We start from the raw sequence: 54,884 nt of genomic DNA, 5'->3' as shown, positions 1-54,884 counted from the left end.
CGCTGAGGACTTCTCGTCGCTGGACGACCTCTACGCCGCCTCGCGCGCCGAGGGCTTCGGCAAGGAGGTCCAGCGCCGCCTGACCATCGGCGCCTATGTGCTGTCGGCGGGCTTCTACGACGCCTATTACGTCAAGGCGCTGAAGGTGCGTCGCCGCATCGCCGAGGACTTCGACAATGTCTGGGGCAAGGTGGACGCCATCCTGACGCCGTCGACCCCGACCGCGGCGTTCAAGCTGGGCGACAAGCAGATCGACCCCCTGACCATGTATCTGAACGACGTCTTCACGGTGACGACCAATCTGGCCGGTCTGCCGGGCATTTCGGTGCCTGCCGGACTGAACAGCGAGGGTCTGCCGCTCGGCCTGCAGGTCATCGGCAAGGCCCTGGATGAAGCGACCGTCTTCCAGGTCGCGGGCGCCCTCGAAGACGCGGCGGGCTTCGTCGCCAAGCCGGACCGTTGGTGGTGAGCATGACTGAGAACTCCAAACTGATCCAGGGCCGCACGGGCGCCTGGGAAATCGTCATGGGTCTGGAGATCCACGCCCAGGTCGCCTCGAACGCCAAGCTGTTCTCGGGCGCGGCGGTCGGCTTCGGCGCGGGTCCGAACGAGCAGGTGTCGCTGGTCGACGCGGGCTTCCCCGGCATGTTGCCGACCCTGAACAAATACTGCGTCGAGCAGGCGGTGAAGTCGGGTCTTGGCCTGCGCGCCCAGATCAATCTGAAGAGCCAGTTCGACCGCAAGAACTACTTCTATCCCGACCTGCCGACCGGCTATCAGATCAGCCAGCTGTATCACCCCATCGTGGGCGAGGGCGTGGTCGAGGTGGAGGCCGAGGACGGCAGCTTCTTCAACGTCGGCATCGAGCGCCTGCACCTGGAACAGGACGCGGGCAAGCTGATCCATGACCTGTCGCCGACCGAGTCCTACGTCGACCTGAACCGTGCGGGCACGGCGCTGATGGAGATCGTCTCGCGCCCCGACATCCGCACGCCGGAAGAGGCGGTCGCCTACGTCAAGAAGATCCGGACCATCCTGATCTACCTCGGCACCTGCGACGGCGACATGGAGAAGGGCAATCTGCGCGCCGACGTGAACGTGTCGGTCTGCCGCGCCGGGAACTATGACAGGTTCAAGGAAACGGGCGACTTCGGCTTCCTGGGCACGCGCTGCGAGATCAAGAACGTCAACAGCTTCCGCTTCATTTCTCAGGCGATCCAGTATGAGGCGCGCCGCCAGATTGAGATCCTCGAAGACGGCGGTTCGATCACCCAGGAAACCCGTCTGTTCGACGCGGTGAAGGGCGAGACCCGCTCCATGCGCTCCAAGGAAGAGGCGCAGGACTATCGCTACTTCCCGGATCCCGACCTGCTGCCGCTGGTGCTGGAACAGGCCTGGATCGACGAGATCAAGGCCGGCCTGCCGGAACTGCCGGACGACAAGCGTCGCCGCTTCATGAGCGAATACGGCCTGTCGCAATACGACGCCGGCGTGCTGATCTCGGAACAGGCCAAGGCCGACTATTTCGAGGCCGCCGCGAAAGGCCGCGACGCCAAGCTGGTGTCCAACTGGGTGACGAACGAACTGTCGGCGCGTCTGGCTGCGGACAGCAGGGACTTCAGCGACAACCCGCTGCCCGCCGCCCATGTGGCCCAACTGGTCGAACTGATCGAGACCAACGTCATCTCGTCCAAGATCGCCAAGGAAGTCTTCGATCACGTCTGGAACGGCGAAGGCTCGCCCGCCGAGGTGGTCGAGAAGCACGGCCTGAAGCAGGTCACGGACACCGGCGCCATCGAGAAGGCGGTGGACGAGATCATCGCCGCCAACCCCGACAAGGCCGCCGCCGTCGCCGAGAAGCCCCAGGCCATCGGCTGGTTCGTCGGTCAGGTCATGAAGGCCACCGGCGGCAAGGCCAATCCGGCTGCCGTCAACGACATCCTGAAGGCCAAGCTGGGGCTTTAAGAGCGCCCTTTCTCGCAGACTGCCGTCATCCTCGGGCTTGACCCGAGGATCGAGGTTTCAGCGAGCGGGAGGCAAACTGCTTGAACGTTGCGGCGCTGATGGCCCGATCCTCGGGTCAAGCCCGAGGATGACGGTGTGGCGTGGCGAGCATGCAGCCCACTAAAAAAGGCCCCGGAGATCGCTCTCCGGGGCCTCATTCGTCTGGCGCCGCCTACCAGCGCCAGGCGTCGCGGATGATTTCGATGATGTAGCCGTCGTAGTCGTCGATCAGATAGATCGCATTGTCGACATAGACCCACCGCGTTCCCGGCGGCGGATAGCCCAGCCCATAGGTGCGCCAGTCGTTCACCTGATAGCGCCAGAAGACATCCGGCAGATACTGGCCGATGGAATACTGTCGGTTCCAATAGGTGCGCGGCACGCTGTAATAGCCGTAGCCCGGCGCGAAATAGAAACCGATCCGTGTGCCGCTCCAGCCCCGGAAGCGCGAGTCATAACGCCACCAGTCGCTGCGGTTGCGACGGTCCCAGTCACGGCGCCACTGGTCGCGGTTCCAGCGGTTGTGGAACTCGCGATAGTCGCGATCCCGGTTCCACTGACCGGGACGATTGGGACGGTTGGGCCTGTGCGCGTCCGGGCGGCCGGGGCGGTTCCAGTCGGGCCGCTGCTCCGGACGGTTCGGGCGGTTCGGCCGGTTCCAGTCCGGGCGGTGGTTGTTGTCAGGGCGGTTCCAGTCCGGCCGTTGCCCGTCAGGCCGACCGGGGCGGTCGGGACGGTTGGGCCTGTCAGGGCGCGGCTGGTCAGGTCTTTGCGGCCGATCCGGACGCTGGGGACGCTGCGGCCGGTCGGGCCTCTGTGCGCCGGGGCGATCCGGTCGGTTCCAGTCGGGCCTCTGTTCAGGACGCTGGGGCCGGGGATTGTCCGGCCTTGGCGTGGGCCTTTGTTCGGGGCGCTGAGGGCGCTGCGCGTCGGGCCGCCGCTCAGGACGCGGTCCGGGGCGCGATTCAGGGCGCGGGCGGTCGGCGTCGCGATGACGGGGTTGGGGCTGGCTGCGTTCCATGCGGCGGGGCGCGTCCTGACGCGCCTGCGGCCGCTCCTGGGCCAGAACGGCCACGGGAGCCGCCGCCGGCACGAGGAAGCTGGCGGCCGCTGCGAACATGAGAAGCGAACGTTTCATGGTCGAAGTCCTCGCACGTCCGGACTGGACGGCTTGAAGAAAAAATGAGCCCATGCGCCATGAACTGGGCCTGAACGCCGATCACAGAGCATTGTCATGAAAAAAGCCCCGCAAGGACGGGGTCTTGCGGGGCGAAGCGAAACCTTGATCAGAACAACTCAATAGACGTCGTTCAACACGCTGGCGATCAACCCGGTGGCGGCGGCGATCAACAGGATGTCGCTGCCAGCGTGAACATAGCGATAGCCGCGCGGCGCCGGTCTCAGACCATAGAAATAAGGATCACGCACAGCGTAGGAGCGATAGGCTGCAGGCAGATAGCCGCCCGTGCGCCAGCGATAGCCGTAATAGCGCGGCTCTACGCGGTAATAGCCGTGACCCGGCGCATACCAGTAGCCGTTGCGGGCGCCGCGATAGTCGCGGAACTCGGGCCGTCCGCGCCACCAGTTGCGGTTGTCGCGGCTCCAGTTGTCAGGGCGGCGCTGGTCCTGGCGCCAGTCACGCCGGTCATAACGCGCGTCCCGGCGGTCGTCGCGGCGATCATAACGGCGGTCATAGCGGCCTCCGCGATCCTGCGCCTGTGCCAGAATGGGGGCGGCCGTCGTCGTCAGGGCGAGGGCGATCACGGCGGCCTTGGTCAGGCGGTTCATCTTGCGTCTCCATTACAAGAAGCGAAATCCCTGTCTGACGACGACCTTCATGCCGGGCGAATGAACCGCCGCTGAACCATTATTTCAGCCCGCGTGCGGGCGCCGATGGCGGTGCTGCCTGAAGGCGGGGCGGTGTTAACGCTAATTTTAAACCGACGATATTTGAATGCGTTTCCGATAGCGGGGTCAGAAGGACGCCGCGAAGGAGAATGGCTGATGAATCCGCTGGATCACGCGCCACAGGCGCACGACATGCTGCCGCTGCCGACGCCAGATATGGACGGCGACGCCCTGTTCCGTCTGGGGCTGGCCTATTCGGCGGGGCTGGGCGGATGCCCGATCGACCGGGTGTCGGCCCATATGATCTTCAATCTGGCGGCCATGAAGGGCTCGATCGAGGCGCGGGAATACCGTCGCGACATCAGTCAGGAAATGGAACACGCCGAGATCGCCGAGGCCCAACGCGCCGCCCGCCGCTGGATCGATGCGGGTTCTTCGACCCTGGCGGCCTGAGACACGGCGCATGACAGGCCTGCGGCGTCTGGACCGGGCGGGCGGGGCGGGGTATGCACCCGGCGAGTTCCCCGTCCGAAGGATTCCGTCCATGCTCGCTCGCATCTACCGCCCGGCCAAGACCGCGATGCAGTCCGGCAAGGCCAAGACGCGCGACTGGCGTCTGGATTTCGAGCCCGCCTCGGCCCGCACCATCGACCCGCTGATGGGCTGGACCAGCTCGACCGACATGAACGGCCAGGTGCGCCTGAACTTCGACACCAAGGAAGAAGCGATCGAATACGCCGAACGCCACGGCATCGCCTTCCGCCTGCACGAACCGAACGAGGCGCCGGTCATCATCAAGGCCTACGCCGACAACTTCGCCACCAACCGCAAGCAGTCCTGGACCCACTGAGGCCTGTTACTGCTTAATGGCGGAATGTGGACTTGGCTTCACATAGCGGCGCGTGATTAAACGGTTTCATGCGCCATATCTCTCTTTCGCTCGTCGCCGTTTCCCTGTTGCTGGCCGGATGTAACGCCGGGACGTCCGCAAAAGGGGGCGTCGATCAGGTCGGGTCGGGGCTGGGGGATGCGGTGGCCGCGCCGCTGGAAGACCTGAACCTGAAGCGTCAGGAGATTCCGACCGTGCTGCTGCAGGCGGAATCCAACCCCTATGACCTGCGCAACATGACCCGCTGTTCGGTGATCGCCGCCGAAGTCCGGCGTCTGGACGAGGCGCTGGGGCCGGACACCGATGCGGCGCCGACCGACGATGGAAGCTTCATGAGCGAGCGCGCGGCGGACGCCGCCGCCGGAGCGACGCTGGACGCCGTGCGCGGCACGGTGACGGACTTCATTCCCGCACGCAGCTGGGTGCGCCGTCTGACTGGCGCCGATGCGCACAGCAAGCATGTCCAGTCTGCCATTCAGGCGGGCCTGCGCCGTCGCTCCTTCCTGAAGGGCGTGGGGATGCAGCGGAATTGCGCGCCGCCTGCGGCGCCCGCCGGGTTCACGCCGCGCCGCGGCTAGGCCTTCAGGTGCCGCGCGCGGAAGTCGCGGCGGAACTGTTCAAAACGGCCCTCGGCGATGGCGGCGCGCATGGCCGCCGTCAGCGCCTGGAAGAAGGCGATGTTGTGCCAGCTCAACAGGATCTTGCCGAGGATCTCATCGGCGCGGATCAGGTGATGAAGGTAAGCTTTTGAATAGTCCTGAGAGGCCGGGCAGGGGACGTCTGGATCCAGAGGGTCCTGATCCTCGGCGAAGCGGGCGTTCTTGAGGTTCAGCGGGCCGTCCCAGGTCCAGGCCTGGCCGTGACGCCCGGCGCGGGTCGGCAGGACGCAGTCGAACATGTCGACGCCGCGCCAGACCCCCTCGACCAGATCAATCGGCTTGCCGACGCCCATCAGATAGCGGGGGCGATCCTTGGGCAGGAACTCGGGCGCATAGTCCAGCACCTCGCACATGGCGTCGTGGCCTTCGCCGACGGCCAGACCGCCGATGGCGTAACCGTCGAAGCCGATCTCCTGCAGGCGTTCAGCGGATTCACGGCGCAGATGCTCGAAAGTCGAGCCCTGCTGGATGCCGAACAGGGCCTGACGATCGCGCGCTCCGAAGGCGTTCTTTGAGCGCTGCGCCCATCGGGCCGACAGTTCCATGCCCTCGCGGGCGCGCTTTTCCTCGGCGGGCCAGGCGACGCATTCGTCCAGTTGCATGACGATGTCGGAGCCTAGGCGATCCGCCTGAATCTGGATCGAGCGTTCCGGCGTCAGGACGTGTTTTGACCCGTCGATATGGCTGGAGAAGGTGACGGCCTCCTCGGTCAGCTTGGAGATGCCCGACAGGCTCATGACCTGAAAGCCGCCGGAGTCCGTCAGGATTGGCTTGTCCCAGCGCATGAAGTTGTGAAGCCCGCCCAGGCGCTCCATCCGCTCCGGCCCCGGGCGCAGCATCAGGTGATAGGTATTGCCCAGGATGATGTCCGCGCCGGTCTGTTTGACCTGATCCACCGTCATCGCCTTGACCGTGGCGGCGGTGCCGACGGGCATGAAGGCGGGCGTGCGGATGTCGCCGCGCGTGGTCTTCAGCACGCCGGTGCGGGCGCGGCCTTCGACAGCGGAAATCTCAAACGGAAAAGGCATGGGCGTTCCTTGCAGGGAGCCGCCTCTTAGGCCGAATGCGCCAAGGTCGCCAGTGCGGCGCCAGTGCGGCGCCTGTTCGGGCGGGGGCGGTTCCGTGGCGAAAATCAGGCGCCGCCGCCTTTGTTGGAATAGCGCAGGTTGTTTCGCAACCGAACGATAACGGGGCTGTTAGGTCCGCACACGAAACCGTGAAAGTCGTTCGATTGATGTTCTTGCGTAGTGGAGCCTTGGGCTCTGTTTCCCTGCTGGCGCTGGTTGTCGCCGAACCGTCCCGGGCCCAGGATTCCATCGTGGTCACGCCGCCTGCCGCCGCCGCCCGAGGAACTGTGCAGGTTCAGGACGTGGTTGTGACGGGGCTGCGCGGCAGTCTGCGCTCGGCGCAGGCGCTGAAGCGTAACGCCGATGAGGTGATGGACGCCGTCGTCGCCGAGGACATCGGCAAGCTGCCGGATGTGAATGCTTCGGAATCCTTGGCGCGGGTCACGGGCATTCAGGTGGAGCGCGGGGGCGGCGAGGCGTCTCGCGTGATCGTGCGGGGTCTGCCCGATGTGGCCACCACCTACAACGGCCGCGACATCTTCACGGATCAGGGACGTGCGGTCGCGATGCAGGACTTCCCGGCGGCGGCCATCGCTGCGCTGGAGGTCTATAAGTCCAGTTCTGCGTGGCGGCTGGAATCGGGCATTGCGGGCCTGATCAATGTGCGGTCTCGGCGGCCGTTCGACTTCGACGGGTTCGAGCTGTCGACCTCGGTGAAGGGTACATACGCCACCCAATCCGAAAGCTATGACCCGAACGGCGATATCCTGATCAGCAACCGCTGGAGCACCGGCGCGGGCGAGTTCGGGGCCTTGCTGAACCTGTCCTATACCAGCCTGCGCTATCTCGACTCCGTGCGCTGGGACAGCGGCGGCATCGTCGCCGTCGAGGGGCAGTCCGCCGATCCGGCGGTGCAGGGCGCGCAGTATCCTGACTCGGTGGGCATCTTCTACGGGACCGGCGACCGCTGGCGCCCGTCGGCCAATCTGGCGCTGCAATGGCGGCCGAACGATCAGTGGGAGTTTTATGTCGACGCCCTCTATCAGGGCTATCGCGCCAAGATTTCGGACCGTCAGTTCATCGTGCCGCTGAACCATGAGACGACGCGGTTTGAGGATATCGTGCTGCGCGGCGACGGCAGTTCGATCCAGAGCCTGACCCAGATCGCCGGGCGCCGTCCGGAACAGTGGCAGGGCGCCTCCACCGGCAAGACTAACACCTGGCAGGCGGCGATCGGCGGCAGTTACAACGCCGGGCCGCTTCAGATCGCCTTTGATCTGGCGCGCACCGACAGCACCTATGAGTTCTCAAACTATAGCTTCGATATGGCGCTGACCCGTGCGCCGGTGACGCTGATTGATTTCGACACGCCGAGGGGCGAGGGCGGGGCGACCTTCGCCTTCCGCGATTTCGACGTCACGAACCCGGATAACTATGTCTATCGCGGCCTGTTTGATCGCCACTTCATCGGGGCGGGCGATGACTGGCAGGCGAAGATCGACCTGACCTATGACACGGGAAACAGCCTGATCCCGCAGTTGAAGTTCGGGGTGCGCTATGTCGACCGCAACGGCTCCTATCAGAACGGCGAGCGATATCAGGATCAGGAAGACCTGGGCCTGCCGCTGACCGCTATCCCCGTGGATCTGGCGCTGATCCCGGCTGGGTTCAACGGCAGCGACATTCAGGACATGCGCGCCTGGGTGGCGCCGACCTATGGCGGTCTGCGCGGGAACATTGACGCCCTGCGCGCCCTAGCGGGATTTGATGCGGGACGCCCGCCGATCAATCCGGTCCAGACCTATGAGGCCTCTGAGAAGGCCTATACCGCCTATGGTCAGGCGGATTTCGCCATCAACAGCCGTATCCCGATCGAGGGTGAACTGGGTCTGCGGATCGTCGCCACAGACTTCAGCGTGCGCGGGACCAGCCGTTCGACCGAAGGCGAGGAAGAGGTCTTCACGCCCGTCGATCAGGGCGGACGCTATACCGACCTGCTGCCCAGTCTGGGCGTGCGGTTCATGCTGGATGAAGACCTGATCCTGCGCATGGCGGCGAACCAGACGCGGACGCGCCCCGCGTTCGGCCAGTTGAACCCCAGCCTGTTCGTCAGCCCATCGCCCGACACGTCCGGGCGGCGCACGGCGTCGGGCGGCAATCCGGACCTGAAGCCGATTGAGTCAACCAACTACGACCTGACGCTGGAACGCTATTTCGGCGATGCGGGCGCAGCGACGCTGGGCCTGTTCCGGCGCGAGATCTCAGGCTTCATCGCCGATCAGACGATGGATGTGGACGATCCCGTTTATGGCGTCCTGCGCGTCACGCGGCCGGTCAATCTGAACGACGCCGTGCTGCAGGGCGTCGAGGCGTCCTTCACGACCTTCTTCGACTATGAGTTCATGCCGGAATGGGCGCGGTCGTTCGGGGTGCAGGCCAACGCCACCTATATCGATGGGGCGCTGCCCTATGTGTCGAAATATTCCTACAACCTGACGGGCATGTATGAGAACGGGCCGTGGACGGCGCGGCTGGCCTATAATCTGCGGACGAAGTTCGGCAACGGCGTCATCGGCGAGCATGTCGACGACGTGGGGCGGCTGGACTTCTCGGCGGGCTGGTCGCCGACCGAGCGGATCACCGTCAGCTTCGACGCGACCAATATTCTGGGGCAGCCGTTCCGGTCATTCTTCGACTATGGCGAGGGCGTCTATCCGCGCGATGTTCGCTACGAAGAGAGCCTTTACACCGTCGGTCTTCGCTTCCGGTATTGAGGGCGCTTCAGCGCAGCAGCGTCTCGAGACGCTCAGCGCGTTGCAGGTCTTTCGGACGGCCGAACAGGCGGCACTTTTCGATCTGTTCGGCGACGGTGGGAACATAGAGCGTCCCGCCGTCCAGCGCGATCGGCTGGCGGGTAGTGAAGATCACCGGCGTCCAGTCGGCGCCAGCACGCACATCCATCATGGCCATGACCTCGACCGGAACCGGCGTGGTCAGGATCTGGCCGAAGATCTGAGAGCGGAACAGGCCTTCGCCGGGGTCTTCGACCGCTTCGCCGTGCAGGGTCTCGATCAGGCGCCGGGCGTCGCGCGGACTGGTCATCACATCGACGTCCGGCACATGCCATTCTGACAGCCCAGACAGCGCCATGCCCGCGCCGCCGAACACCCACCAGGGGTCCTGAAGCTCAGCCGCCGCCGAGGCCAGTATGTCGAAGGTCGCGGCCAGATTTTCGGGCAGGTCGTCGATGTGGCTCATTGGGCGTCTTCCCGGAACAGCAGGCTTCCGTCGCCATAAGAATAGAAGCGATAGCCGCTGTCGATGGCGTGGGCGTAGGCGGCGCGCATTGTCTCCAGCCCGGCGAAGGCGCTGACCAGCATGAACAGCGTCGATTTCGGCAGGTGGAAGTTGGTCATCAGCACGTCGCAGGCGCGGAAGCGATAGCCCGGCGTGATGAAGATGGCCGTGTCGCCGTGGAAGGCTTTGACCACGCCGTCTTCGCTCGTAGCGCTCTCCAGCAGGCGCAAGGAGGTGGTGCCGACGCAGACGATGCGCCCACCCGCCGCGCGCACGGCGTTCAGGGCAGCGGCGGTCTCGGCCGAGACCTCGCCCCACTCGGAGTGCATCCTGTGATCGGCGGTGTCGTCCGCCTTGACCGGCAGGAAGGTGCCCGCCCCGACGTGCAGGGTCACGGCGTGGGTCGTCACGCCGCGCGCCCGGATGGCGTCCAAAAGGGCAGGGGTGAAGTGCAATCCCGCCGTCGGCGCCGCGACTGAACCGTCATGCTCGGCGAAGACGGTCTGATAATCCTTCAGGTCCTGATCGTCCTCGGCCCGCTTGGCCGCGATATAGGGGGGCAGGGGCATGACCCCGACCTCGCGGATGGCGTCGTCCAGCACAGGGCCCGCCAGATCGAAGCGCAGGGTGACGAGGCCGTCCTCGCCCTTGGCGGTGATTTCGGCGTCGACCTGACCCAGAAGGCAGGCGTTGTCTTCCTCACGCCCGAAACGGACGCGGTCGCCGACCTTCAGCCGCTTGCCTGGCTTCATGAAGGCGCTCCAGACATCGGGCGCGTCGCGATGGTGCAGGGTCGCCTCGACCGGCACGGACAGCCGTTCGCCTTCCGGCCCGGTGCGGTGACGCACGCCCGATAGACGGGCGGGGATCACGCGCGTGTCGTTGAAGACAAGGGCGTCGCCGGGCTGCAGGAAGTCCGGCAGGTCGCGGATGATCCGGTCCTGAAGCTCGCCGTCCTTCACCACCAGCAGGCGCGCCGAGTCGCGCGGGTCGGCAGGACGCAGGGCGATGCACGCCTCGGGCAGGTCGAAGTCGAAATCGGATGTCCGCATGAGGCGGGGAATGCTCATGCCCCGCCTTTGCGGTCAAGCGAGGCGCAGTCGAAAGTCGACTGGCGAAAACCGCTCCAGCCGCTATGTCAGACGCAGCTAATGGGAGTTTGAGTGCATGACCGACCGCTATCTGGACGATCTGACCGTCGGCGAAAGCTGGGACAGCGAACCCTTCACCATGACCGAGGCCGAGATCATCGCCTTCGCGACGGAGTTCGACCCTCAACCCATGCACATCGACAAGGCGGCGGCCGAAGCGGGGCGGTTCGGCGGCCTGATCGCCAGCGGCTGGCACGTCTGCTCGCGCGTCATGCGGCAGTTCGTGGATGAAGCCTATTTCGGCCAGACGCCTCTGCTGGGCATGAACGTCGACGCCCTGTGGTGGGTGCGGCCCGTGCGTCCCGGCGACACCCTGACCGTGCGACGCGAGATCATCGAAATCCGCCCCTCCAAGAGCCAGCCCGACCGCGGCGTCGTCCGCACCAAGACGACCGTCATCAATCAGGACGGCGACCTGGCCATGAGCTTCGAGAACCAGATGCAACTGCCGAGGAACGCCGAAGCGCGACTTTGAATTTGGTCAGGCAAGGTGTTGATAGCTGATGTCATGATGGCAGCTATCAATGGCTGGAGATGGCCGCGCTTGGCTATTTCAGCCGAGACAAGCCCAGTGACCGAGCGGCGCTTGCTCCATTCACTGTGGCGCTCGCTGGAAATCGAAGGTCATCACAGACCGCACGAGCGAGGAAATCCCAAGTTTGTTCAGGTTCTATAGGCTTGGCTGTTTCTATGGGGAACGAAACAATCCAGTCGCCATGGGGACCAAACGCATTGATTGACATTTGTTGATAGGTCCAGGCTGAGCAATCGATCTTTAGTTCTGTCGTGTCTTGATCGATTGTCCCGCTCGGGCTGGGAATGGCGTTGGCGTAAACTCGGTAATTTGTGACTAAAACGATATCGTCGGAGCGCGTGCGGGAATTCTCTACGATGAAATTTGCAGCTGTGCTGTTACCCGCGAACAAGGTGAAAGGGCCTTGGGGTAGTTGCCTGCTTGACGCTGTGGCGATCGAGGCGCCAGCCAGAGCCACAAGGAGGGCCGCAAGGCTCGGAAACGAGAAGCGCATGGGGTGACTCTAGCGTTGGGCTCTAAATCTTCGCTCCGCTGAATAGCTCAAGGCGATCAGAGTTTCCAATGAGGTCGTTGACCTTGCTCGCTCAAGGCGTCAAAGCCCGGTGCATGCTACAGAACCTCGAAACCCTGTCCCGTGAGGCCCGTTCGTGGCCGTTTGAGCAAGCGCGCAACCTGCTGGCCCACGTGCTCAAAAAACGGCTGACCGATGCGGAGCGCGACGTCGCGAAGCTGCTGATCGACGCGGGCAAGGCGGACGAGGCTCTGGCGACCTTCGAGGCGCTGAACAAGCCGGTGATCCTGGAGACGGGCTATGGTCCGTCGGGCCTGCCGCACATGGGCACCTTCGGCGAGGTGGCGCGCACGACCATGGTGCGCAATGCGTTTCGCGCCCTGACCGGCGATCACTGGGCCACGCGCCTGATCGCCTTCAGCGACGACATGGACGGCCTGCGCAAGGTGCCGGAGGGAATCCCCAACCCGGAGATGCTGCGCGAAGACCTGCATCTGCCGCTGACCAAGGTGCGCGATCCGTTCGGCACGCACGACAGCTTCGGCGCGCACAACAACGCCCGCCTGCGCGCCTTCCTCGACAGCTTCGGCTTCGAATATGAGTTCATGTCCTCGACCGAGACCTATCGGTCGGGCCGGTTCGACGCGGCCCTGCTGACCGTGCTGGAGCGCTTCGACAAGGTCATGGGCATCATGCTGCCGACCCTGGGCGAAGAGCGCCGGGCGACCTATTCGCCCTTCCTGCCGATCAGCCCGATCACCGGCCATGTGCTGCAGGCGCCGACGCTGGAGCGCAACGTCGAAAAGGGCACGATCGTCTTTGACGACCCGGCGGGCGGTCGCACCGAGGTTCCCGTCACCGGCGGCCATGTGAAGCTGCAGTGGAAGCCCGACTGGGCCATGCGCTGGACCGCGCTGGATGTCGACTATGAGATGTCGGGCAAGGACCTGATCGAGAGCGTGCGCGAGTCGTCCAAGCTGTGCCGCGCCATCGGCGGCGTCCCACCGGAAGGCTTCAACTATGAGCTCTTCCTCGACATCGAAGGGAAGAAGATCTCCAAGTCCAAGGGCAACGGCCTGACGATGGAGGACTGGCTGCGCTACGGCACGCCCGAGAGCCTGAGCTGGTATATGTTCCAGTCGCCGAAGTCGGCCAAGAGCCTGCACTTCAACGTCATTCCGCGCGCGACGGACGACTATCTGTCCTTCATCGAGCAGTACAAGACGCAGGAACCGGCCAAGCGGATGGACAACGCCGTGTGGCACATCCATTCGGGCCAGCCTCCGGAAAGCGCCTCGCCGGTGTCTTTCGCCCTGTTGCTGAATCTGGTTGGTGTGGCCAACGCCTCGACCAAGGACCAGCTGTGGGCCTATTTCGCCAAATATCTGCCGGACGCCTCGCCTGAGAGCGAGCCCGTGCTGGATCGGCTGATGGGCTATGCGTTGAACTACTACGAGGACTTCGTGAAGCCCTCGAAGACCTATCGTCTGCCCGACGACAAGGAAAAGGCGGCGCTGCTCGATCTGGCGGAACGGCTGAAGGCTCTGCCCGCCGATACGACCGACGGCGAGATCATTCAGGGCGAGGTCTACGCCGTGGGCAAGGCGCATGAGTTCGAGCCGCTGCGGGCCTGGTTCCAGGCGCTGTATGAGGTGCTGCTGGGCGCGTCGCAGGGACCGCGCTTCGGATCGTTCGCCGCCATCTACGGCCTGTCCCAGACCATCGAACTGATCGACAAGGGCGCCGAGGGCCGTCTGGCCTGACGGCGAGCCGGTTGAGACGCGTAAGGGGCTGTCGACGTTGTTGGCGGCCCCTTTTTCGTGGGCGCTACGAAGATGAACGGCAGATAACGGCGCGGCTGGGGGAGCCTTCATCTGCTTTGACGCATTCTCCCTTCATCGACGAAGCGATGACAGGAGAGTCTCATGTCGAAAGTTTTCAAGACTGGTCTGGCCGCCGCCTCCATGATCGCCGCTCTGGGCGCCGCCGCCATGCCGATGAGCGCCAGCGCTATGCCGCAGGCCAACGGCATCACCAACTGTGACGCGCCGGGCGGCCGACAGCAGGCCGGCGCCGCCATCGGCGCCCTTCTGGGCGGACTGGCGGGCAGCCAGGTTTCCAAGAACGAACGCACCCTGGGCGCGGTCGTAGGCGCGGGCGCTGGCGCGGCGGCAGGGTCCTACATCGGCTGTAACCAACAGCGTAGCCGCGTGACGACGCAGGGCGACAGCAACGCCAACATGTATCGCGCCACCTCCAACCTGCGCATCCGCAGCGGCCCGGGGGCGCAATACAGCCAGAGCGGCAGCCTGTCGGCCGGTCAGCCTTTCACGGCCATCCGCTCGGAAGGCGAGTGGGTGCAGATCGCCGGCGGCGGATGGGTCAACGCCCGCTATGTGGCGCCGAACTGATCGGCGGATTTCTCCCCCGCGTCGATCAAAAGCAGGGCCGTCCCGAAAGGGGCGGCCCTTTCCCTATTGGCTGACCCACAGGATACGGGCCATCCACAGCACCTGCGGGCGCGACAGGACGCGAGGCTCATACTGCGGGTTCAAGGACGCCAGAACCACCTGACGGGCGTTCAGGGCGGCGATTTCCTTGGCAAGCGTTTCGCCCTCCGTGGTCCGCACCACCACCCGGTCGCCACGCCGCACCGCCGTCGCGTCCAGATCGACGATCACGCGGTCGCCGGGCCGATAGACGGGCTCCATCGAGTCGCCGTCGATGGTCAGGCTGAACAGGTTGTCCTTGTGGCCGGGCAGTTCAGTCTGGTCCCAGCCCTCGGCCATGGGCAGGCCCGCGTCATCGAAAAAGCCCTCATCGCCCGCGCGGGCCAGACCCAGCAGGGGGATTACACGCGGTTGTGCCGTGGCGTCATCTGCCAGGGCCGCGAACTCGCCAAGGCTCAGCCCAGTAGCCTCCAGCACCCGCATCAGGCTTTCGGTCGAGGGCCAGCGGGGACGGGGCGGCTCGCCCGGCCCCAGTCGCTTTGAAGGGTTGAAGCTGGTCGCATCCAGTCCCGAGCGCCGCGCCAGGCCCGAGGCCGACACGCCCTGCCGCCGCGCCAGCGCGTCGATCGCCTTCCAGATCTGGGCATGGGACAGGGGCAAGAGCGCTTCCGGACGTTGATGCACGGAAGATTACTCAAACCGGATAGGAATATCCACCTATCAGTCGTCCTCGATGCCGACGGCCCGTCTTTCCTGCCAGGCGAAAAAAGCGCCGACCGCAATGGCGATCATGATGCCGTAGGCTGACATGTTGAGGACGGTATAGAAGGCAGAGATTTCCGGTCTCAGCTTCAGCAACACCATGACATGGCTGGCGACGGAGAGCAGTTGAAAGGCCGCAGCCCAAACCGGCCAGGATCGTGGTGATTTCCACACCAGGGCGACGAAAATCCCCAGGACCACCATATCAATAATGAACACCGGCCACTGAACTGCGGCGTAGCCGAGATAGGTTTGGGACAGGATGGATAGGAACCAGGCGGTCAACATCGTGCCTGCGCCGATCCGTTCAGGTCGGCCCCCCTTGGCCAACGCGAACAGCCCTATGGCGATCATCACCCCGGCGCCGACCAGAGCAGCAATAGTTTCCAGCAATGAAGACCCCCATTATTGCTTTCAACAATGGGGGCCACTTTACATTGGGCGCAGTAAAAAAGTAGCGCTATTCCCTTAAGTTACTACGATTTCATGCAACGCGGAGGTGGCGCTCCTGGCTGCCCATCGGGCGGCTGTCCCATTCGTTCGGCTTGTTAAGAGGGCCAGCCGCATAGGTCCCGTAGCCGAGCCGACGGTGATCTTTTTCCAGCTCTGCGTGGCAGCCGATCATCGCTTCACGAGCGGTGCTCAGGGCGGCGATTGTCTCCATCGCCTTGGCCTGGGATGCGGCGCCGGCCACGGCCGAGATCGACAGGGCCGAGCGGGCGCTGATCATGGCTTGAACCAGTGTGGCGGCGTGATTGATGGCGTCATCCAGCGCCTTCTCGGCAGCGTGCAGTTCGCCGGCGACGCCAGCGATGACTTCATTGCGGTCCATAACTTACCCCTCGTATGAAAAGGAACGACGGGAAATGGTTAACGCGCATTAACCATTATGAACAGAGGGCAGGGTTACATTTTTTACAATTGTCCGTGACAGAACGGCCCGTCTGTCAGACGTCTTCGGCATCGAGCAGGAAGTGGGCGGTCAGGGAGGCGATCGGCTCATTGCGAGCGTCCTGCCAGGCCTCGGCGACGACGTGGGCGACCCTTCGTCCGGCCTTGTTGATTCTGGCGCGGGCGTAGACGTCGACAGGACGGCCAGAGCGCAGATAGGCCACGGTGACGTTGATGGGGCGCGGCAGACGCAGGCGCGGATAGGTCAGGGAGACCTGGGCCATGGCCGTCATTTCCAGCAGGGCCGCAGTCGACCCCCCATGCAGCGCAGGCAGCATGGGGTTGCCGATCAGCTTGTCGGCGAACGGCATGACGACGGTGACTTCATCGCCGTTCGCCTGGGTCTGAAGGTTCAGGAAGCGGGCGTAGGGCAGGCTGTCCAGCAGGGAGGCGCTCATGCGGGCGTCTCCGTCGTGCGGCGGGTTTTCTTCAGATTGGCGCCGGGGCGATGGTCGCCTTCCGCGCTGACCATATAGGCGGACTGGGCGGCGGCGACGGGATCGGCGGGGTCGTCCTCGAACGCCCAGGCGCGCACAAAGGCCAGGTTGCGCGTCAGGCGATAGCAGCGCGCCTCGGCCAGCAGGTCGCGGCCCGGCGCCGCCGCGCGCATATAGTCGACCCGCAGATCCAGCGTCGCCACGGGCCTGAAGGCGCCCAGACCCACCCAGACCGCCAGTCCGCCGACGTGATCCAGCAGGGTTGTGACCAGCCCTCCGGCCAGCACGCCGGTCTCAGGATCGCCGACCAGATCGTCGCGATAGGGAACGCGGATGCGGACGCGATCGCCCTTCACGTCTTCGAAGGCGAAGCCCAGGGCGTGGGTGTGCGCCGCGCCGGAGGCGAGCTGAGGCAGGATGGTGTCCAGGAATGAGTCCGTCATTGAGGCGTCCTGTGTTGAGTCCCGCCTTGGTCGCCCGTCGGGGGCGCTCTTGTCCAGCACACGGAGCACAAGCTGTGTGAAGAGAAGTGGCGTCCTGAACCGTTCATCGTGTCAGGCCGTCGCAGGAAGGTCAGGGCTGACGAAGCCGTGTGGACCGCCGGGAGCTGGCGTCAGGCCACGCCGCGCGTCTGCGCCGCAGCGCCTGACGGTTCCAGCGCCGTATTCATGGCCAGGCGCAGGCGTTCGGGCTTGATGGGTTTTTCCACCACGGCGGCCATGCCGGCCGCCAGATAGGCCTTGGCGTCGTCCGGATCGGCGTTGGCGGTCAGGGCGATGATAGGAATGTCGCGCACGGCCCCTTCAAAGGCGCGGATGGCGCGGGTGGCGCCGACGCCGTCCAGACGGGGCATCTTGATGTCCATCAGGATCAGATCGAACGGACGAGAACGGACGGCTTCGACCGCTTCCTGTCCGTCCTCGACGGTTTCAGAGGTGCAGCCGAACATCTCGCACAGGGCCTGGGCGACCACGCGGTTGGTGGCGTTGTCGTCGGCGATCAGCACATGGGGACGGGTCTGGAGGTGAAGCTGGTCCAGATTGGCGACGTTGGTCGGCTCTTCGCGCTCGATCAGGGCGATGGGGGCCGACAGGTCAAAGGCGAAGGTCGCGCCGCGGCCCGTGTTGTTCTCGGCCCAGATGCGGCCGTTCATGCATTCCACCAGGCGGCGGCTGATGGCCAGGCCCAGACCGCTGTCCTCGGCCGAGGCGTCCATCAGGCTGTTGATGCGGTCGTGGTCGCTGGCGGCGTCATCGCGGACGCGGGCTTCGATCTGGACATGGTCGCCCCGAGTGTGCGCCTTCAGACTGACCTCCACCATGCCCTGCCGCGCGTGGTTCAGCGCATTGAGGATCAGGTGGTTGAACACATGGCGCAGCCTTTCGGCGTCCAGCATGGCGGCCAGTTCCGTGTCGCCTTCATAGCCGATCATCAGGGTGACGCCGCCCTGGGCCGCGCGGGGCGACCAGTGGCGCTGCAACTCGTCCATCAGGGTGCGCAGGGGCGTCGGCGCGGCGACGATCTGCAGTTCCCCGGCCTCGGCGCGGGCCAGATCGAGCGCATCGCGCAGATTGTCCAGCATGTCCTCGGCCGAATCCATGATGGTCCGGGCGTGGGCCTTGGCGGCCTCGTTGAGCGGCTGACGGTGCAGAAGTTCGGCGACCGCCAGCACCCCGTTCATCGAGGTGCTGAGTTCATGGTTGAGCAGTCCCATGAAGCGGCTTTTGTCGCGCGCGGCGTTGCGCGCCGCCTGTTCGGAGGCGTCTGAACTGCGCATTTGCTCGACCAGCCGCTCGTTTTCATGCTGCTGGTTGGCGTTGATGGCGCGCAACAGGGCGACCGCCGTGCCGACGCCGCGATAGGCGCCGCCGCGGGTGACGATAAAGCCGCGCATCAGGGCGCCAGGCCCGCTTTTCAGAATGACGGAGGCGAAGGCCTCGATGCGGACATCGGCCTCGATCACCGCGGGTTCGGGATCCATGATGTGAACGACGTCACGGGCGCCATACAGGCTCTGGCCTAGCGGCGCCGCCAGCTTCAGCAGGAAGTCGCCGCGTTCGATCAGGCCGATCGGCCGGTCGCCATCGACCACCGGGATCACCAGCGTATCGGGTTCGCGCTGGAACCGCGCCAGAATCTCGCCGGTCGTGGCCGTCCTGGCCACCGGCTCGACACGGTCGGTCAGCACTTCGATCGTCGGCATGCGGCCGGCTCCTGATGATAGTGTTTTACAATCTCAGAAAAACGCTTGCCGAAGGGTTAAATCCAGTCCGGGAAAATGCTTATTCGAGCCTTCATCTGCGGCTTGCTTTTCCGCAGCGCCCGACTGGCGTATAGGGGCGGCCGTCCCATCTTCTGTCTCTGGACTTTTTGCGAATGCGCGCGGCCTGCGGGCCGACCGCAGGTTTGTCATGAGCGTAACCTTGCAACACTCTGAAAAAACGGCCCTTCTTCTCTTTTCGGGCGGGCAGGACAGCGCCACCTGCCTGGCCTGGGCGCTGGAGCGGTTCGACCGGGTGGAGACGGTCGGTTTCGACTATGGCCAGCGTCATGCCGTCGAAATGCAGGCCCGTCAGTCCGTGCGCGAGGAAGTGGTCAGGGTTCTGCCGCAGTGGGCGGGCCGTCTGGGCGACGATCATGTGGTCGATCTGACGGGCTTCGGCGCCATCGGCGAGACGGCCATGACCACCGAGCGGGCCATTGAAGCCGATGCACGGGGCCTGCCCAACACCTTTGTGCCCGGCCGTAACCTGATCTTTCTGGTCGCGGCGGCAGCGCTAGCGGATCGGCGAGGGCTGGAGGTTCTGATCGGCGGCATGTGCGAGACGGACTATTCCGGCTATCCCGACTGTCGTAACGACACCATTCAGGCGACGGCGCGCGCCCTGTCGCTGGGGCTGGACAAGCCGGTTCCGGTCGAGACGCCGCTGATGTTCCTGACCAAGGCCCAGACGTGGGAACTGGCCGACCGGATCGGCGGCGCGGCTCTGGTCGAGGCGATCATCGAGTTCAGTCACACTTGCTATCTGGGCGACCGCACGCAGCGCCATGTCTGGGGCTATGGCTGCGGGACCTGCCCAGCCTGCGAACTGCGCGCGGCGGGTTACGCCGCCTGGGCGGGCGGGGCATGACCTATTCGGCCAAGGAAGTCTTTCTGACGGTGCAGGGCGAGGGCGGGCAGGCGGGACGACCCGCTGTCTTCCTGCGCTTCGCAGGGTGCAATCTGTGGAGCGGACTGGAGCGGGATCGCGAGAGCGCCGTCTGCACCTTCTGCGACACGGATTTCGTCGGCGTGAGCGGCGATGGCGGCGGCAAGTTCAGAACGGCCGACCTGATGGCGGACCATGTCGCCGGGATGTGGCGTGGCCGCGAGGGCGATCCGAAGCTGGTGGTCTGCACCGGCGGCGAGCCGCTGATGCAACTGGACGCAGCTCTGATCGACGCCCTGCACGCGCGGGGCTTTGAAGTGGCGATCGAGAGCAACGGCACCCTGACGGCGCCGGACGGCATCGACTGGATCTGCATCAGCCCCAAGGCGGACGCGCCCGTGGTCCAGACGTCCGGGCAGGAACTGAAGCTGGTCTTTCCCCAGCCGCTGGCCATGCCCGACCGCTTTGAGCATCTGGATTTCGAGCGTTTCTGGCTTCAGCCGATGGATGGTCCCGATCAGGCCGCCAATACCGCCGCCGCCATCGAATACTGCCTGACCCATCCGCAATGGCGGCTCAGCGTCCAGACGCACAAATACATCGGGGTGCGCTAGGAGGCGGGCAGGGCGGCGAACCGCCCTGCCGCCGGATCAAGCCGTCAGCATCATTTCGGCGTTTTCGAAAGGCAGGCCTTCGTCATCGGTCGGCCGGCGCGACTGCTCCCGAAAGCCGAGCGCTTCGTAGAAACGCATGGCCTGGGTGTTGGCGGTGTAGACTTCCAGCGTCAGCTGTCGCTTCAGCACCAGCGCATGAGTCGTCAGGGCGCGACCGATCCCATGGCCCTGCTGGTCAGGAGCGATGAACAGGGCGCCGATGAAGGCGTCGATCAGGCTGATGAAGCCGACGGCCCGTCCGTCGCGGCAGGCGACCCAGGTTTCGGCGTCCGGCAGATATCGGGTTTCAATCAGGATCTGTTGTTCACGCAACCGCTGCTCGCCGATGAAGGCGTGGGCGCGAAGCGAAGCCTGAAGCCAGATGTCCGACAGGATTTTCATATCGGTTTCAGGACGATAGGCACGAATGATCGTGTCTGTATGTGACATGGTTTTTCTACAGAATGGGTATGCAAACAGAAGCAGCGCCCCGTCGGGCGCATCGTGATCCCGGCCGACGGGATGGGATTCAGGCTCTGCGCATAAGGCTCCTTCTGGAAGAGCAAGGCGTTAGCAGTCGCCCGTATGCGCGGCAATATGGGCGCGTCAGGATGACGGCGGCCTAGCAGGCCTTGCCCTGACGCTGCCTCTGTTCGCAGCGGCGCTGTTCACGCTCGTAATCGCGTTGTTCGCGTTCGCGTTTCGCTTGGGCTTCTTCGTCTGAGGTGGTGACGGCGTCGAAACCGGCGCCGACGGCGGCGCCCGTCACCTTGGCCGCTCCGCCGACCACGGCGGCCCCTGCACCGACCACGGCGCCCGCGACGCAGCCCTGAAGCATCAGGGCGCCGGTCAGGCAAAGGATAAGGGCAGGGAGGCGCTGGATCATGTCGGCAGTCTGCCCGCGCCCGATCATCCTGTCAGCGCACAAAAAACAGGGGCGCCCGAAAGAACGCCCCTGCAGCAGATTTACAGACTGTCGACCATCACGAGCTCGGCGTCCTGTCTGGCCGTGATGGTGATTGTCGGCTCGTCCATGACGCCTGCGCCGTCGCGGGCGTTCAGCGTCGTGCCGTTGATGTCGACCTGACCGGCGGCCGGCACCAGATAGGCACGGCGCCCGGCCGCCAGATCATAGGTCAGGCTTTCGCCCGCCTTCAGCGTAGCCGCCAGAACGCGGGCGTCGGCGTTGATCGGCAGGGCTTCATCTGCTGGATCGCCCGAGGCGACGACGGTGAATCGGCCCGAACGGTCGCTCTTGGGAAAGGCGCGCTGGCCCCAGGTCGGCGGGGAGCCCGGCCGGTCGGTCTCGATCCAGATCTGGAAGATGGTCGTGAGCTCATTCTCCAGATTGTATTCGGAGTGACGCACGCCTGTGCCTGCGCTCATCACCTGAACGTCGCCCGCCTCTGTCCGGCCCGTGTTGCCCATGGAGTCCTGGTGGGTGATGGCCCCGGTGCGGACGTAGGTGATGATCTCCATGTCCGCGTGCGGGTGCGGCGGAAAGCCGGACTGGGCGGCGATCTCATCGTCGTTCCACACGCGCAGGCGGCCCCAGCCCATGCGCTTGGGATCATAGTAGTTGGCGAATGAGAAGTGGTGTTTGGCGTTCAGCCAGCCGTGGTTGGCGCCGCCGAGGGTGTTGAAGGGTCTGACGTCGATCATTGTGCGGTCTCCCGTTGTGCGCAGCCTGCACTGCGCCGTTGAGAAACCATATAGGTAACTATGAGTGTTGCGAAAAGGGGCGCCTGAGCGCCGCCTTATCCCACCTGCGCGCGGTGCCGCATCATGGCGTCGGCCAGGACAATGGCGGCCATGGCCTCGACCACCGGAACGCCGCGAAGGGCGACGCAGGGGTCGTGGCGGCCCTTGGTGCGCAGGTCGACTTCATCGCCGTCGCGGTTGATGGTCTGACGCAGGGTCAGGATGGAGGAGGTCGGCTTGAACGCCACCCGCGCCGTCAGCGGCTGTCCGGTGGAGATGCCGCCCAGAACGCCGCCCGCCTTGTTCGACAGGAAGACCGGCAGGCCGTCCTCGAGACGCATTTCGTCTGCGTTGTCCTCGCCCGACAGTTCGGCGGCGCCGAAGCCTGCGCCGATCTCGACGCCCTTGACGGCGTTGACGGACATGAGGCTCGCCGCCAGTTCGGCGTCCAGCTTGGCGTAGAGGGGCGCGCCCCATCCAGCGGGGACGCCTGTGACTTCCAGCGCCACCACGGCGCCGATGGACGAGCCCGCCTTGCGCACGCCGTCCAGATACTGCTCCCACGCAGGCACGACCTCGGCCGAGGCGGCGAACAGGGCGTTGTCGTGGACGGCGTCGAAGTCGATGGCCTCGTCGGCGATGCGGTGCGGGCCCAGCTGGACGACGCCCGCGCGGATGCGGATCTGTTCGCCCAGCACCTTGCGGGCAACGGCGCCCGCCGCGACGCGACTGGCCGTTTCGCGGGCGGAGGACCGTCCGCCGCCGCGATGGTCGCGCACGCCGTATTTGGCCTGATAGGCGAAGTCGGCGTGGCCGGGGCGGAAGGCGCGGGCGATCTCGCCATAGTCCTTGGACCGCTGATCGGTGTTCTCGATCATCAGGCTGATCGGCGTGCCGGTCGTGACGGGGCCGTTTCCGTCATCATAGACGCCGGACAGGATGCGGACCTGATCGGCCTCCTGTCGCTGGGTGACGAAGCGGCTGCCGCCGGGCTTGCGCTGATCCAGCCACGGCTGGATATCGGCTTCGGTCAGGGGGATCAGCGGCGGGCAGCCGTCGACGACGCAGCCGATGGCCGGGCCGTGGCTTTCGCCCCAGGTGGTGATGCGGAACAGGTGGCCGAAGGTGTTATGCGACATGACGGCGAGGCTTAAGCCGCCATGCGCTGCGGCGTCCAGACCCGAGTGAAACGAAGCAGCATGTCTTCGGCTGCGGAAGGCAGGTCGTCAGAGGCGATCAGACGTACGAAAAGGTCGCCTGCCTTGCGCCTTCCGCGCGCGGGCAGGCCCAGTCCACGCAGGCACAGCCGCACCGGCTCCATCATGTCCGGCACCAGCCATGCGGATTGCGGCCCGGCGTGGGTGTCGATCTCGATCCGGCCGCCGTCGCGCATCATGCGCGGCGCGATGGGCCAGTCCATGAACATGTCCGCCCCCAGCACTGACAGGCCGTCGGCGGGCCGGATCAGAACGCGCAGTAGGGCGGGGCAGCCTTTCAGCCGGATGCGGTCGGCCGTGCGCACGCCGGGCGGGACGTGGATCAGCAGGCGCCGCCCCCAGGCCTCGACCATGACGCTGCCGCCGGTCAGGGCCTGCATCGGCGTCAGCACCACCAGCGGCGGGGGACCAGAGGCGAATGGCGCGGCCTGAACCGGCGCCGGGGCGGCTGCGTGATGCTGGGGGGCGGGCAGGGCGCGCACCTGGGCCTGCAACAGGCGGTAAGCCGCAATGGTGCGGCGGAAACGCTCGGCGTCGCCGCCGGGATGGTCAGGTCGGGCGGCCTTCACCGCCGCACGGAAGGCGACGGCCAGCGCCTGCGATCCCGCCGGACCGTTCAGGCCGAGCAGGTGACGGGCGTCCTCAATGGAAAGGCTGTCCACGCGCATGGCTCGACTGTGACGTCGATATGGTCAAGGCGGAGTTAACCCTGTCGGATGCGAAGGGGCCTGTGTGCGCCCTTGGGCGATTGCGACCTGTGACGCGCGGCGCAAGCGGGCCTATAAAGGCGTATGACCCAGTCCGTGATCCCGCCCAGCCCTTCTCGCGAAGACTACGCCGCCCAACTGGAGGCCAACGCCGACGAGAGCATCTTCGACCGGGCCGACCCTATCGCCCTGTTCACCGAATGGCTGGACGTCGCGCGGGGGACTGAGCCGAACGACCCCAACGCCATGGCGCTGGCGACCGTGGACGCGCAAGGAAACCCGGACGTCCGCATGGTGCTGTTGAAGGACGTTGATGCGCGCGGCTTCACCTTCTACTCCAACCGCGAAAGCGCCAAGGGCGAGCAGCTTCAGGCCTGTCCTTCGGTCGCCCTGCTGTTTCACTGGAAGAGCCTGCGCCGTCAGGTGCGGGTGCGCGGCCCGATCCAGCCGGTCAGCGTCGAGGAGGCGGATGCATATTTCGCCAGCCGGGCGCGTGAAAGCCGCATTGGCGCCTGGGTGTCGGACCAGTCGCGCCCTCTGGCCGATCGGCAGACGCTGGAGGCGCGCGTGGCCGAACAGACGGCGCATTTCGACGGTCAGGACGTGCCGCGTCCCGAGCGCTGGACCGGCTGGCGGGTCAATCCGGTCCAGATCGAGTTCTGGCGCGACCGTCCGTTCCGCCTGCATGACCGGCTGCGTTTTGATCGCGCGCTGGGCGAGGCGGACTGGAGCCGGGGCCGACTCTGGCCCTGACGTCTCAGGTCTGAACCCTCAGTCCATCCAGCGCTTCAGCAGCGGGTGCGCCAGCACAGGCGCCGCCAGTCTGACCACGGCCTGCGGATCGTCCAGACGCACGGCGGCTGTGGCGTCGGCGACGATGAAGTCGGCATGGACGCGCGACGGCTCGGTCAGGCGTTCATGGCCGGGCCGGACGGTGGCCAGATATTGCTGGATGACGGATTCGGCCGTGCGGCCGCGCTCCAGCTGATCGCGCAGCAGGCGGCGGATGAAGCGGATGTCCGCCGGGGTGTCGACGAAGACGCGGATGTCGAACAGTTCGGCCAGGGCGGGGGTGCACAACAGATGCGTGCCCTCGACCACCACCACCTCTGCGGCGGGCACGGATTCGCCGCCCGGTTCACGGCTGTGGGTGACGAAGGAATAGAGCGGAGCGGTGACGCTGCGCCCCGCCTTCAGTTCTGACAGATGTGTGATCAGCAGATCGTGATCGCGCGCGGCGACATCGTCGAAATCATGTGTCGCGGCGTCGAAATCCGGCAGATCGACCGTGTCCTGATAATAGGAATCTTCGCGCAGAAGGGCGGCGACCCCGCGCGGCAGCGATGAAATCAGGGCTTCGGCCAGGGTGCTCTTGCCCGAACCCGAGCCGCCGGTGATGGCGATCAGAATTGTCATGGGCGGCTCTTTCACCGGGCAGGGCGGGGATGCAAGCCCCGATCATGCCGTCGGAACGGCGATCTGTCGCGCCCAGGCTTCCCTTGCGGCACGTTGCGTCGCCCCGTTCCGTTGTCTTAGCGTGCAGATCAAGCGCCGCTTTCAAATCAGGCGCATAGACGAGGGAAGATGCCGAATGCTGGGTATGATGCAGGACTGGTCGTTGACGGTCGACAAGATCCTCGACCACGCGAAGAACTGGCACGGGCAGCGCGAGGTCGTCACCCGGTCGGTCGAGGGACCGATCGTGCGCACCACCTATGCGCAGATTCATGATCGTGCGCGCCGCGTGTCGTCGGCCCTGCTGGCCTGGGGCGTAAAGCCGGGCGACCGTGTCGCCACCCTGGCCTGGAACACCGGCAACCACATGGAGACGTGGTACGGCATCATGGGCATCGGCGCGGTGTGCCACACCCTGAACCCGCGCCTGTTCCCGGAACAACTGGCCTACATCATCAACCACGCCGAAGACCGGATCATCTTCACCGATCTGACCTTCGTGCCGCTGCTGGAAGCCATCCTGCCGCACTGTCCGACGGTCGAGCGGGTCATCGTCCTGACCGACGCCGCCCATATGCCACAGGCCAAACTGCCCAAGGGCGAGGCCTATGAGACGGTGCTGGAGCAGTCGTCCAACGACGTGACCTGGGGCGGATTCGACGAACAGACGGCCTGCGGTCTGTGCTACACCTCGGGTACGACGGGCAATCCGAAGGGGGTGCTGTATTCGCACCGCTCGAACTTCCTGCACACGCTGATGGGCCTGCAGTCGACCGTCATGGGCGCCACGCCCAGCGAAGTGATCCTGCCGGTCGTTCCCATGTTCCACGCCAACGCCTGGGGTCTGGCCTTCGGCGGTCCGGCCGCCGGGACCAAGCTGGTCATGCCGGGCTCCAAGATGGACGGCGCGTCGATCTATGAGTTGATCGAGACCGAAGGCGTCACCTTCTCGGCCGCCGTGCCGACGGTGTGGCAGGGGCTGTATTCCCACATGGTCGAGAACAATCTGAAGTTCTCGACCCTGCGCAAGGTGCTGATCGGCGGCGCGGCCTGTCCCGAGGCCCTGATCCGCGGCTATCGCGACAAGTTCGGGGTTGAGGTGGTCCATGCCTGGGGCATGACAGAAACCTCGCCGATCGGCACCGTCTCCAATCTGACGCCTGAGCTGAAGGCTCTGCCCTATGACGAACAGATGGCATGGCGTCTGAAGCAGGGCACGCCGCCGCTGGGCGTCGAGCTGAAGATCAAGAACTACGCCGGTCAGGACATGCCCCACGACGGCAAGACCTACGGTCGCGTCATGGTCAAGGGCCCGGCCATCGCCGGCGCCTACTTCAGAGGGGATGGCGGCGACATCCTGGATCATGAAGGCTTCTTCGATACCGGCGACATCGCCAGCGTCGACACCCAGGGGTTCATGCAGATCACCGACCGCGCCAAGGATGTCATCAAGTCCGGAGGCGAATGGATCAGCTCCATCGACATCGAGAACATCGCTGTCGGCCATTCGAAGGTCGCCATGGCCGCCGTCATCGGCGCGGCGCACCCGAAATGGGATGAACGCCCGGTGCTGCTGATCAAGCTCAAGGACGGCGAAGCCGAGGACAAGCAGGAGCATCTGGACTTCCTGCAGGGCAAGATCGCCAAATGGTGGATGCCGGATGACGTCGTCTTCGTCGACGATATCCCGCTGGGCGCCACCGGAAAGATCGACAAGAAGATCCTTCGCGAGCGAATGAAAGACTACCGGCTGCCGACGGCCGGGTGATTCGACGGAAAGACGGCCATGCCGACCTCACGCCCCAGAGGCCAGTCTCTGGCCGTGCTGCTGCTGATCACAGCGCTGCTGGCGCCCGGACTGCTGTTTGTTGCGGTGTTCGGGACGCGGCTGGGGCTGTGGGGCGTGGACTTCGGCATGGGCGTTCTGGCCATGAAGGCAGGGCGGGTGCTGGCCTGGATCGGGCTGGCGGCGGCCCTGCTGGCCTGTCTGCTGGCCCTGCGCGACCGGCGACTGCTGGCGATCGCGGGCGCAGCCCTGCTGTTCGCGGGCGTGACGATCGGCGGTTATCTGGTGCAGGAGCGCCGCTTGACCGACGCGCCGCGCGATGTCGCCACCGACACGACAGAGCCGCCGCCCTTCGCCCGGATGCTGGCGGCTGAGCGACGTCTGGCGGGCGTGGCTGAAAGCACGCCGGTAGCGTGTGAAGGCCTGGACGCCGTGTCCAGTCAGGTTGCGCCCGAAACGGCGGCCTGGGCTCTGGAAAAGGCGGGGTTCACCGTCGTCGGCACGGCGCCCTTCCGCGTCGATGGCATGAAGGAAGGCTTCTGGTTCGGGCTGAAGCACGATGTCAGCATCCGCATCCGTCCCGGCCGCACGGACGTCCGCGTCGCCGGACGCGACGGCCTGCCGGTCGGGGACGAAGCCTGCCGCCTTGCCAAGGCGGTCGTCGCCGAACTGACGCCTTAAACGCCTCAGTCTCAGCCGTTGGTCAGCCGCCATCGGGCGGCCATATCCGCCTGCGGCGACGCTTCGACCCGGCCGTCCTTCTGCAGCTTGATCAGGTGGGCCAGCACCGACAGGCTGGCGGCGGGCCACAGTCGCTGATCGACGGCGGCATATAGAACGGGAACCAGGTCGCTGATCTGTTCATCGCCTGCCGCCAGTCGCGCCACGATCTGGGCCTCCCGCTCCAGGCGATGGGCGCGATAGGCCTTCAGGAAAGAGGCGACCTCCGTGACGGGCGGGCCATGTGTGGGCCAGATCGTGGAAAAGCCGCGCGCGATCACCGCATCCAGACTGGCCATATAGTCGGCCATGTCGCCATCGGGCGGCGCCACCACAGTCGTCGACCAGCCCATGATGTGGTCCCCGCTGAACAGGGCGTTCTCGTCCTTCAGCACAAAGGCCATGTGATTGGAGGCATGTCCCGGCGTGGCCATCGCCTCGATTGTCCAGCCGTCGCCCTCGATGGTTTCGCCGCTGGTCAGGACGACATCAGGGTGGAAATCGGCATCCTCATCTTCGTCCAGCGCGCCTGAGGCGTGGATTGTCCGTTCCGGCGGCCTCATGGCCAGGATCGGCGCCCCGCCCACAGCCTTCGCCAAGGGGCGGGAGAGGGGGGCGTGATCCCTGTGAGTGTGCGTCACCAGAATATGGCTCACGGATCGACCATCAAGCGCTTCGAGCAGCGCCGCCAGATGGGCCTCATCATCCGGCCCGGGATCGATCACCGCCACGTTCGCGCCCGCTTCCTGACCCCCGACGATGTAGGTGCCGGTGCCGGTGAAGGTGAACGGTCCCGGATTGTCAGCGATCACCCTCTGGATCAGGGGAGAAACCTGGTCCCGTCGTCCATAGACGAAATCGAACTGTCGAACGTAGGGGATCATGATCGCTCCTTGCGCACTGAATCACGCAAACGCCCGTTAATGTCGGACGCTAGGCAGGATCATAGCCTTTTGGTTTGCTTCTTTACGGCTGTCTATTGCCGCTTGACGCGCACAGCGCGGCTTTTGGCTACCGTCAGGAGATAGCTGCCCAAGGCTGCGCGTCGCACACGAGCTTCAATTCCCTGCCGGTTCTGGAAGCGTACCGGCGCTGAATCGATCTGACGCCACTCGCTGCCATCCGCCAATCGGAAGGTCCATTTGCCTTCATGGTCCTGGCCGGCGCTTACCAGCGTGGTTTCAATTGCGGAGACTTCATCGTCAGAACCATCGCCACCGCTAGTGAAAAAAGAGGGTAGGGCGGGCGCATTGAAGCCAAACAGTTGGCGGCGAGTTTCGTGAATCTGTTGTCGTTCCATGACGGCAAGGTCGCCCTGACGCTCAGCGACATCCAGGGCCTCTGACGCCCTATCAAAACAAGCAAGGCGCGCGGCATCATCGGGCACTGAGCGGCAATGCGAAATCGCGGTTAGCAAGGGCGAGCGCCCAGTGACTAAACTTTGCGCAGCCGTCGCTGATGCCGAAGGCAGGGCAATGGAAATCGTGATGACGAGTGGAATAATTTTCTTCATTTCGTTGTTCTTTTGAATTTCGTTGTCCAGGATTTTGTTCGCCTTTTGATCGATTTATTGTGCGTTTTGCAAGATTTGTAGTGGCGAAATTGCGACGTTTTGGTGTCCCTAATTTATCATATGTGTATTTGTGGTGGCTCGGCCTGATATAACGTGAGTAGTCTTCTGGGTGGTTGTCGGCCATCAATTTTTGATGAGTCGAAATTATGTGCGGATGCGGCCCGGAGGGGGGAACTTCATTGGGTGTTCCGCAAATCAGGAGGACTATCATTGAAATTTCAGATCAACCGTGAGCGCCTTTTGGCGTCGACGATGATCGCGGGAGTGGCGTTGGTCGGTTTTGCCGCGCCTGCGATGGCCCGGTCAGTTTCCGGGCAGGAAGCAGATCAGCCCAGCCAAGTCAGCGACATTGTCGTCACCGGTTCGCGTCTGCGTCAGCCGAACCTGACCACCACCAGTCCCGTTACCCAGGTGACGGGCGAGGATATCAACATTCAGGGCGTGACCCGGGTTGAAGACCTGGTGTCACAACTGCCGCAGGCCTTCGCCGCGCAGAACTCGACGGTCGCCAACGGCGCCTCGGGCACGGCGACGGTGTCGCTGCGCAACCTCGGGTCGTCGCGCACACTTGTCCTGATCGACGGCAAGCGTATGGGTTATGGTTCGCCCCAGGATGATGCGGCTGACCTGAATCAGATCCCGGGCCAGATGGTTGAGCGTGTCGAAGTCCTGACCGGCGGCGCCTCGGCCGTTTATGGTTCGGATGCCGTCGCCGGCGTGGTGAACTTCATCATGCGCCGCAATTTTCAGGGTATCGAGATCGACGCCCAGTACGGCTTCAATCAGCACAACAATAACTATGACGGCGTAGGCAACCTGCGCAACGTTATCGCGGGCCGCGCCGCGACGAACCCGTCGCAGTTCCAACTGCCGGATGACAACGTCTACACAGGTTTCAGTCGTGAAGTGAACATCCTTATGGGCATCAATGCCCCGGATGATCGTGGCAATATCACGCTGTATGCCGGCTACCGCAAGAACAATAAGGTTCTTGGGCGCGATTATGACTATTCTTCATGTTCCTTGGGCGCCAAGCAGGATGGAAATAACTTCACATGCGGTGGGTCTGGTACGTCATTCCCGGGATTGTTCACTGATTTTGATAAGTACGAATACACTGTTGACTCCTCTGGAAATTTCATCCCGTATGATGGAGATTTACATGCCTATAATTTCGGCCCTGTAAACTACTTCCAGAGACCTGACGAGCGTTATACTTTGGGCGCCTTCGGCCATTATGATGTGACCGACAAGATAGAACTTTATGCCCAGCTGATGTTCAGCGACTACTCGACAATTGCGCAGATTGCGCCGTCGGGTAACTTCTTCGGTGAGTTCGCCAACGGTTTCCGTACGACTGATGGCACATCGATGATCAACTGTGACAACCCGCTGCTGAGCGCTCAGCAGAAGGCCGCTGTTTCGTGCGCGCCGGGCCAGCAGGTGGATATGTACATTGGTCGGCGTAACGTCGAGGGCGGCGGGCGTCAGTCTGACTTGCGCTATCAGGCCTATCGCGGTGTTCTGGGCGCGCGCGGCGATCTGAACGATGCTTGGAGTTATGATCTGGCGGTCCAGTACTCCCGTTCGCAGTATACCCAGATTTATCGTAACGAATTCTCGAACACCCGCCTAGCTCGTGCGCTTGACGTGGTTACGGATCCTGTGACGGGCAAGGCGGTCTGTTCGGCGGTTCTGGCAGGTATTGATGCGGACTGTGTTCCGTACAACATCTTCCGCTCGAACGGGGTGACAAAGGAGGCTTTGGACTATCTGCAGGTGCCTCTGCTGGCGACCGGTTGGACGACTCAGCAGGTGGTGACGGGCTCTCTGACCGTCGATCTGGGCTCCTATGGCCTCAAGACCCCATGGGCGGAGCGTGGCGTTCAAGCGGCGTTCGGCGCTGAATATCGTCGTGACTCGCTGGATCTGACGCCTGATGTGTCATTTACATCCGGCGACGGCGCAGGGCAGGGCGGTCCGACTCTGGGCTTGAACGGCGCTAACCAGGTCTATGACGTCTTCCTGGAAGCCCAGGTGCCGATCGCGGAAGGCGTGGCCTTCGCCGATCAGCTGTCGCTTGATCTGGCCTATCGCCACTCAGAATATGACCTAGGCGGCGGCACGGACTCGTGGAAGGTTGGCGGAGATTGGGCGCCTGTTCCGTCGGTTCGCTTTCGCGCCAGCGCTCAGCGCGCCGTTCGTGCGCCGAATGTGATCGAATTGTTCACCTCGCAGGGCTTCAATCTGTTCGACATGAAGGCCGATCCCTGCGATCGCAAGGTGGCCAGCTATATGGGTGATGCGGCTTGTATTGGGACCAACCCGTGGCAGGTCACGGCTAACCAAGCAGACAGCATGGGTATCTCCAGTCCGTCCGGTCAGTATAACGTCCTGCAGGGGGGGGAGACGTCCCTGACGCCGGAATCGTCTGATACCTTGACGTTCGGCGTTGTCTTTACGCCGGAATTCATCCTAGGCTTCAACCTGACGCTGGACTACTTTGATATCAAGATCGACAATCTTATCTCGTCGATTGGTGAACAAAATTCGCTGAATGCTTGCTATACAGCGGGTTTTGCGGATGCTTGTAATAACATCAAGCGCAATGCCAACGGTCAACTCTGGGTTGGTACCGGCAACGTCGTGGATCTGAACACCAACATCGGTGGTCTGAAGACGTCGGGGCTGGACGTGGCGGCCAACTATAGCGTGGACTTGGCCGATTTCGGTTGGGAGAAGGCGGGTCGCCTGGGCTTTGCCCTGATCGGCACCTGGCTCAACTCTCTGGAGACCGACACTGGCCTGGGCCTGAGCAACTCCAAGTATGATTGTGCAGGCTTCTACGCCAACCAGTGCGGTGTGCCGAACCCTGAATGGCGCCACCGTTTCCGCGTGGATTGGCAGACGCCCATCGACGGCCTGAACATCAACGGCACCTGGCGCTATTACGGCAAGGCCGAGCTTGCTGTTCTGGGCTCGGACGGCAGCCTGAACAATGAAGCCGCTGGTATTTTGGATCGGACTCTGGATTCCCAGAACTATTTCGATCTGGCCGGCACTTGGCAGGTCCGTGACAATGTCTCGGTGCGCGCGGGCGTTAATAACGTCTTTGACAGCGATCCGCCGCTGTCTATGAACGTTGGCACGACGGGTAACAATAATACTTACCCGCAGCTCTACGATGCAATGGGGCGTTATTTCTTCTTTGGCGTCACAGCCAATTTCTGATTGTTTCAAATAAGTGGGGGCGGCGAGTTTTAATAACTTGCCGCCCTTTTTATATCTGCAGGGGCTCTATTCCCGGCGGACGCGCACGGCTCGGCTTGAGCCGAGATTCAAGAAGTAGCTACCGAGTGCAGCCTTTCTGACACGAACTTCCTCCCCGTGGCGTGTGTGAGGGGAGGGGACGCGAGTATTGTCGATCTGCCGCCAGATCGACCCGTCAGCTAAATAAAAGATCCAGGCGCCGTTAGGTGTTAACGTGGCGCGTTCGAGAGTTGTTTCAAGGCTTTCTATATCATCTCCGCCGAACACCGAAGGAAGGCTTGGAGTAGTGAAGCCGAACATAGCTCGTTTCGCAGCATCTACCGCGGCGCGCTCAGCAATAATCACGTCACCGGCTGCCGTAGCAGCGCGCACCACAGTCATCCGGTCATCATAACATGCAAGTCTCTCTTCGGCGTTTGAGATCGCTTGACATTCAGTAAGGCGATCAAACGGCGTCGCACTATTTTGTGCCCATGCAGTTCCGCTTGGGGCGGATAGCAGCAGCAAGTATGCGGCGATTGAAGGAATTTTGGACATAAAATTTATATCAAGCATGGTTTTGGGGGTCTTTTCCTGCAAGATTTATCGGAGCGAAAGAATGTCTTTTTAGAGGCTTTGGAGCATGTATGTGGCGATTTTGAGACATATCATGTCCAAAATGTAGCTAGCGCTGTAAACGTCGATGAAGAAACTTACTTTCCAAGATATTGGCATGAACAGTCAGGCTCAGGAATCGATATTTCGGAGTCGGGGCTGGGTTCGAGGCGCAGGTCCGAGCGGTAGATTTTTTGCCATCGCCTGGTCTCCTTTATTTGTCGGAGGGAAAATTGATTTCCATTGAGAATCGCAAGCGTTTGCTGGCGACGACGATGATCGCCGGAGTGGCTGCCATCGGTTTTGCCGCCCCTGCGTTCGCGCAGAGTGCGTCGCAAGAAGATGTCGCTCGTGTCGATGAGGTGGTGGTTACCGGTTCACGTATCGCCCGGCGTGACGCTGTCGCCGAGAGCCCGGTACTGACTGTTCAGCAAGAGGATATCACGCACTCTGGTTCGACTACGGTTGAGCAGTATCTGAACACCTTGCCTCAAGTGACGGCGGGTCTGAGCTCTCAGTCGAATAATCCCAGTTCTAACGGCCGGGCTTTTATCGATCTGCGCGGCTTGGGATCAGGTCGTAACCTCGTTTTGATCGATGGGCGCCGTCCGATGGGGTCGACGGCTGGTGGCACGGTTGACGTCAATACAATTCCTGCTGCTCTGATTGAACGTGTTGAAATCATCAGTGGTGGTGCAGCCTCGACCTATGGCGCTGATGCCGTGTCGGGCGTGATCAACTTCATGTTGAAGAATGATTTCGAAGGTATTCAACTAGACTCGCAGTACCGTCTGACTGAACAGGGTGACGGGCAGGAGTGGGGAACAGACATCACTTTCGGCGGTCGCTTTGGTGATGGCCGCGGCAATGCTGTCTTTAATGCCAGCTATTTCAACCGTGAAGTTATGTATAAAGGCGCTCGTGAATTCGCTGCACAGGCAAGTAACACGACCGGTGTGTTCCCCGGCGGTTCGGTCGCATTCGGTGCTAATGCTCCAGATCAAGGTAAGGTTGATAACGTATTTGGCGGGTCAAATCGATGCCATTACAGCGGCGGCCATGCGGGTTTTGGTTTCAATCCAGACGGAAGTCTGTTTTGTACTGGATTGAGTAATAACGCTAATTATAATATGTATGGCTACACGGGGCCGGATGCAGCAATTGCTACTGGATTTGCGCCAAATATATTTTCTTATAACTTTGAACCAGATAACATTCTAGTGCTCCCGATGGAGCGGTGGAATCTGTTTACTAGAGTTAACTATGAAGTAAACAAACACTTCAAGCCCTTTGTTCAGGCTTCTTATACGAACTATAATGCTCTTCAGGAACTCGCTCCAACGCCAGCAGGTGGGACGACTGGCTGGAATATTGCTGTTGATAACCCCTTTATCGGATCTCAACTGCGTGATCTGCTTGCGCTTCGCCCAGATCCTAATGCACCTGTAGCCTTCTCTAAGCGCTTCAATGATATCGGTGGACGTACGGGGTATAATACTCACGATGTCTGGCAGATAATCCTTGGCACCTCGGGGGCGCTGGCTCGGACCAATACGTGGACCTATGATCTCTATGCCTCATATGGACGTTCAGTCCAAAACGAGATCCAGGGCGGCAACATTCGCCGTGATCGTGTTGGTCAGCTGCTTGGTCACGTTGAAGCAAAAGGCGATACAGAAACAGCTGCTCAATATGCAGCTCGCGTAGCCGCTTTCCGCGCGCCGACAATAGCGCAGCAGGCTGCGTTGTCCGGAGGTGCTTGCCCCAACGGTCTCAATCTCTTCGGTGCGGCGCCGATTGATGCAGCTTGTGCAAAATGGATCAGTCTTGAAGCCAAAAACCTGACGGTTGCACAACAGTCAGTAATTGAAGGAACTGTGAGCGGTGACCTCTTCCAATTGCCTGCTGGTCCGGTTCAGGCGGCATTTGGCGGCAGCTACCGTGAAATCGACTTTGATTTCCGTCCGGATGGCGGGCTGCAGCCAGGCCTTGTGGCTGGTTTCAATGAGCAGTTGCCGGTTAAGGGCTTCCTGAACTGGAAAGACGTTTTTGCGGAACTGTTGATCCCGGTCGTCAAGGATGTTCCTTTTGTTCAGGATCTTTCGCTTTCGCTGGGCTGGCGCGTCTCCGAGAACAGCCGTTCAGGTTCAAGCGAAAGCGCCAAGGCCAATGTGGACTGGCAGGTGAATGATTGGCTGAGGTTCCGTGGTGGGGTTCAGACAGCAGTGCGTTCACCGACTATTTCTGAACTTTTCGCTCCGGGAACCAATAATTTCCCTGGCTTCAAGGGGCAGGATCCTTGCGATACGTCGACGGCTGCGAACGATTTCAACCGCAAGGGCGCCAATGGCGCGAAAGTCCAGCAATTGTGCGCCCTCCAGTCCGTTGTGGCTGGGCGAGATAGCTTTACCTATGACGGCCAGGCTAACTCTTTGGGCGGAGGGAATCCGGATCTGAGGCCTGAAAAGGGTGAGTCGATCACTGCGGGATTTGTCCTGCATTCACCGTTCAGTACGGGCGGTTGGATGGATTCGCTGTACTTCTCGGCCGATTACTGGTCGATCAAACTTGATGATGTGATCGGTTCTACCGGTGTCGCAACCATTGTTCAGCGGTGCTTCAATCGTGACGGCGCGAACCCGACTTATGATCCCAATAATCAGTGGTGTCAGTTGTTCCAGCGTGATCAGGCGACTGGTGGCGTAATTCGAGTTCAACAGTTTTCGCGCAACCAGGCCATGCAGGAAACAAGCGGCGTTGACTTTGCTTTCAACGTTGGCTTCCCGCTTGGAGGTTATGGTGACCTGGGCATTAATGTGCTTTCAACTTGGGTTGAGAAATTTAATACTCAAGTGTCGTCGGCTGATCCGACCAATGATTTTGTCGGATCGATCGGCAACACTACTGGTTCGGCTATACCGGAATGGCGCCATACGGTTTCCGGTAACTGGCGTTTGGATCCGTTCTCTGTGACGGCTACGGCTCGTTACATTGACTCGATGGTGCATGCTGCGACTGTTACAGGCGGATCTGGTACGGGTGTGGATTCGATGTGGTATTTCGATCTACGCGCGACCTATGACGTGAACGATGCAGTTTCACTGCGTGTTGGCGTCAATAACCTGTTTGACGAGCAGCCGCCGATGTATTCGCCGAACATTCAGGCAAATACGGACCCGTCGACCTATGACGTTCTGGGTCGTCGTTACTTTGTGGGCTTGACCGCGCGCTTCTAAGTGCAGGCAAGTTCTTGAAGATTAGGCGGCGGATCAATGATCCGTCGCCTTTTTCATGAATATTGCGCTGTTTCGAGTGAAGGCAGCGGCTAATTTGAAATGAGAGATGAGCCCAGCATCAAAGGCATCTTGAGCTATGGATAGGCTTCAGGGATCAAATGATTTTGTAGTGCGGGGTGGCGCGCCACTCCCTCATGTTCATGAGAAGGAGTGGCGCGAGTGACGGGGCTCGAACCCGCGACCTCCGGCGTGACAGGCCGGCACTCTAACCAACTGAGCTACACCCGCGTTTCTCTCCCCGCGAGGAGGAGAGGAAGGGGCGAATACGGGGCGTCGCGCTGTTGGTCAAGCGCATTGTCGTGATTTCGATAAAAATCTGCGAATTCAGACGCTAGCGGCCGCAATCCAGACCCGCAGCATCGGGAGACGCGGACCCTCCGGGGCCAAGCGCCTTCTGCATGAAGACGACGTCACGCCAGCCGTCGAACTTCCATCCGGCGTCACGGAAGACCCCAGCGTGGGTGAAACCGGCAGCTTCATGCAGGGCGATGGAGCCGGCATTGGCGCTGTCGCCGATCACTGCCACCATCTGACGCATGCCAAGGGTGGTGCAGTCGTTCAAAAGAGCGTCCAGCAGGGCCCTGCCTACGCCCCTGCCGCGAAAGGCCGTCGAGACATAGATCGAATCCTCGACCATGAAACGATAGGCGGCGCGCAGCCGGTAAGGCGCGGCATAGGCGTAACCTGCGACCTCCGCGTCGATCTGCGCGACCAGGACGGGCAGGCCCAGAGCGGCGGGCGCGGCCAGACGGGTGTGCATTTCGTCGACGGTGGGGACGTCCAGTTCGAACGTCCCCGTGCCGTTCAGCACGCTGTCGGCGTAGATGGCCGTTACGGCCGCCAGATCGGCTTCCGCAAACGGCCGGATGATCACGCCTTTTCCCAGCCCTTTTCGACAGCCCAGACGGCGAAGGCATAGTCGTGGGCGATGTCCTTGAGGTAGTCGAACCGCCCCGAAGAGGCGAAGTGGCCCGCCTCCATGTTGATCTTCAACAGCACCGGTTTGCCGGAGGTCGAGGCGGGACGCAGCTTGGCTACCCACTTCTCAGGCTCCCAATAGGTGACGCGCGGGTCGGACAGGCCGCCGGTCGCCAGCAGGGCGGGGTAGGGCTTGGCCTCGATCTGGTCATAGGGGCTGTAGGAGTGGATGTAGTCGTAGGCGGCGGCGTCCTCCAGCGGATTACCCCATTCGGGCCACTCTGGCGGGGTCAGGGGCAGGCTGGTGTCGCTCATGGTGTTGATGACGTCGACGAAGGGCACGCCGCCGATCACGCCCGCCCATAGGTCCGGCCGCATATTGGTGATGGCGCCCATTAGCAGGCCGCCTGCCGAGCGGCCTTCGGCCACGATGTTCCCGGCCTTGGTGTAGTTGCGCGCGATCAGGTGTTCGGCGGCGGCGACGAAGTCGGTGAAGGTGTTCTTCTTGGTGAAGCGCCGGGCGGTCAGGAACCAGTTCCAGCCCTTGTCCGAACCGCCGCGGATGTGGGCGATGGCGTAGATGAAGCCGCGGTCAACCAGCGACAGACGGTTGGTCGCGAAACTGGCCGCCATCGGGATGCCGTAGGAGCCGTAGCCATAGAGCAGCAACGGCGCCGACCCGTCGACCGGCGTGTCCTTGCGGCGCAACACCGTCACCGGCACCAGTTCGCCATCCGAGGCCGGGGCGTTCAGCCGCTCGACCACATAATCCGCCGAATTGTGGCCCGAGGGGATTTCCTGAACCTTGCGCAAGGTGCGCTCGCGCGTCTTCAGGTCGTAGTCATAGGTCGAGGTCGGCGTCGAAGGCGAGTTGTAGCCATAGCGCATGACCGTGGTGTCGAACTCCGACGCGCCGCCCAGCGACAGGGCGTAGGCGGGCTCGTCCACGGCGATCTCATGCTCGGCGCCGGCGCGGTCGCGGATGACGATCTTGGTGTTGGCGTCGGCGCGCTCCTGACGGCCGAGATAGTCCTTCACGAGGGCGACGCCCTCGATGTAACGGCCCGGCGTGTGGGGGATCAGATCCTTCCAGTTGGCCTTGCCCGGAGCGTTGGTCGGCGCCTCCATCACCTTGAAGTCGATGGCGTCGTCGGCGTTGGTGCGGATGACCCAACGGTCGCCCCAGTGGTCCAGATCATACAGGCGGCCGACGTGGCGCGGCTCGGCCACCACGGGCGTCGCCGTGGGGGTGGCGGCTGGTATGATGCGGCTTTCCGAGGTTTCTTGATTGCCGATGGAGATAACGATGAAGGCGTCGTCGGCGGTGCGGCCGATGCCCTGGAACATGCCCTCGTCGGTTTCTTCATTGACCAGCGCGGTTTCGCCGCCGCGCGCCGGGCGGCGGAAGATCTTGTCCGGACGGCCGTTGTCGTCGCGGTTGGTCCAGAAAATCCACTGGCTGTCGGGCGAGAAGGTGAAGTTGGCGCTGGCCGATTCGATCGGGTCAGGCAGCACTTCGCCGGTGGCCAGATCCTTCACATAGATCTTGTAGACTTCGGAACCCTGTGCGTCCTCGGCATAGCCGAACAGGGCGTGGTCGGGGCTGTGTTCGGTCGCCGAGACTTCCGAATAGGCCTTGCCCTCGGCCAGCTTGTTGCAGTCCAGCAGGATGACCTCGCCATCTTTTTTCCCGCGCGGGCGGCGGCAATAGAGCGGGTGCTGGTCGCCGGTGTTGTAGCGGACGTAGTATTCCCACGGCCCGTCGGCGGCGGGGACGGAGCTGTCGTCTTCCTTGATGCGGCCCTTCATCTCTTCGAACATCTGGGCCTGCAGGGGCAAGGTGGAGGCCATCATGGCCTCGCGATAGGCGTTCTCGGCTGTCAGGTGTTCCTTGACGTCAGCCTTGATCAGCGAGGGATCGCGCAACACGGCCTGCCAGTTGTCGTCCTTCATCCACTGATAGTCGTCGACGCGGACGCGGCCCAGCTGTTCGATGCGGACGGGGACCTTCTTGGCGACGGGCGGGGTGGGCTTGGACATCGAGGCTCCGGTACTCTGGCGGGCAAGGGCGGGGGAGGCGGCGATCACGCCGACAGCGGCGGTCGAGGCGATCAGTTCACGGCGGTTCATGGCGTGGGCTTCCCCCTGAATATGATTTGAGCCGGACCTTGTGCCCGGCGGCGTCCGGCGTCAAATGGCGACATGGTCATTCAGGATCTTCCGCCCGAACAACCGGCCGTTGTCGCCGCTGCGCCGCCCGAATGGGATTTGACCGTCGGGGTCATCAACGCCACCGTGCAACTGGATCAGGCCATCGACGGCGGCCAGAGGAAGGTCGGCACAGGCTTTCTGATTTCCGCGCCCAGTCCAGATGGGACGCCGCGCGTTCTGTTGGTAACTGCGCGCCATGTGCTGGATGTCATGCCGGGGCGTGAGGCGCGGATCGGCTGGCGCACGGCTGAGGCGGACGGCGCCTGGAAGTTCACGCCGGAAACCCTGACCATCCGTGACGCGGCGGGCGCGCCGGTCTGGACCTCTCACCCCGAGCGCGATGTGGCGGTGATGCAGATTTCGGCGCCGCCCGCCTTTGCGCAGGCGGCGATCCCGGCGGGCTGGCTGGCCGATGCGGGGGCGTTCGATCGCTGGCGCATGGGGCCGGGGGATGAACTGATGGCGCTGGGCTATCCGCATGGACTGTCGGCCAACCGGGCGGGCTTTCCCATCCTGCGGCTGGGGCGGATCAGTTCATGGCCGCTGACGCCGATCCGGCATTTCCCGACCTTCCTGCTCGACTTCGTGGTGGCGCAGGGCAATTCGGGCGGCCCGGTCTTCTGGACCCCGGCGGCGCGTCGCGTGCCGGGCGCGCCGGTTCCCGACCATCCCTTCATCGCCGGGGTGCTGGTTCAAGAGGTTCAGAGCGGCGGACAGGGCATCGACCTGGGCGTCGTGGTCCATGCCGACTATGTGCGCGAGACGATCGCCCTGCTGGATCAGTCGACCGCTGAGCCTGCGCCGCAATCGAACGCCGCGCAGTAGCGGCGGCGCATTTCGTTTCTGATCAGAGCGGGGTCTTCCGGGCTGGCGCGGCTGACCTGAGCATACCAGACGTCCCAGCCGATCGGTTTCACGGTCGGCAGATAGTCCACGCCGTGCAGCGCCAGGACGCGGGCGATCCCTGCGGCCTGCCAGGCTTTCTCAGCTTCAAGGTCGGGGTATAGCTCGGCCATCCAGCCGCGCAGCAGCGCAGCCTTTTCGGGCGGCATCTCATCGACCTTCCAGTCCCTGATCGAGCGTTCGGCCGCAGAACGGCTGCCGCCATAGAAGCTGTCGGTGAAGGCCTTGGCGGCCCGGATATGTTCTGGGCCGGGCTCGGGCCCCTCCCAAGGTTGACGCAGCGGTTCGTCGCCTTCCAGCAGGATATCGAAGGGCAGTTCGATAGTGAACGGAACGCCCGCAGGTTGAGCCACGCGCCCTCGGAACACGACGGCCAGGGCGGCCTGTTGAAAGCCCGCATCGGCCGGCTTGGCCGACATGGCCCCGCACCGGGACAGGGCGCCGCTTTCGTTATTCATGCACTCCAGCGTGACGGTCCCGTTGATCCGCAGATCTTTGGCCAGGGCTGGGTAGTCGGCGGGCTTCACATCCGGCGCTGTCTCCCAATGTGCAGGTTCAGCCAGCAGAGCCAGGGTCGCCAGAAGCGTAATCATGCGGGGAACTCCAGGCTATTCAGGGCTGGCAACGTTTTCGGCCGTTAGCCCGCAGTCGTAGCGGGCGCAATAGCGGCGGCGGAGTTCGATCATCGGTTCGCGCGGATAGAGGTCGCGTCCGGCTTCTTCCAGTTGTGGAACCCAGGACTGATCCCAGTCATCCGGCTGACTGGTCGGCATGGTCTTCAGGTCGCGCAAGGCCAGAACGCGAGCGACCGCCATCCCCCGCCTCTGTCGCTCGGTTTCAAGGTCGCCGAACAGTTCACTGATCCAGCCTTCAGTCGTCCGGCGCATTTCGGGCGGCATCTGATCCAGCTGCCATTGCCGCCTCAGACGGACGAGGGGCGCGACGCTGCGTTGCGCGAAACGACGGCCGCTTTCCAGTTGGATTGCGTCAGGCTGCGGGCCGGACCACGCGGGCGCGTTTTCGCTGTAGAAGGGGAGGTTGTTGAACGGAATCCGCACCTTGAAGGCGCGCTCCTGAGGCGTGACGCCGGGTGCGGCAGGCGTCAGTCGGGCGCGCTGAATGACGGCCACGGCGGATTCGGCGAACCCCAGACCGTCGGGCCGGGCGCGCATGGCGGTGCAGGCGTTCGGCTGGCCGTCTGCAGGCGTCAGACAGTTCACTTCAACATATCCGCCAATACCCAGGGCGGCGGCGAAAGGCGGGAAGTCGTCTGATGTCGGGACGGGGCGGGTGACCCAAGCTACAGGCGGAGGCTCCTGTAGGGCTTGGTCAGGCAAAAGGCCTAGGGTCAGCGCCATGATGACTATCATGGCTGTGGCCGCTCGCCTTCACATCCATAGGCAGCGCAGTATCGACGTTTCATTTCAGCATCGATTTTGATGAAATCTGAGGCGGAATAGGCAGAAAAGGCGTCCAATTCAGTGATCTCTGGGGCATTTTCACCGAAAATGAAGCGATCGCTTGATTCCTTGGCCCACAGGCGCGCCATACCCAAGGCCATGGATTCCGCCAGCGCATCATCTGAAGGAAAGAGTTCTTCAGTCCAGGACAGGATGGTCGCGCGCCGATCGTCCGGCAGATCATAAAGACCCAGTCGCTCTTCGACTGAAGGCATCCCGACCGCCGCCACGACGTCGCGAGCATTCGCAAGGAGGGCGGGCGAAGGTTCAGGGCCAGACCAGACGGGAATATCGACCATCTCGCCATTGTCGTCATCGTAAACTGTGAATGGCAGCCTGACGACAAATTGGGATGGTGTGGCGACTCCATTGACACGGCGAGGGTTGAGGCGGTGCCTGAGGATGATCCGTTTGGCGGCGTCGCCGAACCCCAACCCGACAGGGCGCTCCTCAATGACCAGGCAAGACTCAGGGCTGCCAAGGGAGGTCACGGCGCACTCCAGCGTCACATCTCCGTTGACGTTCAGATACAGGGCGAAGAGCGGATAGTCCTCCTCATCGACCTGTGGCGGAACGATCCATGAGGGATTTTCGATTGAAACAGGCTTGGACCTGCTGGAGGGCTTGTCTTGGGTATGAGCGAAAGCGCTGCCCCCCATCAACGTCAGCGTTAGAACTGCCGTCACCAGTAATCGTTGCATACGAAAACGCCTCCGGTGCTGAGGTTGCACAGGAGGCGTTCGCAGCTCAAGTCATGTAATCGGCGATCAGCCTGCCAGGGCTTCGACGCTCATGCGTTGCAGCAGGTCGCCGCCCTGTCCGACGGCGGCCAGACGGCTGGAGACGTGGCCCAGCACATTGGCGGCGTAGACTTCATAGAGGTCCAGCTTGCCCTGTAGCCAGGCGGCGTCGCCGTCATTGGCGTCCAGCTTCGCCTTGGCGGCAAGAGCGCCCTTGGCCAGCATCCAGCCGCCGACCACATCGCCCATCAGTTTCAGATAGGCGTCGGCGCCTGACAGGACGTCGGCGGCGCGGGCCGGGTCCGACTTGGCGTCCAGCAGCCAAAGGGTGGCGTCCTCGACCGCCTCGATGGCGGTGGCGAAACGCTCGACCGGCTTGCCGGTATAGAGGCGGTCGATCTGCGCCAGCGTGGTCTTCATCTCGGCGATCAGGGCCTTGGCCGACTCGCCGCCGTCCATCGACAGTTTGCGGCCCACCAGATCCATGGCCTGAATGCCGTTAGTGCCTTCATAGATCGGGGTGATGCGGGCGTCGCGATAGTATTGAGCGGCGCCGGTTTCCTCGATGAAGCCCATGCCGCCGTGGACCTGAACGCCCATCGAGGCGACCTCGCAGCCGACGTCGGTGGACCAGGCCTTGGCGATCGGGGTGAACAGGTCCTCGCGGCCCTTCCAGGCCTTCCGCTCTTCCTCGGTGGCGGCGTGGCGGGCCAGGTCGGCGGCGATGCCGGTCGACAGGCAGATGGCGCGGGCGGCGGCGACCTTGGCCTTCATCACCGACAGCATGCGGCGCACGTCGGGGTGATCGAAGATCGGCGCGTCCTTTTCGCCGGTCCAGACGCTGCGGCCCTGACGGCGCTCCAGCGCATAGGTCAGGGCGTGCTGATAGGCGCGCTCGGCGATGCCGACGCCCTCGACGCCGACGGCCAGACGGGCGGCGTTCATCATGACGAACATATGGGCCAGACCCTGGTTCGGCTGTCCGACCAGTTCGGCGCGGGCGCCCTCATAGCTCATGACGCAGGTGGGCGAGGCGTGGATGCCCAGCTTGTGCTCGACGCCGACCGGGCGGAAGGCGTTGCGCTCGCCCAGAGAACCATCGGCGTTGACGGCGAACTTGGGCGTCAGGAACAGGCTGATGCCCTTGGGGCCCGCAGGCGCGTCGGGCAGGCGGGCCAGCACCAGATGGACGATGTTGTCCGTGGCGTCGTGGTCGCCCCAGGTGATGAAGATCTTCTGGCCGGTCAGGGCATAGGTGCCGTCGCCGTTGGGAACCGCCGTTGCCGTCAGGGCGCCCAGATCGGACCCGGCGTGCGGTTCGGTCAGCACCATGGCGCCGGTCCATTCGCCGCTGACCAGCTTGGGCAGATAGGTGGCCTTCTGGTGTTCGTTGCCGACCTGCTCCAGCGCCTCGATGGAGGCCAGCGACAGCATGGGGCACAGGCCGAAGGCCATGTTGGCCGAGTGGACGGTCTCATAGGCCGCCAGCTCCAGCGCCTTGGGCAGGGCCTGTCCGCCGGCCTCGACCGAGGCGGTCAGGCTGGTCCAGCCGCCCGCTGCGAACTGCTGATAGGCGTCGGCGAAACCGGGGGCGGCCGTCACGGCGCCGTTGGCGTATTTGGCGCCCGCCAGATCGCCGGGGCGGTTCAGCGGAGCCAGAACCTCTTCGGAAAACTGACCGGCGGCATCCAGCACGGCTGAGGCGACATCGGCGTCGTAATCGGGAAAGGCGCCGGTCGCCGCCACCTGGCCGATCCCGGCCACGGCGTCGAGGGCGAAGGCGATGTCACGGACGGGGGCGCGGTAGCTCATCGGTTATCCTCAGAAAGACGTTGCGCTTCTGTCGGCCGCCGCGCCCTTGGGCGCAAGCCCGCTTGGACTTTGGTCGAGATTCCGCGCACTGTGGCCCCCCTGTTTGAACGGCTGACGCCGCGTAAGGAAAGGCCGACCGTGCCCGCCGACCGACCCGCCAGGGGCGACAGCCCCGAAATCGCCGCCGAGGCGCTGAAAACGGGGCGTCTGGTCATGTTGCCGACCGAGACGGTCTATGGGTTGGCGGCTGACGCATCGAATCCGCAGGCCGTGGCGCGAATCTTCGAGGCGAAGGGACGGCCGCGCTTCAATCCGCTGATCGCCCATGTCGCCAATGCCGTAGACGCCGAAGATATCGCGGTGTTCGACGCCAAGGCGCGGGCTTTGGCTGAGGCCTTCTGGCCGGGACCGCTGACCATTGTGGCGCCGGTCCGGGATCGCGAACGGGTGTGCGATCTGGCGCGTGCGGGACTGGACAGCGTGGCCGTGCGCGTACCGGGCCATCCGCGCGCGCGGGCGGTCATCGGCGCCTTTGGCGGGCCGGTCGTCGCGCCGTCGGCCAACCGTTCGGGGCGGCCCAGTCCGACGACCTTCGCCGACGCTCTGGAAGAGACGGGGCATGCCGTTGGCGCGGCGGTCGATGGCGGCCCTTGCGCTGTGGGAGTCGAGAGCACTGTCGTCTCGGTGCTGGACGGTCAGGTCGCCCTGCTGCGCCCCGGCTCCGTCACCCGCGAAGAGATTGAGGCTGTGGTCGGGGCTCTGGCCGAAGGCGGGCAGGGGCATCGCTCGCCCGGCCGTCTGGCCCTGCACTATGCGCCCGATGCGCCCGTGCGGATCGAGGCGGACGGAGCGAAGGACGGGGAGATCCTGCTGGGCTTCGGCGCGGGCGTCGGCGATCCACGCTGGAGCCTCAGCCCGAGCGGCGACGTACGCGAGGCGGCGGCCAACCTGTTTCGCCTGCTGCGTGAGGCGGACCGCACCAAGCCCAGCGGGATCGCCGTATCGCCCATTCCGGCCAAGGGGCTGGGCGAGGCGATCAACGACCGCCTGCGCCGCGCGGCCGGGTTCGTGGGCTAGAGAAACCGCGCCTTCACATCCACGCTGGACGCCTTGCCGACCTTGGGCAGGCAGCCCTCAAGCCATGCCTCGGCGGCTGTCCGACCATGCTGTTTCAGCTTGTTCAGATAGGTCCACTCGGTGTCGAACTTGGAGTGCAGCGACTCCTCGCCTAGCCATTCGTCGGCCTCGATGACGTGGATGCGGATGCCGCGCCGACGGTCTTCGCCGGGCTTCAGCTTGCCCTCGGCGATCAGGTCCTGAACGAAGGCGACGGCCCTCAGTTCGGCGACCAGCGGGGCGTTGAAGACGATCTCGTTCAGGCGGTCGTTGATGTCGCCCGCCTCGCGCGGCGCCTCGTCACGCTGGAACGGATTGAGCGGCAGCAGCAGGATATCGTCCGGCGTGTCGGTGTAGAACAACGGCCACAGCGCCGGATTGGCCAGATAGCCGCCGTCCCAATAGGGCTCGCCCTCAATCTCGACCGCCTGAAACAGCTGGGGCAGGCAGGCTGAGGCCAGCAGCACCTCGGGCGCCATTTCTTCGGACCTGAAGATGCGCGAACGGCCTGCGCGAACGGCTGTCGTCGAGACGAACATGCGGATGGAGGAGGCGCGCAGGGCCTCGAAATCCACCGCCGTCTCCAGAACCCGGCGCAGCGGGTTCAGGTTGAACGGGTTGAAGGAGTAGGGGCTCATCGACAGGGCCAGCGTCTGCCCCGCTTGCCACATCGGCGTGCCCTTCAGCCAGTCGGGCGTCAGGGCCTTGGACCAGACGGAGCTGTCGCCGAAGACGTTGCGGCCGCCGGACTGGTTCACCTCGCGCCACAGCAGGTCCAGCGCCTCGCGTCCGCCCTTGGCGCCGCCACGCTCCAGCCCGGTGATCAGGGCGGCTGCGTTCATCGCCCCGGCCGAAGCGGCGGTGACGGCGCGCACGTCCAGCACATCGGCCTCAAGCAGCCGGTCCAGCACGCCCCATTGAAAGGCGCCGTGCGCGCCGCCGCCCTGCAGGGCCAGACAGACAGGTTTGCGTTTCGCCATCAGCCTCTCCGTCGTTCAGCCCGCGCAGGGCGCAATCAGGCTATTGGGCTGTCCAGCCGCCATCGACAGAGAAGTGGGCGCCGTTGGCCGAGGCGCCGAGGTCCGACGCCAGATAGAGGAAGATGCCCGCCAGTTCGTCGGTCGTGACGAAACGCTTGGTCGGCTGCGAGCCCAGGATGACGTTCTTCATCACGTCTTCTTCGCTCATGTTGCGGGTGCGGGCCTGATCCTGAATCTGCTTGGCGACGATCGGCGTCTCGACAAAGCCGGGGCAGATGGCGTTGCAGGTGATGTTGTCCTGCGCCAGTTCCAGCGCCACCGTCTTGGTGAAGCCGATCACGCCGTGCTTGGCCGCGACATAGGCCGACTTGAACGGGCTGGCGACCAGACCGTGAGCCGAGGCGATGTTGATGATCCGGCCGCGCCCCTGAGCCTTCATGATCGGGATCGCCGCCTTGGTGGCGTAGAAGGTCGAGGACAGGTTGATGGCGATGATCTTTTCCCACGCATCAGCGGGGAAGTTCTCGACGGCTTCGACGTGCTGGATGCCGGCGTTGTTGACCAGGATGTCGAGGTGGCCCAGTTCGCGCTGCGCCGTGGCGATCATGTCCTCGATCTGATCCGGCTGGGTCATGTCGGCCGGGTGATAGAGGACGCGCACGCCAGTCTCGGCGGCCAGATCAGCGCGCGTCTTTTCGATGGCGTCAGCGTCGCCAAGGCCGTTCAGCACCACATCGCCGCCGCACAGGGCGACCGCCCGCGCAAACGCCAGACCGATGCCCGAGGTCGAGCCGGTGACGACCGCGACGCGGCCCTTGAGATCGTTCATCGCGAACATGACAGAAAGAACCCGTGGATGATGATGCTGCAACGCAACCTAACCGCAGTCGTTCAATCTGGCGATCAGGAATTTCCTTCCCTGATGAATATCCAGTCCGTATCCGTCGAAAGATTTTTGTCGAAGCGATAGCCGTCGCGGTCGTAGGCTTTCAGGTCTTCGACCTTCTCCAACCGGTTCTCGATGGCGAAGCGGGCCATGCCGCCGCGGGCCTTCTTGGCGTAGAAGGAGATGATGCGGGCTTCGCCGTCCTTCTTCTCCTTGAAGTGGGGGGTCACGACCGGCAGCTTCAGCGCTCGCGCATCGACTGCGCCGAAATATTCGTGGCTGGCCAGGTTCACCAGCGTCTGTTCGGCCAGTTTTCCGGCGTCTTCGTTCAGACGCAGCGAAATCCGCTCGCCCCAGAAGTCATAAAGGGTGGCGCCGCGCTTGGTCTTCAGACGAATGCCCATCTCCAGCCGATAGGGCTGGATCGCATCCAGCGGCCGCAGCAGGCCGTAGAAACCCGACAGGATGCGCAGATGATCCTGCGCCCAGTTCAGGTCGTCGGTCGTCAGGGTGCGGGCTGACAATCCGTCATAGACATCGCCCGCGAAGGCGAAGACGGCCTGCAGCGCGCCTTCTGACGTGTCGTTGTCGAAGGCCTGAAAGCGCTGGTAGTTCAGCTCGGCCAGGGCGTCGGAAATGGACATCAGGCGGCGCAGGTCCGCGCGGCTGAGTTCGCGCGTCACCTTGGCCAGTTCGGCCGTCTCATCGGCGCATCGCCGTGGCGTCACGGGGGCGTCGATGGCGGGCGGTTTGAAGTCCAGCTTTTTGGCCGGGGACAGGACGATCAACAAGACGATCGACTCCGTATGCGTCTCAAGAGCGCGCCTCATAGGCCGCTTCCATGACGTTTTGAACCGCCTGAAACGTCACATATGTTCGCGAGTCTTTAGAAAAGGACCGCCGGATTCATGATCCTCAGCGGATCGATGGCCTGACGGATCGCCTGCATGGTCGCGATTTCCAGAGGCGTTTTATAGCGTCGCGCTTCGTCTGTTTTCAGCCGTCCCAGACCGTGTTCAGCTGAAATCGAGCCGTCATAACGGGCCACGACATCGTGGATGACCTCTGATCCCTCCATCCAGCGGGCGATGAAGGCGGCGACATCCTCGCCCACGCCAGGGATCACATCATAGTGAAGATTGCCGTCGCCCACGTGGCCGAAAACCGACACGCGGCAACCCGGATGGAATTTCTCGACCGCCGTCGTCGCCTCGTCGATGAAATCGGCGATTCGCGAGACGGGAACCGAAACGTCATGCTTCCAGCCGCCGCCTTCGGGCTTGAGGGCGGCGGAATGCTCTTCGCGCAGGCGCCAGAATTCAGCCTTCTGGGCGTCGTTCTGGGCGATGGCGGCGTCGACGATCAGGCCTTCCTCGAAGGCGGCGGTCAGCAGACGCTCCATCGCCGCCTCGGCGCCGTCCGGCTCGCCCGAGGTCAGTTCGATCAGCACAGACCAGGGCGGCGTCGATTCCAGCGGTTCGCGCGTGTCGGGGATGTTCTTCAGCACCAGGCTCATGCCCAGCCGCTTCATCAGCTCGAAGGCTTCCACCCCGCCGCCGGTCTCGGCCTTGGCGCGGGCCAGCAGCACGACCGCGTCGTGATGGCTCTCCAGTCCGACGATGGCCGTGGCGCGGCTGCGCATGATGGGGAACAGCTTCAGCGTCGCCGCCGTGACGACGCCCAAAGTGCCCTCGGCGCCGATGAACATCTGCTTCAGGTCATAGCCGGTGTTGTCCTTGCGCAGGCGCTTCAGGCCGTTGAACACCTGACCGTCCGGCATGACCGCCTCGATGCCCAGAACCAGATCGCGCATCATGCCGTAGCGCAGGACGGCCGTGCCGCCCGCGTTGGTCGAGATGACGCCGCCGATGGTGGCTGACCCTTCGGCCGCAAGGCTGAGGGGGAAGAAGCGGTCTTTTTCCTTGGCCAGTTCCTGCGCCTCCAGCAGGGTCACGCCCGCCTCGACCGTCATGGCGTCGTCCAGCGGCGTCACGTCGCGCACCGCCCGCAGCTTGCGCGTGGACAGCAGAACCTCGCCATAAGGAATCTGACCGCCGACCAGTCCGGTGCCGCCGCCCTGCGTCACCACGGCCACGCCGTGACGCGCGCAGATTTCGACGGCGCGGGCCACCTCTTTGGTCGTGCGCGGTTGCAGCAGCAGCGGCGTCTCGCCGGTCCAGCGGCCGCGCCATTCGGTCAGCCACGGCGCCATCTCGGCGGCGTCTTGCGTCCAGGCGCCGGGCAGGGCGGCTTTCAGTTCAGCGAGGGATTCTGGCGTCGGGAGGGTCATATCGGCCTTGTGGCAAAAGGCAGCCCGTGGTGGAAGCGCAAAACCATGCCTTCTGGCGGTCAATTTGGGGGCAAAACATGATTCCGACGCCGGCCGTGGGCGTGGTGTGCCTGAAAGGCGACGAAGTCCTGCTGATCCGTCGCGGAACGCCGCCGCGCACGGGCGAGTGGAGCCTGCCGGGCGGGCGTCTGGAACCGGGCGAGCGTCTGGCCGACGCCGCCCTGCGCGAACTGCGCGAAGAAACGGCGGTCGAGGCGGAACTGATCGGTCTGGTGGATGTGGTGGACGGCCTCTTTCCCGAGGCGGGGCGGCATTATGTCCTGATCGACTACGCCGCGCGGTGGGTGTCCGGCGAACCGGTCGCGGGCGACGATGCGGCGGAGGCGGGTTTCTTTCCGTTCGAGACAGCGCTGGCCATGGTCGACTGGGACGAGACGCGCCGGATCATCCGCACGGCGCGGCGGATGGCTGACGGTGATGTCATCCGGTCGGAACCGGATTCTGTAGCGCCGGACCCCTGCGGCGGTTAAGCTGCGGTAATGGACTGGAGAGCCCTATGAATTTTTCGCTGATGTTCTTTGTGGTGTTCGCGGCCTTCGCGCTCATCTTCCTGTTCAGCGTGATCAAGATCGTCCCGCAAGGCCGTGAATTCACGGTGGAACGGTTCGGCAAATACACCAAGATCCTGACGCCGGGCATCCATATCCTGACGCCGTTCGTCGAGCGCATCGGTCGCCGCATGAACATGATGGAGCAGGTTCTGGACGTCCCGACCCAGGAGGTCATCACCAAGGACAACGCCATGGTGAAGGTCGACGCCATCGTCTTTATCCAGGTGATGGACGCCTCAGCCGCCGCCTATCGCGTCGAGAACCTGCCTTACGCCATCACCCAGTTGTGCTCGACCAATCTGCGGACCGTGGTCGGCTCGATGGATCTGGATGAAGTCCTGTTCCAGCGCGACAACATCAACTCGCGCCTGCTGACGGTCATCGATGCGGCGACCGAACCGTGGGGCGTCAAGGTCAATCGGATCGAGATCAAGGATCTGACCCCGCCCGTCGACATCACCAACGCCATGGCCCGTCAAATGAAGGCGGAGCGCGAACGTCGCGCCATCATCACCGAGGCGGAAGGCGAGAAGCAGGCCGCCATCGCGCGCGCCGAGGGCGCCAAACAGTCCGCCATTCTGCAGTCCGAGGGGCGCAAGGAAGCGGCGTTCCGCGACGCTGAAGCCCGCGAACGTGAAGCCGAGGCCGAGGCCAAGGCGACGGCCATGGTGTCGGAAGCGATCGCGCGCGGCGACGTCAACGCCATCAACTATTTCGTGGCCCAGAAATATGTCGAGGCGTTCGGCGAACTGGCCCGCAATCCGACGGCCAAGACGGTCATCGTGCCCGCCGAAATGGGCGGCCTGGTCGGCACCATTGCGGGTCTGGGCGAACTGGTCGGCCTGGCCAAGGAACAACAGCAGAGCCGCTCGGACAGCCGTCGCGAACCGTCGCGGGGCGCAGCGTCCTATTCTGCCTCGACGCCGCCTGCGCGCACGGTTTCGCCGCGTCGATCCGGCGGCGCGGTGCCGACGACGGAGTAGGGCATGGACTGGCTCGTTTCACTTCATGCCGCGCAACCCTTCTGGTTGTGGCTGGCGGTCGGCGTCGCCCTGTTGGGGATAGAGGCCACAGCTTCAACCGAATGGCTGTTATGGCCAGCGGTGTCGGCGGGGCTGACGGCCCTGCTGACGGCGCTGACGCCGCGCATGGGCCTGCCGGTCGAACTGGGCGTCTTCGCCGCTTTGACGGTTGTCTCGACCCTGCTGTCGCGCCGCCTCGTCAAGCGGGTCAATCCGAAGGAACAGCCCGACATCAATGCCCGCGATTCGCGATTGATCGGCGCACAGGCGCGTGTGGTCGAGGCGTTTAACGGCGGTCGGGGCCGGGTTTTCGTGTCGGGGTCCGAGTGGGCCGCGGTCATCGACGGCGCCTCGCCCCTGGCGGGCGAGAGCGTGATCGTCGAATCGGTATCCGGTTCGCTGTTGAAGGTGCGGGCGGCCTGAAGCCATTCCTCTCGGACGGGGACGCAGGCGGGGTCAGCGGCCCCGCACCTCGTCCACGCCGCGATTGGCCAACTGGTCGGCGCGTTCGTTCAAGGCGTGCCCGGCGTGGCCCTTGACCCAGTGCCATTTGACGTCGTGGCGGCTGCGGGCGTCGTCCAGACGCCGCCACAGGTCTTCGTTCTTGACGGGCTTCTTGTCGGCGGTTTTCCAGCCGCGCGCCTTCCAGCCGCGAATCCATTCGGTCACGCCCTGCATGACGTATTTGCTGTCCGTGTGCAGGTCGACGCGGCAGGGACGCTTCAGCGCCTCCAGCGCCATGATGGCGCCCATCAACTCCATGCGGTTGTTGGTGGTCAGGGCCTCGCCGCCCCACAATTCCTTCTCATGGCCGCTGTGCGTCTGCAGGATGGCGCCCCAGCCGCCGGGGCCGGGGTTGCCCTTGCAGGCGCCGTCGGTGTGAATGATGACGTGATCGTTGGGATTCATAGTCGCGATGCCTACAGCCTCCCTTGGCGCATCGCCATCACTCAGCCTATATGACGCACAACAATCAGTCGGTGGGGCGCGTGTGGGCGCGGCCGCCCCCTTGAGGAGGTATCGCCATGGGCTCCATGAGCATCTGGCACTGGGCCATTGTCGTCGTTGTCGTGCTGGTCCTGTTCGGCGGTCGCGGAAAGCTGTCGGGCATCATGGGCGACGCGGCCAAGGGCATCCGCGCCTTCAAGGACGGCCTGAAGGACGACACCGACGCCAAGGGCAAGGACGCCCCGGGCGCCTTGCCGCGCACCGAGGCCGAAAAAGAAGAATTGAACCGCTGACTTTCGCCGGAAGACGCTGAACCATGGGTGGTCTTGGCCCCGGAATCGGCGGGTTCGAAATCCTTGTCATCGGTATTGTGGCCCTGCTGGTGGTGGGGCCCAAGGACCTGCCTGTGCTCATGCGCAAGGTCGGGCAATTCGTCGGCAAGGCGCGCGCCATGGCCAACGAATTCCGCGCCAGCTTTGACGAGATGGCCCGCCAGTCCGAACTGGATGAACTCCGCAAGGAGGTCGAGGCCCTGAGAACGGGGCAGGGCATGCACGCGCTCGGCGCCGATGCGGACGAAGCCTTCAAGGACATCCGCAAGGAGCTTGAGGCGCCGCTGGATGCGCCCGCCGCCGCGCCTGCGCCTCTGTCCGTGGCTGAGGATGTTTCGGCCGAGCCGCAGACTGTCGCAACAGGCGTCGATGAATGGCCGGATGAGGCGGTGGCCCAACCTGCGACTGAAAAGCCTGCACCTGTAAAACTGGCGCCGAAAAAGACTGCGGCCAAACCGCGTTCAAAGAAGCCCCCCGCCAAGGTTGAGAAGGCGCCCGCCTCGCCCAGGCCCAAATCAGCCAAGCCCGCTGCTTCTGGCGCCAAGGCGACGCCTCGTTCCAAGACGACGCGCACCAAGAAGGTCGATCTATGAGCCGCGACGACCGTGACGAAGCCGACATCGAGGCCTCGCGCGCGCCCCTGATGGATCACCTGATCGAGCTGCGTTCGCGGCTGATGATCTGCGTGGTCGCCTTCGTCATCGCCTTCATCGGCTGTTTCGCCTTTTCCGAGACGCTGTATCTGTTTCTTGTGAAGCCTTATGTCGTCTCGGCCGCCTTCCATCAGACGGTCGGCGCACACGGCCATGTGTCGCCGTTCAACCTGATCCTGGGCACGGCGGGCCTGATCCCGGTGCCGGAGGTCGATCAGCACAGCGTTCGCCTGATCTACACGGCGCCGCTGGAAATCCTGTTCACCAAGATGAAGCTGGCCGGGCTGGGCGCTGTCATCGTGGCCTTCCCGGTTCTGGCGTGGCAGCTGTACCGCTTTGTCGCGCCGGGCCTGTATCGCAATGAGAAGGGCGCCTTCCTGCCGTTCCTGATCGCGGCGCCGGTGCTGTTCCTGCTGGGGGCGGCGCTGGTCTATTATGTCATGCTGCCCTTCGTGATGTGGTTCTCGCTCAGCCAGCAGATCATCGGGGAGAATGTGGCCGCCGAGCTGCTGCCCAAGGTGTCGGATTACCTCAATCTGGTTACGGCGCTGATTCTGGCGTTCGGCCTGTGCTTCCAGTTGCCGGTCGTCATGACCCTGTTGGGGCTGGCCGGTCTGATCAATAGCGAACTGATGGCCAAGGGCCGCCGCTACGCCATTGTGGCCGTGGTCGTGGTCGCCGCCGTGGTGACGCCGCCCGATCCGATCAGCCAGTTGATGCTGGCCGTGCCGATGGTCCTGCTCTACGAGGTGTCCATCTGGTGCGTCCGCATCATCGAACTGCGTCGAAAGAAGGCCGATACGGCCGGAGAGCTGACGGTCTGATCCTGTAGGCGTGGTGAGACGATCCGGGCGCTGTTTCAGCATCTTGAGGATACTTCATGTCTCACCCCGCCCCGGACCGGCACTGGTCCAAGGTTGAACTGCTCCACGAGACGGTCGCCAACCCCAACATCCACATCAAGGGACAGCGCAGCTATTACAGCAACGCCTGGACCGGCTCGTTCGAGGACAGCGTCGTCCGCTATCTGTACGGCGATCCCTACAGTCTGAGCGCGTGGGAGCCGCAGTGGCCTATCGACCAGTTGCACATCGGCGACTGCGTCTGCATCGGCGCCGAGGCGGTGATCTTGCTGGGCGGCAACCACACGCACCGCACGGACTGGTTCAGCCTCTATCCGTTCGCTGAGGTCATTCTGGACGCCTATCAGGGCAAGGGCGACACCGTCATCAAGGACGGCGCCTGGATCGGGATGCGCGCCATGGTCATGCCGGGCGTCACGATCGGTGAAGGGGCAGTCGTCGCGTCCGGCGCCATCGT

At 63.8% G+C, this 54,884-nt stretch carries 57 protein-coding genes and 1 tRNA gene (2 of these 58 cut by a window edge); 25 read left to right on the top strand and 33 right to left on the bottom strand.

Going from position 1 to position 54,884, the window contains the following annotated elements; genetic code table 11:
• Together gatA and gatB are read left to right on the top strand one after the other, a co-directional pair.
• Positions 1-469, top strand: partial view of an Asp-tRNA(Asn)/Glu-tRNA(Gln) amidotransferase subunit GatA gene (gene gatA / locus ABE454_RS05780; protein WP_346529914.1) — the 3' portion only. 1,010 nt of this gene lie to the left of the window's left edge; only the last 469 of its 1,479 coding nucleotides appear in the window; its start codon lies beyond the left edge, outside the window; it ends in the stop codon at positions 467-469.
• Between the two features lie 2 nt (positions 470-471).
• Complete coding sequence (gatB, locus tag ABE454_RS05775; RefSeq protein ID WP_346529912.1) at positions 472-1,965, top strand: Asp-tRNA(Asn)/Glu-tRNA(Gln) amidotransferase subunit GatB; 1,494 nt, start codon at positions 472-474, stop codon at positions 1,963-1,965.
• 211 nt (positions 1,966-2,176) lie between these two features.
• Here the strand turns inward: gatB and ABE454_RS05770 are convergent, their stop codons facing one another.
• Both ABE454_RS05770 and ABE454_RS05765 read right to left on the bottom strand, forming a co-directional pair.
• Positions 2,177-3,142, bottom strand: a complete 966-nt coding sequence (locus ABE454_RS05770; protein ID WP_346529910.1) for an RcnB family protein — start codon at positions 3,140-3,142, stop codon at positions 2,177-2,179.
• Between the two features lie 158 nt (positions 3,143-3,300).
• Positions 3,301-3,792: an RcnB family protein gene (locus tag ABE454_RS05765; protein WP_346529908.1), complete on the bottom strand. Its 492-nt coding sequence runs from the start codon at positions 3,790-3,792 to the stop codon at positions 3,301-3,303.
• A 216-nt stretch (positions 3,793-4,008) separates the two neighbouring features.
• On the opposite strand from ABE454_RS05765, the gene ABE454_RS05760 reads away from it, so the two are divergent.
• The 3 genes from ABE454_RS05760 (at position 4,009) to ABE454_RS05750 (ending at position 5,319) form a co-directional block, all read left to right on the top strand.
• Entirely contained in the window at positions 4,009-4,305 is a 297-nt protein-coding gene (locus tag ABE454_RS05760; RefSeq protein WP_346529907.1) for a sel1 repeat family protein, read from the top strand.
• A gap of 91 nt (positions 4,306-4,396) precedes the next feature.
• Positions 4,397-4,702 carry an ETC complex I subunit gene (locus tag ABE454_RS05755; protein ID WP_346529906.1) on the top strand — a complete coding sequence of 102 codons (306 nt, stop codon included), beginning with the start codon at positions 4,397-4,399 and terminating at the stop codon, positions 4,700-4,702.
• 68 nt (positions 4,703-4,770) lie between these two features.
• Entirely contained in the window at positions 4,771-5,319 is a 549-nt protein-coding gene (locus tag ABE454_RS05750) for a hypothetical protein (protein WP_346529905.1), read from the top strand.
• On the opposite strand, the gene tgt is transcribed toward ABE454_RS05750, so the two are convergent.
• Entirely contained in the window at positions 5,316-6,428 is a 1,113-nt protein-coding gene (gene tgt / locus ABE454_RS05745) for a tRNA guanosine(34) transglycosylase Tgt (RefSeq protein ID WP_346529904.1), read from the bottom strand. The genes ABE454_RS05750 and tgt overlap by 4 nt on opposite strands.
• A gap of 227 nt (positions 6,429-6,655) precedes the next feature.
• On the opposite strand from tgt, the gene ABE454_RS05740 reads away from it, so the two are divergent.
• Positions 6,656-9,241, top strand: coding sequence for a TonB-dependent receptor (locus tag ABE454_RS05740; protein ID WP_346529901.1), 2,586 nt, complete (start codon positions 6,656-6,658; stop codon positions 9,239-9,241).
• A gap of 7 nt (positions 9,242-9,248) precedes the next feature.
• Here ABE454_RS05740 and ABE454_RS05735 read toward each other — a convergent pair whose 3' ends face one another.
• Positions 9,249-9,725, bottom strand: a complete 477-nt coding sequence (locus ABE454_RS05735; RefSeq protein ID WP_346529899.1) for a hypothetical protein — start codon at positions 9,723-9,725, stop codon at positions 9,249-9,251.
• Positions 9,722-10,816 (bottom strand): tRNA preQ1(34) S-adenosylmethionine ribosyltransferase-isomerase QueA, encoded by a 1,095-nt coding sequence (gene queA, locus ABE454_RS05730; RefSeq protein ID WP_346529897.1) that lies wholly within the window; start codon positions 10,814-10,816, stop codon positions 9,722-9,724. The genes ABE454_RS05735 and queA overlap by 4 nt, the downstream gene beginning before the upstream one ends.
• Before the next feature lie 115 nt (positions 10,817-10,931).
• Between queA and ABE454_RS05725 the strand changes: the two genes are divergently transcribed.
• Positions 10,932-11,390: a MaoC family dehydratase gene (locus ABE454_RS05725; protein ID WP_346529894.1), complete on the top strand. Its 459-nt coding sequence runs from the start codon at positions 10,932-10,934 to the stop codon at positions 11,388-11,390.
• Positions 11,391-11,463: 73 nt separating this feature from the next.
• On the opposite strand, the gene ABE454_RS05720 is transcribed toward ABE454_RS05725, so the two are convergent.
• Complete coding sequence (locus ABE454_RS05720; RefSeq protein ID WP_346529892.1) at positions 11,464-11,943, bottom strand: hypothetical protein; 480 nt, start codon at positions 11,941-11,943, stop codon at positions 11,464-11,466.
• A gap of 113 nt (positions 11,944-12,056) precedes the next feature.
• Between ABE454_RS05720 and ABE454_RS05715 the strand changes: the two genes are divergently transcribed.
• Together ABE454_RS05715 and ABE454_RS05710 are read left to right on the top strand one after the other, a co-directional pair.
• On the top strand, positions 12,057-13,724 hold the full coding sequence (locus tag ABE454_RS05715) for a lysine--tRNA ligase (RefSeq protein WP_346529890.1): 1,668 nt from the start codon (positions 12,057-12,059) through the stop codon (positions 13,722-13,724).
• 162 nt (positions 13,725-13,886) lie between these two features.
• Positions 13,887-14,372 carry an SH3 domain-containing protein gene (locus tag ABE454_RS05710; protein ID WP_346529888.1) on the top strand — a complete coding sequence of 162 codons (486 nt, stop codon included), beginning with the start codon at positions 13,887-13,889 and terminating at the stop codon, positions 14,370-14,372.
• A 63-nt stretch (positions 14,373-14,435) separates the two neighbouring features.
• Here the strand turns inward: ABE454_RS05710 and ABE454_RS05705 are convergent, their stop codons facing one another.
• The 6 genes from ABE454_RS05705 to ABE454_RS05680 form a co-directional block, all read right to left on the bottom strand.
• The gene (locus ABE454_RS05705; protein WP_346529886.1) at positions 14,436-15,071 is read right to left on the bottom strand and encodes a S24 family peptidase; all 636 of its coding nucleotides are present in this window, start codon (positions 15,069-15,071) and stop codon (positions 14,436-14,438) included.
• 60 nt (positions 15,072-15,131) lie between these two features.
• Positions 15,132-15,566 carry a hypothetical protein gene (locus ABE454_RS05700; protein WP_346529884.1) on the bottom strand — a complete coding sequence of 145 codons (435 nt, stop codon included), beginning with the start codon at positions 15,564-15,566 and terminating at the stop codon, positions 15,132-15,134.
• A gap of 91 nt (positions 15,567-15,657) precedes the next feature.
• Positions 15,658-16,005: a hypothetical protein gene (locus tag ABE454_RS05695; RefSeq protein WP_346529882.1), complete on the bottom strand. Its 348-nt coding sequence runs from the start codon at positions 16,003-16,005 to the stop codon at positions 15,658-15,660.
• A 115-nt stretch (positions 16,006-16,120) separates the two neighbouring features.
• Positions 16,121-16,522: a PaaI family thioesterase gene (locus ABE454_RS05690; RefSeq protein ID WP_346529879.1), complete on the bottom strand. Its 402-nt coding sequence runs from the start codon at positions 16,520-16,522 to the stop codon at positions 16,121-16,123.
• On the bottom strand, positions 16,519-17,004 hold the full coding sequence (locus tag ABE454_RS05685) for a PaaI family thioesterase (RefSeq protein WP_346529878.1): 486 nt from the start codon (positions 17,002-17,004) through the stop codon (positions 16,519-16,521). The genes ABE454_RS05690 and ABE454_RS05685 overlap by 4 nt, the downstream gene beginning before the upstream one ends.
• 170 nt (positions 17,005-17,174) lie before the next feature.
• Positions 17,175-18,764 (bottom strand): response regulator, encoded by a 1,590-nt coding sequence (locus ABE454_RS05680; protein ID WP_346529877.1) that lies wholly within the window; start codon positions 18,762-18,764, stop codon positions 17,175-17,177.
• A 208-nt stretch (positions 18,765-18,972) separates the two neighbouring features.
• On the opposite strand from ABE454_RS05680, the gene queC reads away from it, so the two are divergent.
• Both queC and queE read left to right on the top strand, forming a co-directional pair.
• Positions 18,973-19,692, top strand: coding sequence for a 7-cyano-7-deazaguanine synthase QueC (queC, locus tag ABE454_RS05675; RefSeq protein ID WP_346529875.1), 720 nt, complete (start codon positions 18,973-18,975; stop codon positions 19,690-19,692).
• Entirely contained in the window at positions 19,689-20,324 is a 636-nt protein-coding gene (queE, locus tag ABE454_RS05670; protein WP_346529874.1) for a 7-carboxy-7-deazaguanine synthase, read from the top strand. Before queC ends, queE begins: the two co-directional genes overlap by 4 nt.
• Positions 20,325-20,360: 36 nt before the next feature.
• Here queE and ABE454_RS05665 read toward each other — a convergent pair whose 3' ends face one another.
• From ABE454_RS05665 to ABE454_RS05645, 5 genes are all read right to left on the bottom strand, one after another.
• Positions 20,361-20,765 (bottom strand): GNAT family N-acetyltransferase, encoded by a 405-nt coding sequence (locus ABE454_RS05665; protein WP_346529872.1) that lies wholly within the window; start codon positions 20,763-20,765, stop codon positions 20,361-20,363.
• Positions 20,766-20,985: 220 nt separating this feature from the next.
• Positions 20,986-21,249 (bottom strand): hypothetical protein, encoded by a 264-nt coding sequence (locus tag ABE454_RS05660; RefSeq protein ID WP_346529870.1) that lies wholly within the window; start codon positions 21,247-21,249, stop codon positions 20,986-20,988.
• A gap of 80 nt (positions 21,250-21,329) precedes the next feature.
• Positions 21,330-22,025 carry a pirin family protein gene (locus ABE454_RS05655; RefSeq protein ID WP_346529867.1) on the bottom strand — a complete coding sequence of 232 codons (696 nt, stop codon included), beginning with the start codon at positions 22,023-22,025 and terminating at the stop codon, positions 21,330-21,332.
• 95 nt (positions 22,026-22,120) lie between these two features.
• Positions 22,121-23,203 carry a chorismate synthase gene (gene aroC / locus ABE454_RS05650; protein WP_346529864.1) on the bottom strand — a complete coding sequence of 361 codons (1,083 nt, stop codon included), beginning with the start codon at positions 23,201-23,203 and terminating at the stop codon, positions 22,121-22,123.
• An 11-nt stretch (positions 23,204-23,214) separates the two neighbouring features.
• Positions 23,215-23,949 carry a J domain-containing protein gene (locus tag ABE454_RS05645; RefSeq protein ID WP_346529863.1) on the bottom strand — a complete coding sequence of 245 codons (735 nt, stop codon included), beginning with the start codon at positions 23,947-23,949 and terminating at the stop codon, positions 23,215-23,217.
• Between the two features lie 123 nt (positions 23,950-24,072).
• On the opposite strand from ABE454_RS05645, the gene pdxH reads away from it, so the two are divergent.
• Positions 24,073-24,741, top strand: coding sequence for a pyridoxamine 5'-phosphate oxidase (gene pdxH / locus ABE454_RS05640; RefSeq protein WP_346529862.1), 669 nt, complete (start codon positions 24,073-24,075; stop codon positions 24,739-24,741).
• Positions 24,742-24,759: 18 nt separating this feature from the next.
• On the opposite strand, the gene udk is transcribed toward pdxH, so the two are convergent.
• Positions 24,760-25,404: a uridine kinase gene (gene udk, locus ABE454_RS05635; protein WP_346529861.1), complete on the bottom strand. Its 645-nt coding sequence runs from the start codon at positions 25,402-25,404 to the stop codon at positions 24,760-24,762.
• A gap of 175 nt (positions 25,405-25,579) precedes the next feature.
• Between udk and ABE454_RS05630 the strand changes: the two genes are divergently transcribed.
• Positions 25,580-27,211: a long-chain-fatty-acid--CoA ligase gene (locus ABE454_RS05630; protein ID WP_346529860.1), complete on the top strand. Its 1,632-nt coding sequence runs from the start codon at positions 25,580-25,582 to the stop codon at positions 27,209-27,211.
• A gap of 18 nt (positions 27,212-27,229) precedes the next feature.
• On the top strand, positions 27,230-27,910 hold the full coding sequence (locus ABE454_RS05625; protein WP_346529858.1) for a DUF1499 domain-containing protein: 681 nt from the start codon (positions 27,230-27,232) through the stop codon (positions 27,908-27,910).
• 11 nt (positions 27,911-27,921) lie between these two features.
• On the opposite strand, the gene ABE454_RS05620 is transcribed toward ABE454_RS05625, so the two are convergent.
• Positions 27,922-28,833 carry an MBL fold metallo-hydrolase gene (locus ABE454_RS05620; protein WP_346529856.1) on the bottom strand — a complete coding sequence of 304 codons (912 nt, stop codon included), beginning with the start codon at positions 28,831-28,833 and terminating at the stop codon, positions 27,922-27,924.
• 92 nt (positions 28,834-28,925) lie between these two features.
• Positions 28,926-29,462 (bottom strand): hypothetical protein, encoded by a 537-nt coding sequence (locus ABE454_RS05615; protein ID WP_346529855.1) that lies wholly within the window; start codon positions 29,460-29,462, stop codon positions 28,926-28,928.
• Between the two features lie 270 nt (positions 29,463-29,732).
• On the opposite strand from ABE454_RS05615, the gene ABE454_RS05610 reads away from it, so the two are divergent.
• The gene (locus ABE454_RS05610; RefSeq protein ID WP_346529853.1) at positions 29,733-32,753 is read left to right on the top strand and encodes a TonB-dependent receptor domain-containing protein; all 3,021 of its coding nucleotides are present in this window, start codon (positions 29,733-29,735) and stop codon (positions 32,751-32,753) included.
• A gap of 66 nt (positions 32,754-32,819) precedes the next feature.
• Here ABE454_RS05610 and ABE454_RS05605 read toward each other — a convergent pair whose 3' ends face one another.
• A complete protein-coding gene (locus tag ABE454_RS05605; protein WP_346529852.1) occupies positions 32,820-33,371 on the bottom strand; it encodes a hypothetical protein in 552 nt (183 codons plus the stop codon).
• 248 nt (positions 33,372-33,619) lie between these two features.
• Here ABE454_RS05605 and ABE454_RS05600 point away from each other — a divergent pair, with 248 nt between their 5' ends.
• The gene (locus ABE454_RS05600; protein ID WP_346529849.1) at positions 33,620-36,622 is read left to right on the top strand and encodes a TonB-dependent receptor domain-containing protein; all 3,003 of its coding nucleotides are present in this window, start codon (positions 33,620-33,622) and stop codon (positions 36,620-36,622) included.
• 211 nt (positions 36,623-36,833) lie between these two features.
• Here ABE454_RS05600 and ABE454_RS05595 read toward each other — a convergent pair.
• From ABE454_RS05595 to ABE454_RS05585, 3 genes are all read right to left on the bottom strand, one after another.
• Positions 36,834-36,910: transfer RNA gene (locus ABE454_RS05595), tRNA-Asp, on the bottom strand.
• Between the two features lie 103 nt (positions 36,911-37,013).
• Positions 37,014-37,556 (bottom strand): GNAT family N-acetyltransferase, encoded by a 543-nt coding sequence (locus ABE454_RS05590; protein ID WP_346529848.1) that lies wholly within the window; start codon positions 37,554-37,556, stop codon positions 37,014-37,016.
• Positions 37,553-39,730: a S9 family peptidase gene (locus ABE454_RS05585; protein ID WP_346529845.1), complete on the bottom strand. Its 2,178-nt coding sequence runs from the start codon at positions 39,728-39,730 to the stop codon at positions 37,553-37,555. Before ABE454_RS05585 ends, ABE454_RS05590 begins: the two co-directional genes overlap by 4 nt.
• 72 nt (positions 39,731-39,802) lie before the next feature.
• Between ABE454_RS05585 and ABE454_RS05580 the strand changes: the two genes are divergently transcribed.
• Positions 39,803-40,636 (top strand): trypsin-like serine peptidase, encoded by an 834-nt coding sequence (locus tag ABE454_RS05580; RefSeq protein WP_346529843.1) that lies wholly within the window; start codon positions 39,803-39,805, stop codon positions 40,634-40,636.
• On the opposite strand, the gene ABE454_RS05575 is transcribed toward ABE454_RS05580, so the two are convergent.
• The 4 genes from ABE454_RS05575 to ABE454_RS05560 form a co-directional block, all read right to left on the bottom strand.
• Positions 40,591-41,307, bottom strand: a complete 717-nt coding sequence (locus ABE454_RS05575) for an energy transducer TonB (protein ID WP_346529842.1) — start codon at positions 41,305-41,307, stop codon at positions 40,591-40,593. The two genes, ABE454_RS05580 and ABE454_RS05575, sit on opposite strands and share 46 nt — an antisense overlap.
• A gap of 15 nt (positions 41,308-41,322) precedes the next feature.
• On the bottom strand, positions 41,323-42,072 hold the full coding sequence (locus ABE454_RS05570; RefSeq protein ID WP_346529839.1) for an energy transducer TonB: 750 nt from the start codon (positions 42,070-42,072) through the stop codon (positions 41,323-41,325).
• 8 nt (positions 42,073-42,080) lie between these two features.
• Positions 42,081-42,875, bottom strand: coding sequence for an energy transducer TonB (locus tag ABE454_RS05565; protein WP_346529837.1), 795 nt, complete (start codon positions 42,873-42,875; stop codon positions 42,081-42,083).
• A 66-nt stretch (positions 42,876-42,941) separates the two neighbouring features.
• Entirely contained in the window at positions 42,942-44,726 is a 1,785-nt protein-coding gene (locus ABE454_RS05560; RefSeq protein WP_346529836.1) for an acyl-CoA dehydrogenase, read from the bottom strand.
• Positions 44,727-44,864: 138 nt separating this feature from the next.
• On the opposite strand from ABE454_RS05560, the gene ABE454_RS05555 reads away from it, so the two are divergent.
• Positions 44,865-45,803 (top strand): L-threonylcarbamoyladenylate synthase, encoded by a 939-nt coding sequence (locus ABE454_RS05555; protein WP_346529834.1) that lies wholly within the window; start codon positions 44,865-44,867, stop codon positions 45,801-45,803.
• Here the strand turns inward: ABE454_RS05555 and ABE454_RS05550 are convergent.
• The 4 genes from ABE454_RS05550 to ABE454_RS05535 all read right to left on the bottom strand — a co-directional run bounded on the left by ABE454_RS05550 (position 45,800) and on the right by ABE454_RS05535 (position 49,998).
• Complete coding sequence (locus tag ABE454_RS05550; protein ID WP_346529832.1) at positions 45,800-46,822, bottom strand: patatin-like phospholipase family protein; 1,023 nt, start codon at positions 46,820-46,822, stop codon at positions 45,800-45,802. The two genes, ABE454_RS05555 and ABE454_RS05550, sit on opposite strands and share 4 nt — an antisense overlap.
• A 40-nt stretch (positions 46,823-46,862) precedes the next feature.
• On the bottom strand, positions 46,863-47,660 hold the full coding sequence (locus ABE454_RS05545) for a 3-hydroxybutyrate dehydrogenase (RefSeq protein ID WP_346529829.1): 798 nt from the start codon (positions 47,658-47,660) through the stop codon (positions 46,863-46,865).
• Positions 47,661-47,725: 65 nt separating this feature from the next.
• Positions 47,726-48,499, bottom strand: a complete 774-nt coding sequence (gene yaaA / locus ABE454_RS05540) for a peroxide stress protein YaaA (RefSeq protein ID WP_346530133.1) — start codon at positions 48,497-48,499, stop codon at positions 47,726-47,728.
• Positions 48,500-48,594: 95 nt separating this feature from the next.
• Positions 48,595-49,998, bottom strand: a complete 1,404-nt coding sequence (locus ABE454_RS05535; protein ID WP_346529828.1) for an FAD-binding oxidoreductase — start codon at positions 49,996-49,998, stop codon at positions 48,595-48,597.
• A gap of 77 nt (positions 49,999-50,075) precedes the next feature.
• Here ABE454_RS05535 and ABE454_RS05530 point away from each other — a divergent pair, with 77 nt between their 5' ends.
• The 3 genes from ABE454_RS05530 to ABE454_RS05520 are packed head-to-tail and all read left to right on the top strand — an operon-like array spanning position 50,076 to position 52,054.
• Positions 50,076-50,528 carry an NUDIX hydrolase gene (locus tag ABE454_RS05530; RefSeq protein WP_346529826.1) on the top strand — a complete coding sequence of 151 codons (453 nt, stop codon included), beginning with the start codon at positions 50,076-50,078 and terminating at the stop codon, positions 50,526-50,528.
• A 41-nt stretch (positions 50,529-50,569) separates the two neighbouring features.
• Positions 50,570-51,592, top strand: coding sequence for an SPFH domain-containing protein (locus tag ABE454_RS05525; protein WP_346530131.1), 1,023 nt, complete (start codon positions 50,570-50,572; stop codon positions 51,590-51,592).
• 3 nt (positions 51,593-51,595) lie between these two features.
• Positions 51,596-52,054, top strand: coding sequence for an NfeD family protein (locus tag ABE454_RS05520; RefSeq protein WP_346529824.1), 459 nt, complete (start codon positions 51,596-51,598; stop codon positions 52,052-52,054).
• A gap of 33 nt (positions 52,055-52,087) precedes the next feature.
• Here the strand turns inward: ABE454_RS05520 and rnhA are convergent, their stop codons facing one another.
• Positions 52,088-52,540 carry a ribonuclease HI gene (gene rnhA / locus ABE454_RS05515; protein ID WP_346529822.1) on the bottom strand — a complete coding sequence of 151 codons (453 nt, stop codon included), beginning with the start codon at positions 52,538-52,540 and terminating at the stop codon, positions 52,088-52,090.
• A gap of 116 nt (positions 52,541-52,656) precedes the next feature.
• Between rnhA and ABE454_RS05510 the strand changes: the two genes are divergently transcribed.
• The 4 genes in view from ABE454_RS05510 to ABE454_RS05495 are tightly spaced (at most 56 nt apart) and all read left to right on the top strand, a layout consistent with a single transcriptional unit that may run on beyond the window.
• On the top strand, positions 52,657-52,872 hold the full coding sequence (locus tag ABE454_RS05510; RefSeq protein ID WP_024352693.1) for a twin-arginine translocase TatA/TatE family subunit: 216 nt from the start codon (positions 52,657-52,659) through the stop codon (positions 52,870-52,872).
• Positions 52,873-52,895: 23 nt separating this feature from the next.
• Positions 52,896-53,504 carry a Sec-independent protein translocase protein TatB gene (tatB, locus tag ABE454_RS05505; RefSeq protein ID WP_346529820.1) on the top strand — a complete coding sequence of 203 codons (609 nt, stop codon included), beginning with the start codon at positions 52,896-52,898 and terminating at the stop codon, positions 53,502-53,504.
• Positions 53,501-54,388 carry a twin-arginine translocase subunit TatC gene (gene tatC, locus ABE454_RS05500; protein ID WP_346529819.1) on the top strand — a complete coding sequence of 296 codons (888 nt, stop codon included), beginning with the start codon at positions 53,501-53,503 and terminating at the stop codon, positions 54,386-54,388. Before tatB ends, tatC begins: the two co-directional genes overlap by 4 nt.
• Positions 54,389-54,444: 56 nt before the next feature.
• Positions 54,445-54,884, top strand: partial view of a CatB-related O-acetyltransferase gene (locus tag ABE454_RS05495; RefSeq protein ID WP_346529818.1) — the 5' portion only. Its footprint extends 208 nt past the window's final position; the window shows 440 of its 648 coding nt (coding positions 1-440); the start codon lies at positions 54,445-54,447; its stop codon lies beyond the right edge, outside the window.

Origin of the sequence: Brevundimonas diminuta (assembly GCF_039673845.1) — a bacterium.
GTDB classification, from domain to species: domain Bacteria; phylum Pseudomonadota; class Alphaproteobacteria; order Caulobacterales; family Caulobacteraceae; genus Brevundimonas; species Brevundimonas diminuta_E.
Note: the sequence above shows the minus strand (reverse complement) of the source record. Positions and strands in the feature narration are given on the sequence as shown.

Excerpts from the sequence above, each read along its gene's own strand:
- ABE454_RS05760 (WP_346529907.1), top strand. The coding sequence starts at position 4,009 with ATGAATCCGCTGGATCACGCGCCACAGGCGCACGACATGCTGCCGCTG.
- ABE454_RS05565 (WP_346529837.1), bottom strand. The coding sequence starts at position 42,875 with ATGCAACGATTACTGGTGACGGCAGTTCTAACGCTGACGTTGATGGGG.
- ABE454_RS05680 (WP_346529877.1), bottom strand. The coding sequence starts at position 18,764 with ATGCCGACGATCGAAGTGCTGACCGACCGTGTCGAGCCGGTGGCCAGG.
- aroC (WP_346529864.1), bottom strand. The coding sequence starts at position 23,203 with ATGTCGCATAACACCTTCGGCCACCTGTTCCGCATCACCACCTGGGGC.
- pdxH (WP_346529862.1), top strand. The coding sequence starts at position 24,073 with ATGACCCAGTCCGTGATCCCGCCCAGCCCTTCTCGCGAAGACTACGCC.
- ABE454_RS05620 (WP_346529856.1), bottom strand. The coding sequence starts at position 28,833 with ATGATCCCCTACGTTCGACAGTTCGATTTCGTCTATGGACGACGGGAC.
- tatB (WP_346529820.1), top strand. The coding sequence starts at position 52,896 with ATGGGTGGTCTTGGCCCCGGAATCGGCGGGTTCGAAATCCTTGTCATC.
- ABE454_RS05580 (WP_346529843.1), top strand. The coding sequence starts at position 39,803 with ATGGTCATTCAGGATCTTCCGCCCGAACAACCGGCCGTTGTCGCCGCT.
- ABE454_RS05535 (WP_346529828.1), bottom strand. The coding sequence starts at position 49,998 with ATGACCCTCCCGACGCCAGAATCCCTCGCTGAACTGAAAGCCGCCCTG.
- ABE454_RS05550 (WP_346529832.1), bottom strand. The coding sequence starts at position 46,822 with ATGGCGAAACGCAAACCTGTCTGTCTGGCCCTGCAGGGCGGCGGCGCG.
- ABE454_RS05645 (WP_346529863.1), bottom strand. The coding sequence starts at position 23,949 with ATGCGCGTGGACAGCCTTTCCATTGAGGACGCCCGTCACCTGCTCGGC.
- ABE454_RS05545 (WP_346529829.1), bottom strand. The coding sequence starts at position 47,660 with ATGTTCGCGATGAACGATCTCAAGGGCCGCGTCGCGGTCGTCACCGGC.
- ABE454_RS05615 (WP_346529855.1), bottom strand. The coding sequence starts at position 29,462 with ATGAAGAAAATTATTCCACTCGTCATCACGATTTCCATTGCCCTGCCT.
- queA (WP_346529897.1), bottom strand. The coding sequence starts at position 10,816 with ATGCGGACATCCGATTTCGACTTCGACCTGCCCGAGGCGTGCATCGCC.
- ABE454_RS05665 (WP_346529872.1), bottom strand. The coding sequence starts at position 20,765 with ATGAAAATCCTGTCGGACATCTGGCTTCAGGCTTCGCTTCGCGCCCAC.
- ABE454_RS05755 (WP_346529906.1), top strand. The coding sequence starts at position 4,397 with ATGCTCGCTCGCATCTACCGCCCGGCCAAGACCGCGATGCAGTCCGGC.
- ABE454_RS05630 (WP_346529860.1), top strand. The coding sequence starts at position 25,580 with ATGCTGGGTATGATGCAGGACTGGTCGTTGACGGTCGACAAGATCCTC.
- ABE454_RS05660 (WP_346529870.1), bottom strand. The coding sequence starts at position 21,249 with ATGATCCAGCGCCTCCCTGCCCTTATCCTTTGCCTGACCGGCGCCCTG.
- ABE454_RS05765 (WP_346529908.1), bottom strand. The coding sequence starts at position 3,792 with ATGAACCGCCTGACCAAGGCCGCCGTGATCGCCCTCGCCCTGACGACG.
- gatB (WP_346529912.1), top strand. The coding sequence starts at position 472 with ATGACTGAGAACTCCAAACTGATCCAGGGCCGCACGGGCGCCTGGGAA.
- ABE454_RS05690 (WP_346529879.1), bottom strand. The coding sequence starts at position 16,522 with ATGAGCGCCTCCCTGCTGGACAGCCTGCCCTACGCCCGCTTCCTGAAC.
- ABE454_RS05750 (WP_346529905.1), top strand. The coding sequence starts at position 4,771 with ATGCGCCATATCTCTCTTTCGCTCGTCGCCGTTTCCCTGTTGCTGGCC.
- ABE454_RS05770 (WP_346529910.1), bottom strand. The coding sequence starts at position 3,142 with ATGAAACGTTCGCTTCTCATGTTCGCAGCGGCCGCCAGCTTCCTCGTG.
- tgt (WP_346529904.1), bottom strand. The coding sequence starts at position 6,428 with ATGCCTTTTCCGTTTGAGATTTCCGCTGTCGAAGGCCGCGCCCGCACC.
- ABE454_RS05575 (WP_346529842.1), bottom strand. The coding sequence starts at position 41,307 with ATGATTACGCTTCTGGCGACCCTGGCTCTGCTGGCTGAACCTGCACAT.
- ABE454_RS05625 (WP_346529858.1), top strand. The coding sequence starts at position 27,230 with ATGCCGACCTCACGCCCCAGAGGCCAGTCTCTGGCCGTGCTGCTGCTG.
- ABE454_RS05560 (WP_346529836.1), bottom strand. The coding sequence starts at position 44,726 with ATGAGCTACCGCGCCCCCGTCCGTGACATCGCCTTCGCCCTCGACGCC.
- ABE454_RS05720 (WP_346529892.1), bottom strand. The coding sequence starts at position 11,943 with ATGCGCTTCTCGTTTCCGAGCCTTGCGGCCCTCCTTGTGGCTCTGGCT.
- ABE454_RS05725 (WP_346529894.1), top strand. The coding sequence starts at position 10,932 with ATGACCGACCGCTATCTGGACGATCTGACCGTCGGCGAAAGCTGGGAC.
- ABE454_RS05715 (WP_346529890.1), top strand. The coding sequence starts at position 12,057 with ATGCTACAGAACCTCGAAACCCTGTCCCGTGAGGCCCGTTCGTGGCCG.
- udk (WP_346529861.1), bottom strand. The coding sequence starts at position 25,404 with ATGACAATTCTGATCGCCATCACCGGCGGCTCGGGTTCGGGCAAGAGC.
- queE (WP_346529874.1), top strand. The coding sequence starts at position 19,689 with ATGACCTATTCGGCCAAGGAAGTCTTTCTGACGGTGCAGGGCGAGGGC.
- ABE454_RS05570 (WP_346529839.1), bottom strand. The coding sequence starts at position 42,072 with ATGGCGCTGACCCTAGGCCTTTTGCCTGACCAAGCCCTACAGGAGCCT.
- queC (WP_346529875.1), top strand. The coding sequence starts at position 18,973 with ATGAGCGTAACCTTGCAACACTCTGAAAAAACGGCCCTTCTTCTCTTT.
- ABE454_RS05530 (WP_346529826.1), top strand. The coding sequence starts at position 50,076 with ATGATTCCGACGCCGGCCGTGGGCGTGGTGTGCCTGAAAGGCGACGAA.
- rnhA (WP_346529822.1), bottom strand. The coding sequence starts at position 52,540 with ATGAATCCCAACGATCACGTCATCATTCACACCGACGGCGCCTGCAAG.
- ABE454_RS05695 (WP_346529882.1), bottom strand. The coding sequence starts at position 16,005 with ATGGACCGCAATGAAGTCATCGCTGGCGTCGCCGGCGAACTGCACGCT.
- ABE454_RS05685 (WP_346529878.1), bottom strand. The coding sequence starts at position 17,004 with ATGACGGACTCATTCCTGGACACCATCCTGCCTCAGCTCGCCTCCGGC.
- tatC (WP_346529819.1), top strand. The coding sequence starts at position 53,501 with ATGAGCCGCGACGACCGTGACGAAGCCGACATCGAGGCCTCGCGCGCG.
- ABE454_RS05655 (WP_346529867.1), bottom strand. The coding sequence starts at position 22,025 with ATGATCGACGTCAGACCCTTCAACACCCTCGGCGGCGCCAACCACGGC.
- ABE454_RS05710 (WP_346529888.1), top strand. The coding sequence starts at position 13,887 with ATGTCGAAAGTTTTCAAGACTGGTCTGGCCGCCGCCTCCATGATCGCC.
- ABE454_RS05520 (WP_346529824.1), top strand. The coding sequence starts at position 51,596 with ATGGACTGGCTCGTTTCACTTCATGCCGCGCAACCCTTCTGGTTGTGG.
- ABE454_RS05735 (WP_346529899.1), bottom strand. The coding sequence starts at position 9,725 with ATGAGCCACATCGACGACCTGCCCGAAAATCTGGCCGCGACCTTCGAC.
- ABE454_RS05585 (WP_346529845.1), bottom strand. The coding sequence starts at position 39,730 with ATGAACCGCCGTGAACTGATCGCCTCGACCGCCGCTGTCGGCGTGATC.
- ABE454_RS05525 (WP_346530131.1), top strand. The coding sequence starts at position 50,570 with ATGTTCTTTGTGGTGTTCGCGGCCTTCGCGCTCATCTTCCTGTTCAGC.
- ABE454_RS05510 (WP_024352693.1), top strand. The coding sequence starts at position 52,657 with ATGGGCTCCATGAGCATCTGGCACTGGGCCATTGTCGTCGTTGTCGTG.